The following is a 57,433-nucleotide window of genomic DNA, read 5'->3' as shown; positions in this document are numbered from 1 at the left end:
GGGCAATGATCTTCCCGCGCGATCCAACCCAGCTGCCGCGCCACCCGAGCCAGCTCTACGAGGCCGGCCTCGAAGGCCTGCTTCTGTTCGTCGTGCTCGCCATCATGATCCGGTTCGGCGCCCTCAAGCGGCCTGGCCTGATCCTCGGCAGCTTCATCGGCCTGTACGGCGTGGCGCGCATCGTCAGCGAACTGTTCCGCGAGCCCGACAAGCAACTCGGTTTCCTCTGGCAGGGCCTCACCATGGGCATGGTGCTGTCGGTGCCGATGCTGATCGTCGGCGCGATCCTCGTCGCACGGGCGCTGCGTCGGCCTGAAACGCATCAAGCCACCCCCTCCCTTCAGGCCCATCCGTGATCGAAACGTCTCCGCTCCATACCGAGATCAAGCGGCTGATCAAGGCGTCCGGTCCGATGCCGGTCTGGCGCTACATGGAGCTGTGCCTGATGCATCCGGAGCACGGCTACTACATCTCGCGCGATCCGCTCGGACGCGAGGGCGACTTCACCACCGCCCCCGAAGTGAGCCAGATGTTCGGCGAACTGCTCGGGCTGTGGGCGGCCTCGATCTGGAAGGCGACCGGCTCGCCGCAGCAGTTCCGCCTGATCGAGCTCGGGCCGGGCCGCGGCACCATGATGTCGGACGCGTTGCGCGCGCTGCGCGTGCTGCCGCCGCTGTACCAGACGATCTCGGTGCATCTCGTCGAGGTCAATCCGGTGCTGCGCGAGAAGCAGAAGGCGACCCTGACGGGCCTGCGCAACGTCACCTGGCACGACAGCTTCGACGACGTGCCGGAAGGGCCCAGCGTCATCTTCGCCAACGAGTTCTTCGACGTGCTGCCGATCCACCAGATGATCAGGCGCGAGACCGGCTGGCACGAGCGAACGGTCGAGCTCGACGAGGAGGAGAACTTCTCCTACGGCGCGGCCGCCGATCCGACGCCGGGCTTCGAGCGGCTGCTGCCGCCGCTGGTGCGGGCCGCGCCGGCCGGTGCGATCTTCGAGTGGCGGCCGAACACCGAGATGATGGGAATCGCCAAGCGCCTGCGCGAGCAGCGCGGCGCTGCCGTCATCATCGACTACGGCCATGTCCGCAGCGATGTCGGCGACACGTTCCAGGCGATCGCGCGGCACAGCTTTGCCGATCCCTTGAAGACACCGGGGCTTGCCGACATCACCGCGCATGTCGATTTCGATGCGCTGTCGCGCACCGCGGAAGCCGTCGGTGCACGCGTGCACGGACCGGTCACGCAAGGCGAGTTCCTGCAGCGGCTCGGCATCGAGACGAGGGCACTGACCCTGATGCAGAAGGCTTCTCCGGAGGTCTCCGCCGACATTGCCAGCGGACTGAAGCGGCTGACCGGCGGCGGCCGCGACGGCATGGGCTCGCTGTTCAAGGTGCTCGGCGTCTCCGATCCGGCCATTCCGGTGCTGGCGGGCATCAGCGACGAGCACACCAACGAGAAGACAGGAGGCGCATGATGCTGGTGTCATCGGATGTGATGTCCGCGATCCCGGGCCTGCGCCACGCCTTCTTTACCCGCGAGGGCGGCGTCTCCGACGGCATCTATGCCGGCCTCAATGGCGGGCTTGGATCGAATGACCTGCCAGAGAACGTCCGGGAAAACCGCCGCCGCATGGCTACCCATCTCGGCGTCGCGCCCGACCAGTTCCTCAGCCTGCACCAGATCCACTCGCCCGATGTCGTGGTTGCGACCGGGCCCTGGGACGGCCCGGTCAGGCCGAAGGCCGACGCGCTGGTGACCGCAACGCCGAATCTCGCGATCGGCGTCACCACGGCCGATTGCGGGCCGATCCTGTTCGCCGACCCGCAGAAGCGCGTCATCGGCGCGGCCCATGCCGGCTGGAAAGGCGCGCTCACCGGCGTGCTCGAAGCCACGCTGCAGGCGATGGAGGAGCTCGGCGCAGAGCGCGGCCGGATCATTGCCGCGATCGGCCCCCTGATCCGCCAGCCGAGCTACGAGGTCGGCGCCGAGTTCGTCACCCGCTTCCTCGACGACGACGCCGAACACGCGCGCTTCTTCCTGCCGTCGGTTCGCGACGGCCACGCGATGTTCGACCTCGCCGGCTTCATCCGGATGCGGCTGGAAAACGCCGGCGTGCTGCTGATCGACGATCTCGGCCTCGACACCTATGTCGACGAGCGCTTCTTCAGTTACCGCCGCTCGGTCCATCGCAACGAGCCGGACTATGGCCGGCACGTCCACGCCATCATGCTCGAAGGCTGAAGCTGGGCGCCATTGTGGCCGCATGTGGATTGCTTAACCCTTTCTGTACAACTGAGTGCACTCTGTCCCGATCTGTGGCAGCCGCGACCTAGACGTTAATCGATTTTAACGATATCGCTCCCGACGATGAGGGGAGCGCCGACACCACTTCGACGGATCAGCCGCGCTGCGCAGCACGCCTGCGTTGCCGTTTTGCTGATGACGTCGGCCGCAACGCTCGGCGGCTGCGCGACCAGCAGCGGTGGTCCGTCCAACGCCTATGCGATGGCGCCTGCATCCGATAGCGCCACGATCGCCTTCGAGCAGATCGACGGTCCGCCGCCGCAGATCTTCGACCGCATGGTCAGCGTGCTCGACAGCGAGTCCAAGCTGCGCAGCCTCGCCATCGTGTCGCGCGAGGCCCCTGCAGCGTATCGTGTCCGCACCTATCTCTCCGCCCAGGTCGTCAGCGGCAAGGGCGTGATCGCCTGGGTGTTCGACGTCTACGATCGCAATCAGCAGCGCGCGCTGCGGCTGTCGGGCGAAGAGCCGGTCGGACGCGGCGGCCGCGATCCGTGGAACAATGTCGACGACATGGTGCTTCGGAAAATCGCGCAGGCTGGCTTCAGCGGACTTTCGAACATGCTGAACGGCACCGCGCCGGCCGACAGCGCGCCACCGGCGGCGCCGGCCGCCCGCGGCCCCGCGGTCGCCGCGGCCGAGCCCGCATCGCCCAGATCCGACGGCACCAGCGTCGCGGCCCTCGGCTACACCGACCATTAGGCAAAGAGGCGCAATTTGCGCCGTTCTTGACCGGGAAAAACACCTGTTTGACCGGGAAAAACACCTGCGGCGGGTTGCCATGCGCGCAGTGTCCTTGATATCACCTCGCCCGTGCAAAACTGCCGGTTCCATGGATAGCCCGATATGCTGAACAAGGTCTCCAGCGAGACGCGAGGAGAATTCACGATGTCGGCCAAGAACGGCTCCATCAAACTCGTCGCCGGCAACTCCAATCCGGCCCTCGCCGCCGGCATCGCCGCTGAACTTGGGCTGCCGCTGACGAAAGCGGTGGTCCGGCGCTTCGCCGACATGGAGATCTTCGTCGAGATCCAGGAGAACGTCCGCGGCTCCGACGTCTTCATCATTCAATCGACGTCCTATCCGGCGAACGACCTGCTGATGGAGCTCCTGATCATCACCGATGCGCTGCGCCGCGCCTCCGCGCGCCGCATCACCGCCGTGGTGCCCTATTTCGGCTATGCGCGGCAGGATCGCAAATCGAACTCGCGCACGCCGATCTCGGCCAAGCTCGTCGCCAATCTGATCACCCATGCGGGCGTCGACCGCGTCATGACGCTCGATCTGCATGCCGGCCAGATCCAGGGTTTCTTCGACATCCCCACCGATAACCTTTTTGCCTCGCCGCTGATGGTGCGCGACATCAAGGATCGCTTCGATCTCTCCAGCCTCATGGTCGTCTCGCCGGACGTCGGCGGCGTGGCGCGCGCCCGAGGCCTGGCCAAGCGCATCAACACGCCGCTCGCCATCGTCGACAAGCGCCGCGAGCGTCCCGGCGAGTCCGAGGTCATGAACGTGATCGGCGACGTCTCCGGCCACACCTGCATCCTGATCGACGACATCGTCGATTCCGGCGGCACCCTGGTGAACGCGGCGGATGCTCTGCTCAAATACGGCGCCAAGGACGTCTACGCCTACATCACGCATGGCGTGCTCTCCGGCGGTGCCGCGTCCCGCATCACCTCGTCGCGGCTGAAGGAGCTCGTCATCACCGACTCCATCATGCCGACCGAAGCGGTCCGCAACGCGCCCAACATCCGCACGCTGGCGATCGCGCCGCTGATCGCCGAGGCGATCGGCCGCACCGCGGCGGAAGAATCGGTGTCGAGCCTGTTCGACTGAGGCTGGTTCTAATAACATCCCGCATCGTCTTCTTCGCGCCTTCCTGCTTCCTCGCATGCAAGCGTCTCGCTGTCGTCCACCCTCCCCTGGAGGGGGAGGGTCGCCTCACGAGGAGCGAAACGTGAGGCGGGGCGGATTGATCTCTCCACGAGCACTGGTATCCGTGGCTTCACCCCACCCCGCTCGCCCGCTTCGCGCGCGAGCGACCCTCCCCCTCCAGGGGAGGGTGGGCGTCGTGCCCCACACTCCGTGATCGCGAGGCGCCCTCGCGCCGACGCTCGTGGCATATTTCAGCTGATGATTTCGAACGGCATCTGCGGATACACCTCCGCAATCTCGCGGCGCGTTTCGCGTCCGAGCTTTGCGATCTCATCACCCTCGATAGAGAGAGGGCGCAGGGAAGGCCGGACCTCGACTGAGGCCCGTGGCCCGCCTGCTCAAAAAAATGCAGGCGGCAGGTACCACAGGTCCAGCCGGACGATCCGGCCCTCCCTGCGCGACGGCTTTAACGGCTGCTTCGCGTTCTCCCCGGTGCACCGGCTTTTGGCCACCGTGCGCGCCATGCGCTTTAAGCGCATGACGCGGGATACCAGCATCGGGGTATCAGGACCGCGCGACTTGACCGTGCGTGCCGAGTTGTTCGTCGACGCGAAAACGCGCTGCAACCCGACCCGCCCATCGCATTCCGCTGCCGACGTCCATGACGACCGCGATACGTCCCCTCCGACGCAACGGAACGAGCGGGACCATAATGCTGATTTGGCGAACTCGACAAGCGATTTATCTTTATCCGAAGGGCTGGACAGGATTCAGGGAGACGAGCTGATTTTGGTCGACGGGCAGCATTGGAGCCAACCAGCAGCCGACGGCGAGGATGCATTCGGCGGATTAGCGCAGCGTCATCTGCCAATCAGCCCTACGCCTTGCACGCCCCGTCCGCTTCGGCCAACATCCCACGAGACGCCAAGGACAACAACAAGAACGCAGCCGAGCCCTGCCCTTCATGCTCAACGCCATCGAACGCCCGGCAGGCCCGCCGCCCAGCCTCGGCCAGATCGCCAGTGACTTTGGTCCGCTCTACGCCTCGCACGGCTTCATCGGCTGGCTGTTCGCGATCACCGGACCGGTCGCCATCATCCTGTCGGTCGGCGCCAATGGCGGGCTGTCGCAGGCGGAGATCGCGTCGTGGATCTTCGGCGTGTTCTTCATCAACGGGCTGATCACGCTGTTGCTGTCGTGGCGCTATCGCGAGCCGTTGGTGCTGTTCTGGACCATTCCGGGCACCGTCCTGGTCGGCCAGTCGCTGACGCATCTCAGCTTTCCGCAGGTGGTCGGCGCGTTCTACGGCACCGCGCTGTTGATGCTGGTGCTCGGGCTCACCGGCTGGGTCAAGCGCGCGATGCAACTGGTGCCGATGCCGATCGTGATGGGCATGGTCGCCGGCGTATTCCTGCGCTTCGGCCTCGATCTCGTCCGCGCCGTGTTCGCCGACTTCGCCATCGCCGGGCCGATGGTCGTCGCCTGGCTCTTGCTGACCGCGCTGCCCGCGCTCGGCCGGCGCTGCCCGCCGATCATCGGCGCGCTCGTCATTGGCACGCTCGCAGCCATCCTGTTCGGCAAATACGACCAGAGCGCGTCGCTGCAAATCGCGCTGATCCGGCCCGTGATCCAGACGCCGTCCTGGTCGCTGGCGGCGATGATCGAGTTGATCGTGCCGCTCGCGGTCACCGTGCTGGTGGTGCAGAACGGCCAGGGCTTTGCGGTGCTGACCGCCGCCGGCCACACGCCCCCGGTCAATGTGGTGACCGTGGCCTGCGGCATCGGCTCGGCGCTCGCGGCTGTCGTGGGCGGCGTGTCGACCTGCCTGACCGGACCGACCAACGCGATCGTCGTCTCCGGCGGCGAGCGCAAGCGCCACTATACCGCGGCGATGGTCGTGGGCGTGCTTGCGCTCGGCTTCGGCCTGCTGGCGCCGACCTTCACCACGCTGCTGCTGATCGCGCCGAAATCATTGATCACCGCGCTGGCGGGCCTCGCCATGCTGCGCGTGCTGCAAACGGCGTTCGTGACCGCGTTCAGAACGAACTTCTCCCTCGGCGCCCTGATCGCCTTCCTCGTCACCGTCGCCGACATGCCCCTGCTCAACATCGGCGCCGCGTTCTGGGGGCTCGTCGCTGGCTTTGCACTGTCGTGGCTGCTGGAGCGGGCGGATTTCACAGCCGCATCGGGCGCATAACGGATTGCCGCATCGCACCACGCGCTGTCGTCGCATCCCCAGTCGAACGGGCACCATGCTGTTGCAGCGCCGCTGGATCGCGCTACACTTCACGACCAAACAAGAAGTTTTCTGGGAGGATATGATGACCGCGATCACGCGCCGCAACATGCTTGCGGGTACGGCAGCAGCAGGCGCGCTTGCGCTCACCGGCCAGCCCGCCTGGTCTGAGCCGCAGTGGAAGAAATATGCCGGTACCAAGCTCGAGGTGATCCTCGCCAAGGGGCCGCGCGGCGACAATCTGCAGAAGAACATCAAGGAATTCACCGCGCTGACCGGCATCGAGGTGGAATCCGAGCAGATCCCGGAGCAGCAGCAGCGGCAGAAGGTCGTGATCGAACTGTCGTCGGGCAAGCCGAGCTTCGACGTGGTGCACTTGAGCTATCACGTGCAGAAGCGGCAGTTCGAAAAGGCCGGCTGGCTCGCCGACATCACCGACTTCATGAAGGACCCGAACCTCACCGCGCCGGACCTCGTGCCGGGCGATTTCTCCGCCGCCGGCCTGAGTTACGCCAGGAACGACAAGGGCCGGATGTTCTCGCTGCCATGGTCGGTGGACTACTTCATCCTCTACTACAACAAGGAGCTGTTCGCGAAGAAGGGCGTCGAAGTGCCGAAGACGCTCGACGAGATGGTCACGGCGGCGCAGAAGCTGACCGATGCCAAGGACGGCACGTTCGGCTTCGTCGGCCGCGGCCTGCGCAACGCCAACATGACCCTGTGGACGAACTTCTTTCTCAACTATGGCGGCGAGTTCCTGGACGCCAAGGGCAACATCCTGACCGACGGCCCGGAGGCCGTCGAGGCGACCAAGCTGTATCAGAAGCTGCTGACCACCTGCGCGCCTCCGGGCGTGGCCGGCTTCAACTGGATGGAGTCGATGGCCTCGTTCACGCAAGGCCGCTCGGCGATGTGGATCGACGGCGTCGGCTGGGCGCCGCCGCTGGAGGACGCCAATGCCTCGCGCGTGGTCGGCAAGGTCGGCTACACCGTGGTGCCCGCCGGACCGAAGGGACAGTACTCGGCGACCTATGGCGACGGCATCGGCATTGCGGCTGCGAGCAAGAACAAGGAAGCCGCCTGGCTGCTGTGCCAGTGGCTGGTGTCGAAGCCGCAAGGCGCCCGCCTGGTGCAAGCCGGCGGCGGCGTACCGTTCCGCAACTCGGTGCTCAACGATCCCGGAGTCCAGGGCGGCGTGAAGATGCCGAAGGAGTGGCTGCAGTCGGCGATCGACTCCGGCAAGATCTCTAAGCTCGGCCTGCCCGTGATCATCCCGGTCGCCGAATTCCGCGATCTCGTCGGTGCTGCGTTGACCGCCACGCTGTCGGGCGCCGATCCCGCGACCGAGCTGAAGAAGGCGCACGAGCAGTTCCGCCCGATCCTGGAGCGCAGCGAGAAAGCGTGAGCACGATCGTCGAACAGGCCGGCGCGGCAGCGGACGCCGCTGCGCCGGAACGTGCGTTGCGGCCGCCGTCGTACTGGCCGTTCGTGGTACCGGCGCTGGTCACCGTGCTCGCGGTGATCATCTTTCCCTGGCTGTTCACGATCTGGATGAGCTTCCAGGAGTGGAAGGTCGGCTCACCCACGACCTTCGTCGGGCTGTCGAACTACCTGCGGCTGCCGGCAGATCCGCGCTTTGTCGAGTCGGTCGGACACACGCTGTCCTACACCGCGCTGTCGGTGCTGCTGCCGCTGGTGCTCGGCACCTTCGCCGCGGTCGTCTTCCACGCCCGCTTTCCCGGGCGCGGGCTGCTGCGCGCCCTCTTCATCATGCCGATGATGGCGACGCCCGTGGCGATCGCGCTGGTGTGGACCATGATGTTCCACCCGCAGCTCGGCATCCTGAACTATCTTCTGTCGCTGGTGGGCCTGCCGCCGCAGCTCTGGGTGTTTCATCCGGGCACGGTGATCCCCTCGCTGGTGCTGGTCGAGACCTGGCAGTGGACGCCGCTGGTCATGCTGATCGTGCTCGGCGGCATCGCCTCGCTGCCGACCGAACCGTATGAGAGCGCGCAGATCGACGGCGCCAGCACCTGGCAGATGTTCCGCTACATCACGCTGCCCTTGATCATGCCGTTCCTGTTCATCGCCGCGATGATCCGCGCCATCGACGCGATCAAGAGCTTCGACATCATCTTCGCGATCACGCAAGGCGGGCCGGGCTCGGCGTCGGAGACCATCAACCTCTATCTCTACAGCGTCGCCTTCGTCTATTACGACCTCGGCTATGCCTCGGCGATCGCGGTGGTGTTCTTCGCGCTGATCATCGCGCTGACCGCACTCTTGCTGCTGCTGCGCCGGCGCGCGCAGTGGAATGCGCTGGGGAGCGAGGCATGAGCGCGCAGACCATCCTCGGCCGGCTCGGCCTCGCGCTCGGCGTCTTCCTCATCGTCTCGCCGGCGATCCTGTTCTTCCTCTGGATGATCTCGCTGTCGGTGAAGTTCGAGGTCGACAACGCCGCGTATCCGCCGGTGTTCTGGCCGGAGCATTTCGCGTGGAAGAACTACGGCGACGTGCTGTCGTCCAACCGCTTCTTCACCTATTTCAAGAACAGCCTACTGGTGACCGGCGGCGCGACTTTTCTCGCCATGCTGGTCGGCGTGCCCGCCGGCTACGGCATCGCACGGATGGCCGCGCATAAATCGGCGATCGTGATCCTGATCGCGCGCATCACGCCCGGCCTGTCGTACCTCATCCCGCTGTTCCTCTTGTTTCAGTGGCTCGGCCTGCTCGGCACGCTGTGGCCGCAGATCATCATCCATCTCGTCGTCACCGTGCCGATCGTGATCTGGATCATGATCGGCTATTTCGAGACCACGCCGATCGAGCTCGAGGAAGCCGCGCGCATCGACGGCGCAACGCGCTGGCAGGTTTTCCGCCACGTGGCATTGCCGGTGGCGAAGCCCGGCCTCGCGGTCGCCTTCATCCTCGCGGTGATCTTCTCCTGGAATAATTTCGTGTTCGGCATCGTGCTGGCCGGACGCGAGACCCGCACCTTGCCGGTCGCGGTCTACAACATGATCTCGTTCGATCAGCTCTCGTGGGGGCCGCTCGCGGCGGCGGCGCTGATCGTGACCCTGCCGGTGCTGCTGCTGACCGTGTTCGCACAGCGGCAGATCGTGGCCGGCCTGACGGCGGGTGCGGTCAAGGGGGGCTGACGGGTATAATGCATACCAAAGAGAACCTGCGGCGGAATGCCGAACTTGCCTTGGTCAGGCCATAGTCTACCACTTGGTTACCTGCGTGGAACCGGGATTCGCCCCGCCCTGAAGCGCGGCGATGGCCGCGTTGATGGCTTCATCTCGTCTCTGCGCCGGCTTCGTTCCAGCCGAATACCACTGCGCCGCACGATCGACCGGCTCCGGATTTGCGCTCCGTCCGGTCCGTCTTGCAACCTGTCACCGGCTGAACGCCCGACCGACGAAAGCTGCATGACGTCCGATCGCGACGCCTCCGCGCCAGACCGATTGACTTCCCTGTTGCAGACCGAGCTGCTCGACTCGCCGCCGGAGCCGGGCTTCGACCGCGTCACGCGCCTGACCACGCGGCTGTTGCAGGCCCCAGCGGCGATCATCGCGCTGGTCGATCGCGACCGGCAGTTCTTCAAGAGCTCGGTCGGCCTGTGCGAGCCATGGGCGTCGCTGCGCGAGACGCCGCTCAGCCACTCCTTCTGCCAGCACGTCGTGACCTCGGCGCAGCCGCTGGTGATCAGCGACGCCAACGAGCATCCGCTGGTGAAGGACAATCTCGCGGTGCCGGTTCTCGGCGTGATCGCCTATCTCGGCGTTCCCCTGCGGCTGCCGAGCGGCGAGGTGATCGGCGCGCTCTGCGCCATCGATCACGAGCCGCGGCCGTGGAGCGACGACGACATCGCCCAGCTCACCGAGCTCAGCGAGATCGTGATGGACGAAATCGCACTGCGCACCGAGAATGCGCGGCGGCGCACGGTCGAGCAGCACCATCGCGTGCTGGTCCACGAGCTCAATCACCGCGTCAAGAACACGCTGGCGCTGGTCGACAGCGTCATCGCGCTGAGCATCCGCGCCGATTCGGCGCTGGCCGAGTTCGGCGAGGTGCTGCGCGGCCGTATCGCGGCGCTGACGCGCAGCCACGCGCTGGCGCTGGATCGCGGCCGCGAAGCGATCGCGCTCAATGAGCTGGTGTGCGCCGAGCTGGCGCCGTTGCAGTCCGACCGGATCGCCGTCGACGGCCCCGCCCTGCAGCTCGCGCCGGGCATCGCGCTGTATCTGTCGATGGGCCTGCACGAGCTCGTCACCAACGCGGTGAAATACGGCGCGCTGTCGAACGATGCGGGGCGGGTGACGCTGGGCTGGACCCATGCCGACGGACGGCTCAAGCTGTTCTGGCAGGAGAACGGCGGGCCGGATGTCTCCCCGCCCGCACGCAACGGCTTCGGTTCGCTGCTGTTCGAGCGCATTCTCGGCGCCGCGCTGAAGGGCGAGGTCACGCGCGACTTCGCGCCGGACGGGCTCAGGGTCTCGTTCGACCTGCCGCTCGCGCCGTGACGGAATTCAGCCGCGCTGGCCGCGCCGCCGCACCTGAGTGATCTCGGCCAGAATCGACATCGCGATCTCCTCCGGCGTGATGGCGCCGAGATCGAGGCCCGCCGGGGCCTTGACCTTGTCGAGCAGCGCGGCGTCGATGCCGTCCTTGATCAGCTTGTCGCGCAGGCTGTCCATCTTGCGGCGGCTGCCGACGAAGGCGTGGTAGGCCGCATCGCAGGCGAGTGCGGTGCGCAAGGCCGCCTCGTCGCCCTTGCCTTGCGTCGACACCACGACGAAGCGGCTGCTCCCGGCCGGTTGATCCAGCGCGAAGCCATCGATCAGCACATCGGCCTCTGGTGTCGTGACGAGATCGGACGCCGGCGCCGCCAGCGTCACGTGATAGCCGAGCGGCCGCGCCTGCGCGGCGAGCGACAGCGCCACCGGGCTCGCGCCTAAGATCACCAGCGCGGGATACGGCAGCACCGGCTCGACGAAGATGTCCATCGTGCCCTTGCTCGGACACATGTTGGCGGCGAAGCGCACGCCCTCTTTCATCTCGCCCGGCTTGACGCCGAGCTCAGCGAGCAGGTCGTCCGGCTGCACCGAGACCATGCGCGGGACACCGTCGGCGAGCGCCTCGCGCGCGGCTTTCAGCACCGCGCCACGGGCGCAGCCGCCGCCGATCCAGCCCGCAACGATGGCGCCATCCGGTCGGATGATCGCCTTGGCACCGGCCTTTGCCGCGGTCACCGACACCGTGCGCACGACGGTGGCGAGCACGAAGCTTTCGTCGGCAGCTTTCAATTGGGCGGCGAGATCGAGCAGTTCGGAGGAGGTGGTCATGGGTGCCTCCTCTGGCGCACGTTCGAGGCAGTCTGCAGCAGCACTGAAGGTCTGTTCCCTCCCCCCTCGTGGGGGAGGGTTAGGGAGGGGGGCGTCTTGCACCGAACTCGGGGTGCCCCCCTCCCCAGCCCTCCCCCACAAGGGGGGAGGGAGCCGACCGCCGATGCCGAGGCAGTCTGCGTCAACAACACTTCAGAGCGGCTCACCCTCGTCATCTCACAACCTCGCCAAATAAGGCTCGAGCGCCGCGAGCGAGCCCAGCGTATGCGCGGGCGCGTAGAGATCGACATGCGGCAGCGCCGCCTTGATGCCGCGGGCTTCCGGCGCGTAGCCGTGCCAGCCGAGCATCGGATTGAGCCAGACGATACGGCGGCAACGGCGTCGCAGTTGCGCCATCTCGCGGCCGAGCAAGGCTGGATCACCGGTGTCGTAGCCGTCGGAGACGATCATCACGCAGGTGCGCGAATGGATGACGCGCGGCGCGTGCCAGCGGTTGAAGGTCGCTAGGCTTTCGCCGATCCTGGTGCCGCCGCCGGCGCCCTGCGCCATCATCGACAGCCGATCCAGCGCCCGCGCGGCATCCCTCTCCTTCATCGCATCTGAGACGTGAGCCAGCCGGGTGTGAAACAGGAACGCTTCGGCCTCGCGGAAGGCGTCGAGCACGCCGTGGATGAAGCGAACAAACACCGACGTATAGGGGCTCATCGAGCCGGAGGCGTCGAGCAGCACCACCAGCCGGAGCGGCTTGGGCTTGCGGCGGCGATGCACCAGCGCGATCGGCACGCCGCCATGGCTGATGTTGCGGTGGATGGTGCGGCGCAGGTCGAGCCGCTCGCCCTTGCGCCGGAGCTGATCGCGGCGGGTCAGGCGCGTCTGCATGGCCTGGGCGAGCCGCGCCGCCGCCTCATGCGCCAGCGCGACCTGGTCGGGATCTGCGAGCTTGCGGAAGTCGGTATCGCTGATGGACTCCACGCGCGAGGCACCTTCGCGGACGCCCTCGCCGGCCGCCTCGCGTGGGGTTTCGTCAGAGGGAATCTGATCGGTCGGGCCGTGATGCCCCTGCCGAGCAGCATTCGCATCCTGCAGACTCTTCAGGGACGGGCTGTTCGCCGATTGCGGCGACCCTGCCGTCAGAACGCGCGAGCGCACGCGCTTGCCGAGCCAGAACGCGTCGAACAGGCCGTCGAAGCGATCCCACTCGCTCTTGCGCGCCGAAAACAGGTGCTTGAAGGCGGAGCGCAACAGGCTGGGCCTGTCGGCATAGCCTGCGGTCATCACGGCCGCCGCATCCTGCCCCTCCGACAGGCCGACCGCAAAGCCGTTGTCGCGCAGCGTCTTGAGAAATGCGCTGAGGCGTCCCGCGACCAGCCGCGCCACCGCGTCCATGTCCTCATGATCAGGCGTGGCGCCACAGCAGCTCATGCGACCCTCCCCAACAATCGCGCGGCGACCTCGCGGGTGATGCGGGAGCGGTCCTCATGCGTCTTGAGCAGGCACATCAAGGTGTCATGCACCACCTCCGGCTGGTCCTCGAGGTCGCGCACATCGAGCCCGACCAGCGCGGCTGCCCAGTCCAGCGTCTCGGCCACACCCGGCACCTTGCGCAGCTCTTCTTTTCGCAGGCCCTCGACCAGGCGCGCGATCTGCAGCGCAAGCGACGCCGACGCGCCATCGATCCGCGCCAGGATGATGCGGGCCTCGCGATCGACATCGGGATAGTCGACGTAGTGATACAGACACCGCCGGCGCAGCGCGTCCGACAGCTCGCGGGTGCCGTTCGAGGTCAGCACCACGTGCGGGATGCTGATGGCTTTGATGGTGCCGAGCTCGGGAATCGATATCTGGAAGTCCGACAGGAGCTCCAGCAGGAACGCCTCGAATTCGTCGTCGGCGCGGTCGATCTCGTCGATCAGCAGCACCGGCGGCGTGGCGCGGCGGATCGCCGCAAGCAGTGGCCGCTCCAGCAGATACTTCTCGGAGAAGATCTGGTCCTCGATGGTATCCGGCTGGCCGCGATGCGCCTCGATCGCAAGCAGCTGGCGCTGGTAGTTCCACTCGTACAGCGCGGAGCTCTGGTCAAGACCCTCATAGCATTGCAGCCGGATCAGCTCGGTGCCGTGCACGCAGGCGAGCGCCTTGGCGACCTCGGTCTTGCCGACCCCGGCCTCGCCTTCCAGCAGCAACGGCCGCTTGAGGAGGTGCATCAGTGAGAGCGCCGTCGCCAACTCGCCATCGGCGATGTAGCCGCAGGCGGCGAGGGATTGGGCGATGTGGTCGCGGGTCTTCATGTCAAGTTCGACTGCTGCGTCATCGGAGGTGAACTCCCCTCCCCCTTGTGGGGAGGGGTTGGGGGTGGGGGTCTCCACGCACACTGCCCGTGGGGTACCCCCCTCCCTAGCCCTCCCCCACAAGGGGGGAGGGAACGCGCGCGCGCGGCGAACGCCAACGCCTTCAATATTACGACCCCAATACACCCAGGTTCTTCGCCGCCTGCCAGTTGCGCCAATAGTCATGCGGCATCTGGATGTGCGTCGAGCCTAAGAACGAGAACGCGTCATTGACCGCGTTGGAGAACGCCGGCACGCCGCCGACATTGGGGCTTTCGCCGACGCCCTTGGCGCCGATCGGGTGATGCGGCGAGGGCGTGACCGTGAAGTCGGTCTCCCAATGCGGCGTCTCGACCGCGGTCGGCATGAAGAAGTCCATGAACGAGCCGGTCACGACATTGCCCTCGGAATCGTAGCGGATCTCCTGGCCCATCGCGATCGCGAAGGCTTCGGTGAGGCCGCCATGAATCTGGCCCTCGATGATCATCGGATTGATGCGGGTGCCGCAATCATCGAGCGCATAGAAGCGCCGGACCTTGTACACGCCGGTGTCGACGTCGATGTCCATTACGCAGAGATAGGCGCCGAACGGATAGGTCATGTTGGGTGGATCGTAGTAGCTCACCGCCTCCAACCCCGGCTCCATGCCCGGCGGCACGGAGTTGTAGGCCGCCCAGCAAATGTCCTTCATCGACATCACCTTCTCCGGCAGGCCCTTGACGCGGAAGCCGTCGATGTCCCATTCGAGATCGTCCTCGTGGACCTCGAGCTTGTAGGCCGCGATCATCTGCGCCTTGGCCTTGATCTTGCGCGCGGCCATGGCGATGGCTGCCCCTGCGACGGGCGTCGAGCGCGAGCCGTAGGTGCCGAGACCATAGGGCGCCGTGTCGGTGTTGCCCTCCTCGACCATGATGTTGTCGGCGGGAATGCCGATCTCGCTGGCGATGATCTGGGCCCAGGTGGTCTCGTGCCCCTGGCCCTGGCTCTTGGTGCCCATCCGCGCAATGCCGGCGCCGGTCGGATGCAGCCGGATCTCGCAGGAATCGAACATCGCGATCCCCAGGATGTCGCAGTTCTTCGACGGTCCGGCACCGACGATCTCGGTGAAGAAGGACACGCCGATGCCCATGATCTCGCGGGTCTCGCCGCGCTGGAAGGCAGCGCGCTTGTCCGCCTGCTCCTTGCGCAAGGCCGCGTAGTCCACGGCCTCCATCATCTTGCGCATGGCGGTGTGGTAGTCGCCGGAGTCATATTCCCAACCGAGCGCCGAGTGATAAGGAAACTGCTCCGGCCTGACGAAGTTCTTCAGGCGCAGCTCGGCCGGATCCATGCCGAGTTTCTGCGCCAGAATGTCCATCGCGCGCTCGATGCAATAGGCCGCCTCGGTGACGCGGAACGAGCAGCGATAGGCGACGCCGCCCGGCGCCTTGTTGGTGTAGACGCCGTCGACGACGCAATGCGCGACCGGGAAGTCATAGGAGCCGGTGACGATGTTGAAGAAGCCGGCCGGCCATTTCGACGGGTCGGCGCAGGCATCGAAGCCGCCATGGTCGGCCAGCACGTGGACGCGCAGGCCGGTGACCTTGCCATCCTTGGTCGCCGCGATCTCGGTGGTCATGTGGTAGTCGCGCGCGAACGCGGTCGCGGTCAGGTTCTCGATGCGGTCCTCGACCCATTTGACCGGCTTGCCGGTGACGATGGAGGCCACCGCGGCGCAGATGTAGCCAGGATAGGCGCCGACCTTGTTGCCGAAGCCGCCGCCGATATCCGGCGCGATGACGTGGATCTTCTGTTCCGGCAGTTTCGCGATCAGCGACACCACGGTTCGGATGACATGCGGCGCCTGGAAGGTACCCCAGATCGTCAGCTCGCCCTTGATCTTGTCGAACGAGCAGACGCACTGGCAGGTCTCCAGCGGCGATGGATGGGTGCGGTGATAGGAGATCATCTCCTTGATCGTGACGTCGGCCTTCTTGAACGCGGCGTCGGTGAGCTCCTTGTCGCCGACGCTCCACTCGAAGATGTGGTTGTGGTGCTTGCGCGGGCCGTGCGCGCCCGAGGTCTTGCCGACGAGGTCCTCGCGCAGCACCGGCGCATCTGAATCCATCGCCTTGAACGGATCGACCAGCACCGGCAGCGGCTCGTACTCGACCACGACCTTGTTGACGCCGTCATCGGCGGCGTAGCGGTCGGTGGCCACGACAAAGGCGACCTCCTGGTTCTGGAACAGAACCTTGCCGTCGGCGAGCACCATCTGCACGTCGCCAGCGAGGGTCGGCATCCAGGCGAGGTTGACGGTCTTCAAGGTCTCGGCAGTGATGACCGCGAGCACGCCGGGCACCTTCAGCGCCTCCTCGGTGTGGATCGCCTTCACCCGCGCATGGGCATGCGGCGAGCGCACGAAGTCGCCGTGCAGCATGCCCGGCAGCTTGACGTCGTCGACGTAGTTGCCCTTGCCCTGGGTAAAGCGGATGTCCTCGACGCGCTTGCGCCGGCAGCCCATGCCTTCGAGCGCGGCTTCGCGTTGTTCCCGCGTGGGAGTCATGTCGTTCATTCCGCGGCCTCCTGGAATTCAACGCCGTTGATCTTGGCGGCGGCGTATTGGATCGCCTTGACGATGTTCTGATAGCCGGTGCAGCGGCAGATATTGCCGGAGATGCCGGCGCGGATCTCGGTCTCCGTCGGCGACGGATTTTCCTTCAGCAGCCGATGCGCGCGGATGATCATGCCGGGCGTGCAAAAGCCGCATTGCAGGCCGTGCATCATGCGAAAGCCTTCCTGCAGCGCCGACAGCGATCCGTCGGCGTTGGCCATGCCTTCGATCGTGGTGATCTCGGAGCCGTTGGCCTGCACCGCGAGTATGGTGCAGCTCTTCACGCTCATGCCGTCGATGTCGATGGTGCAGGCGCCGCAATGGCTGGTCTCGCAGCCGATATGGGTGCCGGTGAGCTGCGCCTGCTCGCGCAGGAAATGAACCAGCAGCGTGCGTGGCTCGGCGAGGCCCTCGACCTCGCTGCCGTTCACCTTCATCGTGATATGGGTTTTGGGCATTCGTTGCTCCCTGGGAAATCGCAAAGCTTGGGCACCACTTGAGCCGCAGTGTCAGTGCGCTCCCCTCCCCCTTGCGGGGAGGGGTCGGGGGTGGGGGTCCTCAGCGGCAGTGTCGCTTGGGGCTTCCCCGGCCCTCCCCCACAAGGGGGGAGGAGAAGAGAGAGTTCGCCGAGTGGCGATGTGCGTTCAGGTTGCCCGCCTCGCAGCGCGCTGCAGCGCGCGCATCACCATGATGCCGCCGACATGCGTGCGGTACTCGGCAGGTCCCCGCGCGTCGGAGGCCGGCTGCATGATCGCGCGCGCGGCGCTCGCCGCCGCCTTCAGCGCGGCATCGTCGAGCGTGGTGCCGATCACTGCAGTCGCCGCGTCGGTCGCCAGCAACGGCGTCTCGTGCAGATTGGTCAGTGCGATCACGCACGTCGCCACCTTGCCGCCCGCCATCGTCAGCACCACGGCGGCTGCCGCCGTCGCATAGTCGCCGACCTTGCGCTTCAGCTTCTCGTAGGCGTAGCCGTGCCTCGCAGCCGGAAGCGGGATGCTGATGCCAGTCAGGATCTCGCCGGGCTCGAGCGCTGTGAAATAAGCGCCCTGGTAGAACTCGCGCGCCGCGATCTCGCGAACGCCGTTCGGCCCTTCGAGCCGATAGGAGGCGTCCAGCGCCAGCATCAAGGCCGGCATGTCGTTGCCGGGGTCGCCATTGGCGACATTGCCGCCGAGCGTGCCGCGGTAGCGCACCTGCGGATCGGCGATCAAGAGCGCGGTCTCGTGCAGGATCGGCAGCGCCTCACCGATGTCGGCAGACGCCAGCAGCTCGGCCTGCGTGGTCATCGCGCCGATGACGATGCGGTCGCCATCGCGGCGGATGCCCTTGAGCCCGGCGATGCCGTGCAGATCGATCAGATGCGCCGGGGTCGCCAGTCGCAGCTTCATCATCGGCAGCAGGCTGTGGCCGCCGGCGAGCGGTCGCGCGTCATCACCGAGGTCGGCGAGCAGCTTGATCGCATCGCTGACGCTCGCCGGCAGGTGATAGTCGAACGGGCCAGGAATCATGACGTTTCCTCTCCTGTGCTGGCCTGCTTTATCGGCAAGGCCGTCGCGTTGTTGCGGCGGGCGTTCGTGCTGCGAGAGCGAAGTGCGAACGCGGACGCATCGCGGATTGGCGCGGAGCGTCGATCGGGATCGCTGGCCGCGCAACGAAGCCGGCACGGAGAGCGGCGAAATCGCACGAAATGCGGCTGGTCGCGCACGAATTGCGTCAGCGAGGGCGACCCAATCGCGCGAGTGACGGCGTGAGCGGCCGGGCAAGACGCGCGAGCGGTGCTGCATGCGTTGGGGAGAATGGCGGCGCTCTGTTGCAACAGCGAAACGAACGCTGAACTCAGGCCGGCCGCCGCAGCCCGAGCCGCGCCTTGACCTCGGCGACCTTGGCGCGGCTCACCGGCACGCGCGGCTTCGAGGGGCCATCGAGCTCGATGATCGCGCCCTCGCCTTCCCGACCGACGTAGATCACATGCTCGATCGCGACGATGTGGCTGCGGTGCACGCGGATGAAGCGGCCGGGATCGAGCTGCGCCTCAGCCTCGGAGATCGACCATGGGCACATCCGCTCGCGGGTGCCGTCGTGGATCCGCGTGTAGTGCGCATCGGCGCGCACGCTGCGCACGTCCGCGGCATCGATGAAATGGGTGCCGTTGGCGCCCTCCAGCGGCAATCGCGCCGCGGTCGCGCGCGGCGGCTGGCCGATGCCCCCCAACGGCGCCGCCGTCGCCCGGCTCGGAACGGCGACCTCGACGACCGGCTCGGCCGCCGTCGCGGCCGGCTCCGGTGCCAATTGCGGCGCAGCCTCGGCAACGGCCGGCATCGGCTGCGATTGACGGCGCGGGTCCGGCACCAACGACAGCAAAAATCCGGCGACGATGACGAAGCACAGCACGGCGACGACGATCGCGAGCGCTTGCGGCGACGCAGCAAGTCCTGGTGCGGCGTGATGGTGTCCCTCACCCATCGGCACGACATGCATTCCCAGCATCGCCGTGTAATGCATGCCGGACACGGCGATGCCGAACGCAACCGCGCTGATGGCGAGCCGTAGCCCGTCCTGCCGCGCCAGGAAGATGCGCAGGCCGCCATAGGCGGCGACGATCGCAATCGCCACCGACAGCGCCACCAGCATCGGATCATGCGTCAGCCCGAATGAGCCGGACAGGCCGTGCATGCCGACATAATGCATGCTGGCGATGCCGGCGCCGAGCAGCAGCGCGGAAGGGACGACGCGCCGGGGCGAGGGATCGCCGATGCTGACGAAGAACAGCGAGATGCCGATCACGAGCGCGCAGATCAGGAACGAGATGATGGTCGGCAGCACCAGATAGACGGCATCGGCCGGCAGTGGCGCCGCCATCATGCCCACGAAGTGCATGGTCCAGATGCCTACGGCCAGAATGCCGGCGGCGCCGGACAGCAGCACGCGCGCATTCTCTCCCGGACCGCTGCGGATGCGCGCGGTGAGACTGAAACCGGTATAGCCACCCAGGCTCGCGATCACGACCGAGAGCGCGACGAGATAAGGATCGTATCCTTCGATCATCCTTGTCGGCCGCCCGTCGCCACGGGCAAGCCTCCTCCCAGGAGAGATTTTACAGGGGTGGCGAGGAAATTGACAACACAAGGCGGGGAGCGTGAGGGGACGTGGTGTCGCTGAGGGTGGGGCGGACGACACGATGACTGATCGGCGCGGAGCAAGAGGCTGAATTCGAGCTCGAGCCGCGAGACGGTGAGCCCCCCTCCCCCTCGCGGGGAGGGGTCGGGGGTGGGGGGTCCACGAGTCGTGCTCTCGATGATGATCACTCGTATTCGAGAGGATGACGGCGATGACACACGCCATCGCATTCGTCTTGTTCGGTAAAACAGAAGATGCACATGACGAAGTTCGGCGCCCGGAGACCCCCACCCCCAACCCCTCCCCGCAAGGGGGAGGGGAGTTCACTGCCGTTGCCGTGAGATCTCGATCCCGGCGTTTCGATAGCGGGTGTGTGGCTAGCCTGAAGCCAGCCACACGACATCACCGCCTCAGATGATCCCCGCGGCCACCTGCCCCCGCAACCGCTCCAGGCTCAGCAGCGTCTCGGCGCAGGCCGTCGCCACCTCGATGCCCTTGGTCGCGAAATGCTTGCGGAAGAACTCGAAATGCGCCTGCGTCTCGTGGAATTGCTGCGGCGTCAGCACCGCGGAGAACATCGGCACCTCGGTGCGCAATTGCACGTCCATCAGCGCCTTGATGACGGTGTCGGCGACGAACTCGTGGCGGTAGATGCCGCCGTCGACAACTAGGCCGGCCGCGACGATGGCGGTGTAGCGCCGCGTCTTGGCCAGGAGCTGCGCATGCAGCGGGATCTCGAACGAGCCTGGCACCTCGAAGATGTCGACCCGATCGCGCGGGATGTGGCGCGCCTCGATCTCGTCGAGGAAGGCCAGACGGCATTCGGCGACGACGTCGCGATGCCAGGCCGATTGCACGAAGGCGACGCGCTGCGGCTTGCTGAAGCGCGGATGCGACGGCGCCGGTGGCGACTCGTCGGGCGGTGACGCGACCGGCGTATCCGCCGGCGGCGACGTTCCTGCGGTGATGGTGTCGGTGGGCGTATCAGTAGGCGCGTCTTGCAACATCTGATTCATGGTTGTCCTCGTCAGAGACCAGAATCAGGGCACACGGAACAACGACGCCCCCACGCTGGATTGCGCGGGGTGCCGGGACCCGTTCTCTTTCATCCGGACTGTGACCGTCGGCTTCGGAGTCGCACCGAATCTGCTGACCCTTCTCTGCGCGACGCGTTCCGGAGAACGGAATTCTCCAGACCGCGCCTTGCCGAGAAGGCGCTCGCGGGCTCGCGCGCTCGACCGAGAAACGCTTACCGCCGGTGGGGAATTTCGCCCCGCCCTGAGAACATCGGCCGCCCGGATGGACGGCCTGAATGAACTATGCAGGCGGTCGGCGGCTGCGGCAAGGCCTCACGCCCGCGGTCCGCGACGGGCGGCCATGCAGCCGCTCACGGCCGTTGCCGCGGCCAAATCGGCTCGGACGGGGCGGTTGCGGCGAATCCGATTCCGTTTTGTTCTCATTCGGCCATGATTCCACAGGCCGGACAGGAGTTGTGGACGAAGCGGTGTTTGGCTGTGGACGGACTCGCCCCCCCGTTGCGCAGATTCCGCAAATCACATCAGTTTGTCCTCGCACGCCCGGGGTACCTCCGGGACTGCAAGCCGGGTCTCGAAGCGCCGAGAGGGCGTGGGCCGGGTCGCCGCGTATGTACCAACGAGATCAAGAAGACGAGGTCGAGACGGCATGTCCCTGCTCGAAAGCACTATCGATTCCACCGACCACCCGCTGAGCGTGGTCGAGACCATTGCGGCCGACAACAACTGGATGTTCGAGCGCTCCGGCGAGGACGAGATCACGATCGCCTCCAAGGGGCAATGGACCGACTATCAGCTCTCTTTCACCTGGATGGCGGAGATCGAGGCCCTGCATCTGGCCTGCGCCTTCGACATGAAGATTCCGGAAGCGCGCCGCGCCGAGGTGCAGCGGCTGATCGCCGCGATCAACGAGCAGCTCTGGCTCGGCCATTTCGACATCTGGACCCACACCGGCATGGTGATGCACCGCCAGGCCCTGGTGCTGCCCGGCGGGATCACCGCGTCGGGACTGCAATGCGAGAGCATGCTGGCCGGCGCCATCCACGCCTGCGAGCGCTATTTCCCGGCCTTCCAGTTCGTGGTCTGGGCCGGCAAGTCGACCCAGGAGGCCATGGCGGCCGCGCTGTTCGATACCGACGGCGAGGCGTAAGCCGCCGCCGCTCCTCACACGCGGTGCCGTCCCTGCGCACGCAGGGACCCATACCGCGTGATGTCCGTCTGGCGCGCGACGCTTGTCGCTCTGCCCCTGCTCCACTAGAACCGCCGGTGGTTATGGGTCCCTGCTTTCGCAGGGACGACAGCGGAGTGCGTCGTGACATCAGCGGACAACAACCTGCTTCATCAGCTCACCGGCACCATCGTGCTGGCCGGCGCCGGCAAGATGGGCGGCGCGATGCTGACCGGGTGGCTGGCCGGCGGGCTCGATCCTGCGCGCGTGGTGGTGATCGAGCCGATGCCATCCGCGGAGATCACGGCGCTGGTGGCCGGGGGCGTCCGCCTCAATCCGACGGCGGCTGCGCCGGCCGAGGTCGTCATCGTCGCCGTCAAGCCGCAGATGTTCCCGGACGCCGGCCCCGCCTTGAAGCCGTGGGTCGGCGACGCGACGCTGGTGCTGTCGATCATGGCGGGGACGACGATCGCCGGCCTGCAGCAAACGATCGGCGGCGCGGTCGTGCGCGCGATGCCGAACACGCCCGCCGCGATCGGCCGCGGCATCACCGTGGCCGTGCCCGCCGCCAACGTCAGCGCCGCGCAACGGGCGCTGACCGACGCGCTGCTGCGCGCCACCGGCGCGGTGGAATGGGTCGACGACGAGGCGCTGATGGACGCGGTGACCGCGGTGTCCGGCTCGGGTCCTGCCTACGTATTTCTGCTCGCCGAGGAACTCGCCCGCGCCGGCGTCGCCGCGGGCCTGCCCGAGGCGCTGGCGACGAAGCTCGCGCGCCACACCGTGTCGGGCGCCGGCGAATTGCTGCGCCAATCGGACCTGCCGTCCGCCACGCTGCGCCAGAACGTCACCTCGCCGGGCGGCACCACCGCCGCCGCGCTGTCGGTGCTGATGGGAGCCGACGGCTTCCAGCCGCTGCTGACCAGGGCGGTCGCCGCGGCCACGGCGCGCTCGAAAGAGCTCGCGAAGTAGACAACCGCGAGCTGACAGCTCAGCGCGACGGCGTCGGCGGCCCGCCATGCTGCTGGCGCCATTGCAGGAACTGGCGGAACAGGGAGCTGCGCTCAGCCGGATCGTTGGACAGCTGTCCCCCGCTCTGGCGCACAAAGCTCTCGAACTGGGTCTGGCGCACGTCGGCGACCTGCGGCCGCGGCACCATGTTGCGCGCCAGCAGCCACTCGTCCGCCGCCTTGAAGCGCTTCCAGTTCGGAATCGCGGTGACGATGCTCGACTCCCGCCATTTGGGATGCCGGGGCGGCTTCATGAACTCGTCGTAGTTGGCGAAGAACGCCTCGACGAAGCGCGCCACCTTGCGATAGCGCTCGGTATTCTCCGGCCAATTGTAGCTGACGAGCAGCATGCCGATCGCCACCGTCTCGATCGTCTCGCCGGGGTTGAGCAGGTTCGGATATTCCTCCGAGGACAACGTCGTGGGCAGATAGAGGTCCTGCAGCCGGCGGTCGTAGGGGATCGTCACCAGGTGCAGCGCGCGGTTGTCGTTCCTGATGCTGCGGGCGAGCTGGAACACCTTTCCGGTGGAGACGATGTAGGCGTCGGCGTCGCCATCGATCAGCTTCTGGATCGATCTGGCATCATCGGTCGCATAGTCGAACGACGCCGTCAGGCCGAGCCGGTTGAAGATCACGCGCGCGGAATAGAAGCCGACATCGGTCGGCGCGATGATGCGCTTGCCGTTGAGGTCGAAGATCGAGCGGATCGAGGAGCGCGCGATGACATGGATCTCGTTGTGATAGAGCCGCGCGATGTAGCGGAGCTGCGAGGTGATGTCGGGGATGCCGTATTGCAGGCGGTAGAATTCGGGCACGTCGGCTGCGACCGCGCCCATGTCGATGCTCTTCAGAAACAGAATGTCGGAGACGTTGCGCACCGGTCCCTTGCCGAGCACCGGCAGCACGCGGACGTTGGTCTGATCATCGAGCACGCGCGCCATGTCCGAGCCGAACACGGAGGTGGCGCCGCCGGCCGGCGCGGTGATGATGGTGACGGTGCCGTCGTTGACGTCGGTCGGGTTGGGCAGCCGCCATACGTCCGGCCCGCTGCCGGGCGCGGGCGACAGCGACGCCGGCAGGCCGGCGGGACGTGGCGGCGCGGGGATCACGGGCGCGCCGTTCGGCCGGGCGGCCGGGGCGACAGGCACGATGATGGAGCGGGTCGCTGCCGGGCGCGGCGGCTGCGGCGGTTGTTGTTGCAGCTGCGGCCACGCCTGCGCCGATGCCTGACTCAGCATGAGTCCGGCTGCGAGCGCGGCAAGCACGACTTGCGAAGCTGCCTTCGTGACGATGGACATAGCGCAACGGCCTCCTGCACCATCGCGATGCCGCCGCAGCGTTCTCGACCAGTCCGGAGCATTCACCTCGAGGCCTGCCTGCGTCAGGCATGCGACGGGCGACCGCGGCCTCGGCTGAGACCTCGCGACAACCAATCTCGCGATGCGGAGCACGCAGCCAAATGGCCACGATCGGCTCCGATCGAGTTCCACAGTTGGGTGAGGTGATTCGATGAATTTGCGGCGGGCGCCGGGATTTTGTATGACGACGTGCATATAAACCGGATATTGGACTCCGGCTGTGGCTCCGATGCAACGCCTCTTGTTTCAGGCCGCCAGCCGGTGTTGCCGTCGTGCCAGGATCAGCAGCGTCACGACGATGCCGAGGTTCAGGCCATTCCATGCGATGCCATTCGCGAAGGCCGCCGAATAGGACCCCGTGGCGTCGAAGATGACGCCCGAGACCCAGCCGCCGAACGACATGCCGAACACCGAGGCGAAGATGATGATGCCGACCCGGGTGGCGGCCTCGCGTGCCGGCATCGCCTCACGCACGATGATCGCATAGCTCGGCACGATGCCGCCCTGGAACAGGCCGAACATGCCCGAGATCAAATAGAGCGACGTCAGGCCATCGAAGAACAGATAGAACAGAAGCGCAAAACCCTGCGCCAGCGAGCCGATCAGCAACGTCCGCATGCCGCCGACACGGTCGGCGAGAAAGCCGGAGCCGATCCGGCTGACGATGCCGAGCGCCATCATCAAGGACAGCATCTGCGCGCCGACAGCGACGCCATAGCCGAGGTCGCCGCAATAGGCGACGATGTGCACCTGCGGCATCGCCATCGCCACGCAGCAGGCGATCGCGGCGATGCTGAGCAGCACGGTCAGCGCGTTGGTGGAGATCGGCAGCTCCAGTTGCGGCGGCGCCGCGCCGGCATGGTCCTGCGCGCCGGCACCGTCCATGCGCGCGCGCAGCACCAGGAGCAGCGCGCTCATCGTCACCGCGCAGAAGACACCGAGCGCGACATGGCTGGCGCGCCAGCCGATCTGCTGCACGCCCCAATTCACCAGCGGCGGCCACACCGTGCCGGCGACGTAGTTGCCCGAGGCGACGATGGTGACGGCGAGGCCGCGATAGCGCACGAACCAGTGCGATGCCTCCGCCATCAGCGGCGCGAAGGTGACGGACGAGCCGAGCCCGATCAGGAAATACACCGCCTGAAACTGCCACAGCGTCACCGACGCGCCGGCGAGCAGATAGGCGGCCGCGGTGCAGGTGATGCTGAGGGCCATCGCGGTGACGATGCCGAAGCGGTCGGTGATGCGGCCGACGATGACGCCGCCGAGGCCGAAGCCGAACATCGTCAGCGTATAGGCCAGCGACACCGCGCCGCGGCTGGCGGCGAACTCGGCCTGCACGACCGGCAGAACGACGACGACGGTCCACATCCCGGCGCCGCCGATGGAACCGATGACGAGCGCAAGCGCCAGCCGCGCCCAGGCCTGGCGCGAGTCCGGAATGAAGTGAGGCGCTTCCTCGAATCTTGGCTTCGGTGCGTGCACGATATGCGCAACCTCGTTGCCGCACCGCATCAGGTCAAGCCACATTGCTGCGGCATTGGGCATGCAGAAGCAGCGCAACAGGAGGGATCTGCACGATCACGGTCCGGCCCTCTTGGCGGCGCCGCGCTTTATCATTAGGTTGCGCGGCGGATCGGAGTGATTTGGGCGCGCATGTCGTTGGGACTGACACGGAAGATGCTGATGGTGGCGGGACGGCTGCTCGTCCTCGCTTACCTCGTCTGCGTGCTCAGCCCGGGCGTGGCGCTCGCGCTCGGCGATGGGGCGGCGCCCTGCCTCGACGAGACCGTCGTTGCCGTTGCGGCCTCTCATCATGACGCGGCTCATCACGAGATGATCTTGGCGGCGATGCCGCAGGTAGAGACCGCGCACGCCCATCATCATGATCATCCTGTTGCAGACGCTGGGATGCAGGCGCCAGCTCCCGCGCCGTCGCACCACGATCACAGCAAGATGCCGGGCCCCTGTTGCGCCATGATGTGCGCCGTGGGCCTCGCTGCCGCGCTGCCGGCGGTCACCCTTCCCGCTTCGTTCGCCGCCACCAGCGTGACCCCGCGCGACGAAGGCCTGCCCGGTCGCACGCCGCCGCGCCTGTATCGGCCCCCCATCGTCCTGGTCTGAGCGAACGACGCCGGCTTCGTGCGCGTGTCGCGCGCGGCTGCTCGCGATTCATCGACAGACCAAGGATACCTCATGTTGTCGCAATACATGGCGACGCCCGCTGCCGCATCTCCGGCGCGGCGCAGCCTGCCATTCTCCGTTGCCGCTTGCGCATTGACGCTGCTTGCCGCGGCGAGCCTCGGCGCCTGCCAGCCGCGCACGATCGCATTGGCCGAGGCTGATCCGGCCGATCCGGCGGCGAACGTTGCGCCCGTGCGCATGTCGGGGGTCGTCGGGCCCTACACGCCGCTGCGCCCGGCCGCGCCGGCCGCCTGGGGCCAGCGCACCGACCCCGGCGCACCGCGCCCTGAGCCGAGCCGCTAAGGAGCGCCACATGCAGGGGATCATCAGGCTCGCGGCGCTCGCCGCAGCACTTGCGCTCGCAGGCTGTGCCTCGTTCTCGCCGGACGGCGGCATGAGCGCCGTCGCGGACATCACCGGCCACACCACCGGCAAGGAGGTCGCCTCCGTGAGAGGCAATGACGACGCCGAACGCGTCCACGCTGCGACGCGCCGCCTGCTCGCCCGGCCCTTGTCGGCCGATGCCGCCGTGCAGATCGCGCTGTTCAACAACAAGGGCCTGCAGGCGGCCTACAACGCGCTCGCGCTCAGCGAGGCGGACATGGTCGAGGCCAGCCTGCCGCCGAACCCGACCTTCTCCCTGATGCGCATCAGCGGCGACGGCGCGCTGGAGGCCGAGCGCCAGGTCGCCGGCGACATCCTGGCGCTCGCCACCTTGCCGCTGCGCTCGGAGATCGCGCGCGAGCGGTTTCGCCAGGCCCAGTTGAAGGCCGCGCTGGCGACGCTGCGGCTCGCCGCGGAGGTGCGCCGCGCGCATGTGCGCGTCGTCGCCGCCACCGAGCTGGTGGCCCTGCTGGTCGAGGCGCAATCGGCCGCGGAGGCGACCGCGAAGCTCGCCTCGAAGCTCGGCGAGACCGGCGCGCTCAACCGGCTCGACCAGGCGCGCGAGCAGGTGTTCTATGCCGAGACCACGGCCGAGCTCGCCACCGCCCGCCGTGCCGCCAGAAGCGCCCGCGAGCGGCTGATCCGGCTGATGGGCCTGTGGGGCGACGATCTGAATTTCCGCCTGCCAGATCGGTTGCCGGCGCTGCCGCGCCGCCCGCTGAGCCAGCCGTTCGTCGAGGCCGATGCCGTCGGCCATCGCATCGATCTGCAGATCGCCCGCCTCGAGCTCACGGCGCTCGGCACATCGCTGCAGCTCAGCGAGGCGACGCGCTTCGTCACCCTGCTCGATCTCGCCGGCCTCGATCGCAAGACCGTCGAGCCCGACGGCCGCGTCATCCGCGAACGCGGTTACGACGTGCAGTTCCAGATCCCGATCTTCGACGGCGGCGAGGTCCGCGTGCGGCGGGCCGCCGAGACCTACAACATCGCCTTCAACCGCCTCACCGAGCGCGCCGTCACCGTCCGCTCCGAGGCGCGCGACGCCTATCGCAGCTACCGCGCGGCCTTCGACATCGCCGGCCACTACGCCCGCGAGGTGCTGCCGCTGCGCCGGATCATCAGCGAGGAGATGCAGCTGCGCTATTCCAGCATGCAGGTGGACATCTTCGCGCTGCTGCTCGAGGCGCGGCAGCGCCTGGCGTCACGCCGCGCCGCGATCGACGCCATCAGAGACTTCTTCCTCGCCGAGGCCGAGCTGTCGGCTGCGGTCAATGGCGGAGTCGCGAGCAGCGAGGACAGCGCACAGCAGACCGCGAGCGCGCTCGCGCCAAGCAACGACTGACAGGAGAGCACGCATGTTTTCACGCCGCACACTGCTCGGCTCCGCGGCGCTGGCCGGCGCCTCCGCCGTCTCCGGCCGGGTGCAGGCCGCCGCCATTCCCGAAGCGCCGGTGATGGACAAGGCGGTGATGCAGCCCCCGCTGCATCCCAGCGCCGGCCCGGACTATCAGCCCGTGGTCACGCTCAACGGCTGGTCGCTGCCGTTCCGCACGAACGGCGACTGGAAGGAATTCCATCTCGTCGCCGAGCCGGTCACCCGCGAGTTCGCGCCCGGCATGACCACGCATCTGTGGGGCTATAACGGCCAGTCGCCGGGCCCGACCATCGAGGCGGTCGAGGGCGACAAGGTCAGGATCTTCGTCACCAACAGGCTGCCGGAATACACCACCGTGCACTGGCACGGCGTCATCCTGCCCTGCGGCATGGACGGCGTCGGCGGCCTGACGCAGCCGCACATCAAGCCGGGCAAGACCTTCGTCTACGAGTTCGAGATGAGGCACGCCGGCACCTTCATGTATCACCCGCATGCCGACGAGATGGTGCAGATGGCGATGGGCATGATGGGCATGATCGTCGTGCATCCGCGCGGGCCGCAGCCGCCGCCGGTCGACCGCGACTTCGTGTTCGTGATGTCGACCTATCGCATCGAGCCCGGCAGCTACCTGCCGAAGGTCACCGAGATGACCGACTTCAACATGTGGACCTGGAACGCGCGGGTGTTTCCCGGCATCGATCCCCTGCCGGTGCGGCTCGGCGATCGCGTCCGCATCCGCATCGGCAATCTCACCATGACCAACCATCCGATCCACCTCCACGGCCACAAGTTCAAGGTGATCGGCACCGATGGCGGCTGGCTTCCCGAAACGGCGCAATTCCCGGAGACCACGACCGACGTGCCGGTCGGCGCGGTGCGCGTGCTCGACTTCACCGCCGACAATCCCGGCGACTGGGCGTTCCACTGCCACAAGTCGCATCACACGATGAATGCGATGGGCCACGACATGCGAAACCTGGTCGGCGTGTCGCGCAAGGAGCTGGCCGCCGCCGTCGGCAAGCTCGCGCCCGACGGCATGGTGATGGGCAACACCGGCATGGCGATGGGCAGCATGGAGATGCCGGCGCCCGACAACACCCTGCCGATGATGACCGGCAGCGGTCAGTTCGGGCCGATCGAGATGGGCGGCATGTTCACGACCGTGAAGGTGCGCGAGGGCCTCGCCCGCGACGACTACCGCGATCCCGGCCCTTATCAGTTCCCGCAGGGCAGCGTGGCCTATGAGGTCGCAAGCGCACCGGAGCCGGTGCGGCGAAGCGACGGCCCACCGACGCAGGTCCGCACCCAGCGCTGAATTCACCAAGCACCGCCTCAACCGACGACCACCATCAGGAGATCTCCATGAAGACTGCATTCGCGATCAGCGCAGTGGCGGCGGCCGCTCTGATCGTCGCACCGGCCCGTGGCCATGAGCAGCACGGATCGCGCGGCTATTCCGCCGGCGAGCCGGGTGATCCCAAACAGCCGTCACGCACCATCGAGGTGCTCCTGAGCGAGATGGAGTTCACGCCGGCGCGCATCGAGGTCAAGCGCGGCGAGCAGATCCGCTTCGTGCTGCGCAACACCGGCAAGGAGGATCACGAGTTCCTGCTCGCCACCAAGGCCGAGAACCTGAAGCACGCCGCGGTCATGAAGAAGCACCCGCATATGGAGCATGACGAGCCGAACGGCACCCGGCTCGCGCCGAACAAGACCGCCGAGCTGCTGTGGCGCTTCACCAAGCCCGGCACGTTCGAATATTCCTGCCTGATCCCAGATCATCGCGAGTTCGGCATGACCGGCCACGTCGCCGTGAAGTGACGGATGAAGCCGTCTTGACAACGCGTAGGGCGGGTCAGCGCCGCGTCATCCGCCCTACGCCTCGCTATGAGTTCACCAGCAGAAGGAAACACATCATGAAGACGTTCTCTCAGCTCACGACCGCCGCCGCGTTGGTTCTCGCTCTCGCGACCCCTGCCCTCGCCGCCGAGGCGATCAGCGGCGACGTCAAGAAGGTCGATGAGGCCAACGCCAAGATCACCCTCCACCACGGCCCGGCCAAGAGCCTTGGCATGGGCGAGGCCATGACGATGGTCTACCGCGTCAAGGACGCCGCGCTGCTGAAGGGCCTCAAGGCCGGCGACAAGGTGAAGTTCGAGGCGGTCGAGGACGCCTCCGGCTACACGGTGACGAAGATCGAGAAGGGCAAGTAGCAACGGGCATCCGGCTGCTTTGCCCAACCGCTACAGCCTCGCCCGGGCGAATATCCCCGTGATCCAGTCGAGGAACACGCGCAGCCGCAGCGTCATCTGCCGGTTCTGCGGATACAGCGCGTGCAGCGGCGTCGGTGATGGCGGCGTGTCGGCGAGGATCTCGACCAGGCTGCCATCCGCCAGATCCGGCGCGAAGCGATAGCGCGGCGCCTGCACCAGGCCGAGGCCGAGCCGGGCGAGGTCCACCATCGTGTCGGAATTGTTGACCGTGACCCGGCTCGGCAGAACCAGATGGCGCAGCGCGCCGCCGCAGGTGAATTCGAGCGGCAGCACCTCGCCGGTACGCGACGAGATGAAGCCGACCATGCGGTGGCCGTCGAGATCATCAGGTCCAGCCGGCGTTCCGTGCTCGCGCAGATAGGCCGGGCTGGCGACGGTGATCTCCTCGATCGTGCCGAGTCGGCTCTGGATCATGCCGCTCGCCTCCGGCTCGCCGGAGCGGATCACGCAATCGACACCCTCACGCACGAGATCGACCAGGCGGTCGCCCTGGCCGATGCGCAGATCGAGCTGCGGATGCGCGGCGAGAAACGCGGGCAGATGCGGCAGCACGAACGTCCGCGTCAGCAGCGGGTGCGCGTCGATGCGCAGCAGGCCACGCGGGCGCGAATCGCGCAGTGCAGTCTCGGCCTCCTCGATGTCGGCGAGGATGCCGACGCAGCGCCGGTAGTACTCCTCGCCATCCAATGTCGGGGTGACGTGGCGCGTGGTGCGCTCGATCAGCCGGATGCCGAGCCGCGCCTCGAGCTCCTTCAGCACCTCGCTCGCCGTCGAGCGCGGCAGGCCGAGATCGGCGGCAGCGGCGGTGAAGCTGCGGCGCTCGACGACGCGAATGAACAGACGCATGGCATCCAGGCGATCCATAGCGATTGTTCGCCCAGGCCGACATCTGATGTCAAGCCAAGGCCGATTATACGGACGAGGCGATCAGCTATGTCCGCTCGCATTGAAAAGAGGGAGACTGACCATGCCCAATTCTTCATCCCAGGTCGCGATCATCACCGGCGGCTCGCGCGGGATCGGCGCGGCCATCGCCGAACGCCTCGCCGCTGATGGCGTCGCGGTCGTCATCAACTATGCCCGGGCTGAGCAGGCCGCGGCGCACATGGTGCAACGGATCGAGGCGACCGGCGGCCGCGCGCGCGCCGTGCAGGCCGACGTTGCCGATCCCGCCAGCGCGGCGGCGCTGTTTGATGCCGCCGAGCAGGCCTTCGGCGGCGTCGACATCCTGGTCAATAATGCCGGCACGATGGCGCTCGGCGCCTTCGCGGAGCTGAGCGACGCAGATGTCGCGCGCCAGTTCGAGGTGAATGTCGCGGGCGTGTTCCGAACCCTGCGCGAGGCGGCGCGGCGGCTCCGCGACGGCGGCCGCATCGTCAATTTCTCGTCCAGCGTGGTCGGGCTGTATCAGCCGCGCTACGGCGCCTACGCCGCCACCAAGGCCGCGGTGGAAGCCATGACGCATGTGCTCGCCAAGGAGCTGGCGCGGCGGAGCATCACGGTCAACGCGGTGGCGCCCGGCCCCACCGAGACCGAGATGTTCCTCAACGGCAAGACCGACGAGCAGCTGCGCGCGATGGCCGCAGCGAACCCGTTCGGCCGGTTCGGACAGCCGCGCGAGATTGCCGATGTCGTGGCCTTCCTGACGAGCCCGGAGGCCGGCTGGGTCAACGGCCAGGTTGTGCGCGTCAATGGCGGCGTGATCTGACGCCGCGCTGCTGTCACCCGCCGGCCGATGCCGGCCCAACACCAAAGGAGTTCCCATGCCGTTCGCCAACATCAAGGTGCCGCAGGCCGCGCTGACCAAGGCGCAGAAGGAGGAGATCGTGCATCGCGTGACCGCGATGTTCGTCGACTATTTCAGCGAGGCCGCGCGACCGCACACGATGGTGCTGATCGAAGAGGTGCCCGACGGCGGCTACGGCCGCGCCGACGAGGTGTTCGTGATCCCGCAAGCCTATCGCGCGACGACGTGAGCCGCGGGCCGCGGCCGCTCGCGCAACGGTCGCCGAACGGGCAGACATGGGCGGATGAGCAGCAGTATCATCCGCCCTCCCCCGCGAATGAATCGGAAGCGCACGTCGACGGAACGCGCACCGATCTGTCGGCAGCTTATGGCTGCGCCAATGTTCCGATCGTATGATCCACCGCGTCGCGCGGAGCCCGCCATGAAGGCCTATCTCGTCCTCGATCTCGCCATTCACGACCACGCCTCGTTCAAGGCCTATATCGATGCGATCCCCGCCTTCATCGCGAGGCATGGCGGCCGCTACATCGTCCAGGGCGCGGTGCCCACGGCGGTCGAAGGCGGCTGGATGCCGGAGCGGATGGTGATCCTGGAATTCCCGTCGCGCCAGAACGCCACCGACTTCCTCGGTGATCCCGAGATCCAGGACCTCTTCGCGATCCGTCACCGGACCACGACGAGCCGGCTGGTGCTGGTCGACGGCTGCACGGCGTGAGCGCGCGTTGCAATGTCGTGCCGGACGACGGTGCCCAGCTAAGGAAGATCCCTATTCGTCGGCGTGACATCCGCAGTTGGCGGATCACGCGGCGCTGATCCACTCTGCGCGAGCTGCCCCGTCATTCCCCGGGGCATTCGCGGACACAACAAGCTCCCTCCGTCACCCCGTTAACCATTTGCTAACCACGACGCGGGCAAGCTTTGCCGCGTCGCGCTGCGCGTGGCCGGCGACCGGACGACCACAGACATCCTGGGCTTTGCTGCCGCCGGGCATGGCGGCGCCCCGGTTGCCGGCCGCAGCGCATCGCTGCGGCGTCCGACGCCATGCCGTCCTGTCTGTCCGGAGACCCAAGTCCTTGAGCACCGTCGGTTCGCGCGCCTTCCAGAAGGCACGACAGGAAAAGAAGCAGAAGAAGCTCGTCGAGGGGCAGTTGGCGGTGGCGTTCAAGGCCTTCCAGGCCGGACGCCAGGCGGAGACGCAGGCGCTGTGTGCGAAGCTGCTGCAGGAGGTCCCCGGCTGCTTCGATGCCATGCATCTGCTCGGCGTGTCGCTGGTGTCGTCGGCACGCTTCGCCGAGGCCACCGCCTTCCTGGCGCAGGCCGTGGCGATGGAGCCGAATTCCGCCGACGCGCAGTCCAATCTCGGCTGGGCGCTGGTCAATTGCGAGCGCTACGAGGAGGCGCGCGCCGCGCTGGAGCGATCGCTGGCGCTGCGCCCGAATGCGCCGATCACCTTGCGCAACCTCGCGATCGCGCTGCTGCGGCTCGGACAGGGCGAAGCCTCGCTCGCGGCCGCGACGCGGGCCCTCGAGCTCAAGCCCGACGACGTCGATGCCTGGTGCAATCGCAGCGTCGCCGAGCTGATGCTGCGGCGCTGGGACGCCGCTGCCGCCAGCGCCGAGCGCGCGCTGGCCTTCAACCCGAACCATTTCGAGGCCACGGTCAACAAGGGTCTCGCGCATCTCGAGCTGCACCATTTCGAGCTGGCGGAAGCGACCTTCAATGCGGCGCTGGCCGCACGCCCGTCTCATGCCGAGCTGCGGGCGCATCGCGGCCGGCTCTACATGATCTCTGGACGCACGGCGGACGCCGAAGCCGATTTCGACGCCGCCGTGACGCTCGATCCCAATCTGCAATTGGGATGGCAGGGCAAGGCGCAGATCTGCATCCTCAACGGCAACGTCGCGCAGGCGATGGCCGCCTGCAAGCGCGTGCTCGACACCAATCCGAAGGCGCAGGTCGCGCTCACCCTGCTCGGCGCCTGCCGCGGCCGGCTCGGCGACGTCGCAGGCGCCATCGCCCAGTTCGACCAGGCGCTCGCGGTGCAGCCGGACTACGACGAGGCGATCACCAAGAAGATCTTCTATCTCGACTTCCTGCCCGGCGCCGACTTCGCGGTCCAGCAGGCGGCGCGGCAGTATTGGTGGATGGCGGTCGGCTCGAGATTCCCGCGCCGCAAGCTTGCGCCGCGCTCGCTCGATCCCGACCGGCGCATCGTCGTCGGCTACGTCTCGGCCGACTTCCGCATGCATTCGGCGGCCTTCGCCTTCCTGCCGGTGCTGCGCGGCCACGACAAGACGCAGGTCCAGGTCAACTGCTACTCGACCTCGCCGCGGCACGATTCCTACACCGCGACGTTCCAGTCGATCGCCGACGTCTGGGTCGAGGCCTCGAGCCTGTCCGACGACGAGCTGGCCGACCGCATCCAGGCCGACGGCGTCGACATCCTGGTCGATCTCTCCGGCTACACCACGGGCACGCGCATGCCGGTGTTCGCGCGCAAGCCGGCGCCGATCCAGGTCACGGCCTGGGGCAGCGGCACCGGCACGGGCCTTGCCACCATGGACTACTTCTTCGCCGATCCGGTCACGGTGCCCGAGAGCGTCCGGCCGCTGTTCGCCGAGCACGTCCACGACCTGCCCTCGGTGATCACGATCGATCCGGTGCTCGACGTTCCGCCGGCACCGCTGCCGATGCTCACCAACGGCCACGTCACCTTCGGCGTCTACAACCGCATCGACAAGATCTCCGACGCGGCGATCGCGCTGTGGGCGCGGCTGCTCACCGAGCTCCCCGACGCGAAGCTCGTCGTCAAGCATCTCGCGCTCAACGATCCCGCGGTGCGCGACGGGCTGCTCGCCCGCTTCGTTGCGCAGGGCGTGCCCGAGGCGCGCATCCTCTGCCTCGGCGCCAGCGAGCGCGTCGAGCATCTCAAATCCTACGAGCGCATCGACATCTCGCTCGATCCATTCCCGCAGAACGGCGGCATCTCGACGTTCGAATCGCTCTACATGGGCGTGCCGGTCGTCGCCAAGCTCGGCGCCGGCGCGGCCTCGCGCGCCGCCGGCGGCATCCTGACCGCGGCCGGCCTCGCCGACTGGGTCGCCGGCGATGATGACGGCTATATCCGGATCGCCAAGAACTTTGCCGCGCAGCCCGAGCTGCTGGCGAAGCTGCGGCCCGAGCTACCCGGCATGGTCGCGCGCTCGCCGGCCGGCGACGTCGCCAACTACACGCGCTGCGTGGAGGCCGGCTATCGGCAGTTCTGGCGCGACCATTGCGCCAAGGCAAGCAAGGCCGGCGCCTGATCGCGCCGGCATCGCCGAGGTCAGCATCTCGCAGCAGGCCTAGAGGCCCGATCGCAAGAACGTCCCGCGAGCGCACGAGCCGCGCTCACGACGGTCCGGCTTCGACCGCTCCCTGCAACCGCAAGCTGCACCGGTTTCCAGCGAGCCATTGTGGCCGCGTGCGATGAGGCGACGACTCTCGGACTGATATCGCGGCGTTTCTCCGTCCAGACCAAGGCGCAATCAAGCCTATGGCTTTTTGGTGGCGAGGATGCGCTTCGCAGCAGCCCCGGCTGCGCCCAACCGGCGAGTAGTAGACCTCTTTCCTCAACCAAGGAGATAATGCGCGAAAATCGGCCGCGCCTCACGATCGCCGTGTGGCCGGCAACGGAGGAATTTGGGGCATGCGGGTCGCGTTGTTGAGTTGCGTCGTTGCGGCGGGATTGAGTCTGGTGGCACCGTTGCTGCCGGCCATGGCACAGACGGCGCGGACCGGAAGGCCGGCGGCGGCAACGGCCGCCGCGGCCGGCGAAGGCGGCAAGCTGCAGGAGTCCAACGAATGGACGGTCGGCGTCGCCGGCGGCTTGCTCGAAGGCACCAACATCCGTTTTGCGGCCGAGATGGCCAAGGTGCTCGACGACCGTCCGAACCTGCGCGTGCTGCCGATGGTGACCTACGGCGCGCTCGGGAACATCGAGGACCTGCTCTATCTGCGCGGCGTCGACGTCACCATCACCTCGGCCGACGTGCTCGATGAGTTCGTCCGCAACGGCACGCTCGCCAACATCAAGAACCGGATCCGCTACATCTGCTCGTTCTACATCAACGAGATGCATGTCTACGTCCGCCCGGAGATCAGGACGCTCGAGGATCTCGCCGGCAAGAAGGTCTCCTTCAACACCGTGGGCAGCGCCGCCAACCTCACCGGCGGCATCGTGTTCGACCGGCTCAAGATCGGCGCGGAGAAGGTGTTCATCAACAATTCGGTGGCGCTGGAGAAGATGCGCAGCGGCGAGATCGCCGGCGTCGTCCACGTCACCGGCAAGCCGACCGATCTGTTCGCCAAATTCAAGCCGGAGCCGGGCTTCCACTTCCTGCCGATTCCGTTCGCGCGCAGCCTGCAGGACTACTACGTGCCGACCAAGCTGACGTCGCAGGACTATCCCAATCTGCTCAAGCCCGGCGAGAGCGTCGAGACCATCGGCGTGCCGCAGGTGCTGGCGGTCTACAACTGGCCGCCGGAGACCGAGCGCTACCGCCGCGTCGCGCGCTTCGTCGACTATCTGTTCAAGCGGTTCGATCAGTTCAAGCGGCCGCCGTTCCACCCCAAATGGAACGAGATCAGCCTCTCCTCCTCGCTGCCCGGCTGGACCCGCTTCCGCGCCGCGGAGGAGCTTTTGGCCAGCACGCGCGCGCCGCAGGCCGACGGCGCCGCCATCAAGCAGCAGTTCGACGAGTGGATGAGCGCAAGGGCACCGACCGGCGGCCGGCGAATGAGCGAGGACGAAACAAGGGTGCTGTTCGAGCAGTTCCGCGACTGGATGAAGCGCGACGGCGGCCAGCCGGCGCGGTAGCGCCGATGGTTCTGGCGTAGAGCATGATCCGGAAAAGTGGAAACCGGTTTTCCCTCGCGACAAACGCCGAAGGCGTTTGTGCGGAGATCATGCTCAACAGAGAGATGAGGCTACGGCGCAGCCGGCTTGGCGCGCAGCGCCGGCGGCGTGTCCGGCTGCGCCAGCGGATGGGCGGACGCGAAGGCCGGCAGCGCCATCGCGGCCTCGACGACGCGCTGCACCGTCGGCGTCGCGGCGAGGTCGAGGCCTTTATTGCGCGCGTAGACGGCGTGGCCGGCGAGGCAGATGTCGGCCATCGTCGGCGCATCGCCATGGCAGAACCGGCCGGTCGCGACATGGCCTGCAAGCTGGGCCTCGATCGCGACCAGCATCTCCGCCGTCCAGTGCCTGAGCCAGGCCGCGCGTGCCGCGTCGTCCACGTGCAGCACCTCAGTGAGATAGCGCTGCACCCGCGGCGTCGTCAGCGGATGCGCATCGCAGGCGATCATCGCCGCCAGCGCCCTCACCCGCGCGCGCCCCTTGGCATCACCAGGCAGCAGCGCCGCGCCGGAACAGGCCTCGTCGAGATATTCGAGGATCGCCAGCGACTGCGTCAGCACGGTGCCGTCGTCGAGCACCAGCGCCGGCAGCGCCATCTGCGGATTGAGCGCGGCATAGGCCTCGTCCCGCTGCTGCTGCCGGTCGACATCGACCGCGACCTGCTCATAGGCGATGCCCTTGAGGTTGAGCGCGATGCGCACGCGAAAGCTCGCAAGCGACTGCCAGAACGAATAGAGCTTCATGCGGGTCCCCCTTCACCTCAATATCGCATTTCAGCAACCAATATCGTTTCGATGAAGGCGCCCGCCGCTTCCGAATCGTCTTGCCCGAGGCTCGTCCCGTCACTCCGTGCCCGGCGTGAAGTCCTGGTCGGCAACGCCGGCGGTCTGCGGCACCTTGATGACCACGGCGGCGCGATTGAGCGCCTGGTGGCAGGAATTGCAGGCGGCCGTGAGGTCGGCATAGGAGCGCTCGAAGCGGCCGATGTCCTTCTGCTTGATGGCCTGCGCCAGCTCGTCGAACGGCTGCTGCGTCACGGCCGTCGTCATGTCGGCGAACGAATTGCCCTCGACCAGCGGCTGCGCCCGGCTGACACGGTTGAACGCGCCCTTGAGATTGCCGAGCTCATAGGCGCTGAACGCCCAATTGCCGCTATGGCCGGCGATCCAGAGCCGGAGATGGCGCGGTTGGATGGTCGCGATCATCAGGTCGCTGACGGTCGGCAGATAGGCCGGTGCTGGTGCGGGCGTCGGCGTCTCCGCCCTTGGCGCGGCGATCGCGATCAGCGATGCAAGCCCGGCAAGGCCAGCGGCCGTTACTATCAGCCGCAGACCATGGCGGAGCTTCGGTCGATGCATCTTCGGCTCTCCTGAGAAAGATTTAGAAGCCTTCTAAAGAGCAACATCCCGCATCGCCAATCGCAATCGCTGATCGCAGCGATCAGAAAAACTTGAAGCGTCACGCAGCGCGACGCGCATGATCCGGCCACATTGCCTGGTGCCGTGGGCACCATCGGCCCGCGCCCCCTCCAGGTCCAACTGGAATCGCCTGCAACCTCCGCGAATGGAAGAGGCGGATCACCCTGCTGATCCGCGCCAAGGCGCGATGAGACGGAGTTGATCGAGCCTGAGCAAAACCGCGAGAGCTCCTCCAGGTCTCCCTGCAATTCTTGATTGATCGAAACAATCTGCTTTCTGTTTTTCCAAGTTGCTCGAGCATCCCTGCGTCGGCGAGCGGTCAATGCGATGCGCCGCTTGCGGAGCGCGTCGCCGCGGTGCCTTGCGGGCCATGGCGGCAACACCCGGACGCCGACCGCCGCGGCCTGGTGATGACGCTTCGATGCCGTCCGGCCGTCGACAGAGAGCTCAGTTCACGCTCGACAGGAAGCCGGCCAGGATTGTCCGGCTCTGGCTCAGCGTCTCGATCCGTTGATCGATCAGGCCAACCTGCTCGGCCAAGATGCGTCGCAGATCGTCGCATGGCGTAAAGGCCGGCTGGTCGCTCTTCACGCAGGGCAGCAACTGCTGGATCGTCTCCAGCGTCATCCCGGCCGCGCCGAGCAATTTGATCCGCCGCACGGTTTCCTCTTCCGCCGGGCCATAGTCGCGGTAGCCGGCATCGGTCCGTCGCGGCGCCAGCAATCCCTGGTCTTCGTAGTAACGCAGCATCCGGACGCTGACCCGCGTCCTCCGGGAGAGCTCGCCAATCTTCACCTGAAAACCTCTTGACCCTGACAGCACTGTCAGACCTTACAGAGTCTGCTCATCCAGGTGAATGCCCTTGGAAAGGAGCAACCATGAAAGCCTATCATGTGAATGGCCATGCCGGTGCCGGTCGCCTCGTGCGGGTAGACGTCCGCAAGCCCGAACCCGGCAATGGCGAGGTCCGCATCCGCGTCGAGGCGGCGAGCCTCAACTACCGCGACCTCATCATCCTCGACCGCGCGGGCCAAGACGGGCTGGACGGCCGCATTCCGCTTTCCGACGGCGCAGGCGTCGTCGATGCCGTCGGCCCCGATGTCGTCCAATGGCAGGTCGGTGACCGGGTCGCCGCGTCGTTCTTTCGCGACTGGGTCTCGGGTCCGTTCAAGACCGACTACGTCGCGTCAGCGCTGGGCGGCGGCACGATGGATGGCATGCTGGCGGAGCATGTCGTGCTGCCGGCCACGGCGGTGGTCGCCGTGCCGGAGCATCTCACGTCGATCGAGGCCGCGACCCTGCCCTGCGCTGCCGTCACGGCCTGGCATGGCCTCATCACGCGCGGCGGAATGGGCCGAGGCGACACGCTGCTGGTGCAGGGCACCGGCGGCGTCGCGCTGTTCGGCCTCCAGTTCGCCGCCGCGCTGGGCGCGCGCGCGATCGTGATCTCGTCCTCGGATGAGAAACTCGCCCGTGCCAAGGCGCTCGGGGCTGCGATCCTGATCAACTACCGCACCACGCCTAACTGGGATGCAGCGCTGATGACGGCGACCGACGGCCAAGGCGCCAGTCATATCCTCGAGCTCGGCGGCCCCGGCACCTATGACCGATCGATGCGATCGGTCGCCTCGGGTGGCAAGATCGTTCAGATCGGCGTCCTGACTGGATTCGGCCCGAGGCCCGACCTCGCGCGCCTGCAGTGGGAAAATGCCGACATCATCGGCGTCACCGTCGGATCGGCCGACCATTTCAGCGCGATGAATCGTTTCCTGATGGACCATGCGATCCACCCGATCGTCGATCGGGTCTTCGGCTTCGACGAGGCACCGCAAGCGTTCGCCCATCTCCGGACCGGCTCGCACTTCGGCAAGATCGTTGTGAAGCTGTAGGCATGGGGGCAAATCGCCGGGATCATCATGGCGAGCAACTGACCCGAAGAGGACATCCGTCCCACGGCCCCGCGGGACCACGTCAACGATCGTTATGAGTTTTCCCCTTTTTGATCGGCCGACTGGCCGGCTAGCCGGCTCTCGAATCCAGAATGCCGGCCAGGGAAATCCTTGTGCATATACGATAAGGCGTATGAATCCCTCTGGAATAAGGCACAGGGAATGCTCTACCTTCACGCGCATGAAGGCGGACATGCCCGTAACTTTATCGGAAGCTATTGAAGCGCTCTTGTCAGGTCAGACACTGGCCTGGCCGAAGCTGGGTGACCAAAAGGCTGGCACTGTCGAACTCGCCACACCGGCTGCGCGGCGGCTCTTCCACTACTTGCTTGAGTCTGACGCAAGGAAAGTTGCCGAGGCGAAGGAAGAGCTTTTCGAAGGATTGATCACCGCTTGGCAGAGCAGCAGCTTTGATCCAGCAACTGCCGCAAAGAATGCATGGGGCCCAGCAACAGCAGGGTCGTGGCGGCTAATACGAATGGAGGCATCTGGCTTTGGTGGATTGAATGCCATCGATGGTCCGAATTTCGTTTTGCCATTGAACGGGGAAAACTGGTGTCTAGAAGGCCCGAACGGTTCAGGGAAAACATCGATCGCTAGTGCTATTATCTGGGCGATGACAGGCTGGCGATGCTGCGATCAAGACGGTGTCATCCGGGACGACGGACAGCGCGCACCTGTCTTCAATGACTCTGGAATTCAGATTGGCGATTGGCCGCCGATTGTTGCTTATCCCGCCGATCCTGTGCATCTCGGCAAGGCCGCGCAGGCTTGGGTCCGTCTTACTTTTCAGAATGAGAGCGGAGATACGGCGGAAGCCTTTCGGAGACTGACCACGCCGCCGGCCGGACAGCCGCTGTTCGAATCTAAGATCGATCAATCCCTTCTCTCGACACCTCAGTTGATCGAAACGGGCTTGCTCATGCCCGCTCGTCTGGCGCGCATCGGCTTTGGTGAACACAGTCACTCGATCTATGAGGCAATTAAGCTCCTGACAGGCCTCGATCAATTGTCGGACATTGGAGAAGGGGCCGCCAATTTTGCGCACAAGGCCAAGCGCTTCCTGAAATATGCTGCCGATAGCGGCATTCAGGCAGCCGAAACGAAAATGAATCTGCAGCTCAAACGCGCAGAAGAAGAGGCCGCCAAAGCCTCATTTGTCCTGACCATCAAGCACAAACGAGAGGAAAAGGAATACGCACAGGAGTTGCGTGACATTGCCAGGGATGTTTCGGTAAGGGCCGGAAACCATCTGAGCACCCTGGTTTCCGACGTTCACCCTCAACTCGATATCGCTAACCCTGCGGATCGCACGAAAATCAAGAATGCGGTCGCAACCGCGCGTGGCCTTCTGCAGCAAGGCGTGAAGGATATTCCGGTCTTCCAAGCATGGAGCGCGCTGAAAGCGGCTCAGGCCGACGAAAAATTCCAGTCATTGCCCCAAACACTAGAAGACTGCACCGCACGCCTAGAAGAGGCAATCGGATGGGACAGGCGCCAGGCAGAGGATGTCAAATTGCGCCTGAAGGCAGTCGCATCCACTTTCTATGCGCCCTCTGATCATGAGCGTTCAGAACCGGACTGCCCTCTTTGTGAAGGCAAGCTCTCGGGCGAAAAGCAAAGGGCCCTCGCAGCAGAACTCGCGGAGTTGAAAGCGGCTGCCGCCGCTGCGGAACGGAAGCTCTCCGATGCGTGCGCCGAGATTGAAAAGCGTCTTCGCGACCTCCTTCCGCAAGGGGTGCAGGCTCAATTCGAGCTCTTGGCTACAATGCAGCCTTGTGACGGGTTCAAGGAAGCGGCGCTCGATCGCTTCGCGAAAGAGCCGCCGTTCTCGAATGTGCTCGTCGGCATTGCGAGATTTACGGAAGCAACGGTCGAGGCTCAGGCTGACAAGCTGCCCAGGTTTGCGCCACCGCCATCGGTCCACCGCCACGATCTGCCAGAGCTCGCAAAGGCGCTCTATATCTACATGCACAGGATCGAGTGCATTGTCGCGCTTGCCGCATGGTGGGAGCCGAACAGGGGCCAGTTTGTCGATGCCTGGACCGCCCTCAAGGGAACGGTCAGCGCCGATGGAAGCTTTCCGCCCGATACGCAGGAAGGAAAACTCGCGACGTTGGAAGCGGCGCTGGAGAAGGCGGCGCCGCTCGACGAAATCGCAAGGGCCCTGAAGGAAGTCGCCGACGCTGCCGGCAAATGGCTGCCGATCCACACCCACCAGCTCCTGCGGGAGCAGATCGCCAAGCATCTTGAGCCGCTGAAAGACTTGCGCGTGCTCGTCGCCACGCAGACATCGAGCACGATTTCCACGCTCTCGAGTCGGATCAAGACAATCCTCAACCGCATCCACTTCAATGAGCGCCTGATATTCGAAGACGCCGCCCTCAGCAAAAAGACAGTTCAGGTGAGAGGCAGCTTCTCCCCGGGGATACGGATCGATGCCTCCACGGTTGCCAACAGCTCTTGGCTACGCGCCATTCTCTGGGCGTTCGTGCTAGCTTTGAGAGAACATACATTGGAAGGGCTGCGCTCGAACCCATTCCCCCTCATGGTGCTCGACGATCCACAGGCGACCTTCGATCCGCGGAACAAGCGCAAATGGGCGGAGGAAATCGCGCGCCATGCAAACGCAGACGCCTCCAGCCCGGGCGCAATGCAGCTCATTGTCATCACGCACGAGCGGCAATTCTTCCAGATGCTCGTCAATTTGGAAAAACTAGCCGGACAGCAAGGACTGGTATCCCGTCTCAGTGCAAACTCCCCCGTTGCCACAGTTGTGAACGGCGCATCTTTAGCCCGTACCTACGCTCAGGCCCATGCAGAAAACGACGATACCTTGGGGCATCGCTATGTTCTGGAGATAAGGACCTATTGCGAAGATCTGCTCAAAATTATGCTGCGCTGTGAAGGGGCGGGCGTGGCCGACATGACGCTGGGCGATCTCGGTAAGGTCATAAAGAAATTGCGGGACAGCACCGTCTCACCGTTTAATCGACCTCCATTCCAGGACCTTCTCAATACCATTGCCGGCGGTGGTGGCGCGAAGCCGATGAAGATCATCAATGAAGCACATCACAAATTTGATGGTACCGTCGGAGTGGCACAGGCAACGGACGTGCGCAGCTTCTGGGAAAAGACGCTACAGACGCAGCTTCACACCTGCTTCAAGATTCACGCCGAGTTCGAGGCCTATGCAGGCGAGCCGCGGCTATTTCCGTGGATGGATAATGTCGTGGCATTACCGTGCGGCGGGACGAACGACATCAAGCGGCTCAGTCTCGTGGAGACGGGCATTGCCGCAGCCGCGAAGTCGGATGGCCGCGCGGGAGATGGCTTGATCACATTGGAAGACTTGGCTACAGCGCAGACGATCACCCTGCCAAATCACAGCGCTTATCAGCTGGCGGCAGGAACGCTTGAGCCCGTTGCTACGATTGGAGATGTAATTCTCGTCTCAAATTACGCAAAGGTCCATCCCCGAAATCTCGTGGTGACGGCGTTCGGGGAGCGGTTGCTGGCTAGGCGGTGGAACGAAACCGACATCCACCCTCACATCGCGACTTTGACCGGCCAGGCTGTCGATCCTTACGCTCTGGTCCAGCCAGTGATCGTTCCGAAGGACCGGGTCGAGCGGCGCAAGATTGTCGGTACGCTTTTCACGTCCTCATTGCTGGCCCCGCCTGTCGCCAACGCAAATGCGGAATTCGTATCCCTGCCTGATCTGGCACCTTTGAAGGGTCTTCTGGATGGTGCCCGCCTGTTCAAGGTCAGTGGCCGTAGCGCGGAGCCGCTTGCCCTTGACGGACAATTCCTGATTACCCGGACAGCGGACGTCACGCCAGCTGCCTTGTCCAGAATGGATGGACGACTGGTCATAGCGTTCGATGAAGCTGGGACGCGATATTTCAAGCGCTTCCGGCAGCGCGGCCCCATCGTGATTCTTGAGAGCCTCAATCCTGACGGACTGAATCCGGCGGAGGTTTTGAGTTTGTCCGGCGAGCTCAACATGCCGCGCCTGACCGGTCTTCTCGAAGTGGTCGGCGTCCTCTTCGAACTGCCGGGTTAACGTGTGGAATGTTCCCGAAACCGCCGACCAATGTTGGTCGGGAGGTCCGATAATGGCCCTTTGGATGTGCTCTCGCGCAGGTTTGACCGAGCAGCCAGTTGAGCTTTCAGTATCGCTCGCCGGCGAACCTAAACGTTGCGTTGTCTAGCCAATCTCGTTCGCAAAATTTTTCTTTCCTTTTTTCCGAAATCATGTATACCTCTCCCCGTCCTGCTTCCGCCGGAGGGGCGTGTCGCGACCGTCACGAGACGTGGGGAGTGGGATGCGATGGGCGCAAGGAATCGCAGCGTGGCCTATGGTCGCGCGGACGAACGGTTCGTTGCGCACGGCGAAATCGTGCGGTCCTGACACCCCGATGCTGGTGTCCCGCGGCTGGCGTGCGCAAGCGCGCCGTCGCGCATGGTGGCCAACAAGCCCGGCGCACCAGGGAGACCACGTATAAGCCGTTCCAACCGTCGCGCAGGGAAGGCCGGGTGTTTTCGGCCAGACCTGTGGTGACTGCCGCCTGCTTTTTTGCTGCAGGCGGGCCACGGGCGCGGCCAGCGCCCGGCCTTCCCTGCGCCCTCCATCCGATCGAGGGCGGACCTGACGCACAACTCGGGCGCGCGGCGCCGCGAGACCGCGGGCGCACGCCAACCACCCCGATGAAGGAGGCTCACCGATGCAGACCAGCGCCTGGCGCGCCGAGTGCCCCGCTCTCCTGCCCCCGCAACCCTTTGTTAACCGGCATTAACCGAACGCTAACCAACCACCGGGCAAAAATTGCCGGGTGGAATGTGCGTGTCGTGGTTGGGTGCAGTTGACGGAGGAGACCTTCCGTGGACGCCGGCGCGGTACCTCAGTTTCGGAACGGCGGCCCTGCGGCCGTCGCGCAGTCGTTTGGGGCCGGCACACGCGGCCGGCGGGAAGGGGCGAAAGCCATGGTCGACGTCACGGCGGGTCAGGGGGTCGGATCTCCGGCCGGCGGGTTCTCATTCGCTGACCTCAAGACAGCAGTCCTGCGCGGCGACATCGCGCTGGCGCTCGGCATCCTTACCATCCTGGTGGTGCTGATCCTGCCGCTGCCCTCGCTGGTGCTCGATCTGTTCCTGGCGATCTCGATCACCCTGTCGATCCTGATCCTGATGACCGCTTTGTTCATCCAGGCGCCGCTGGAATTCTCGTCCTTCCCGACCATCCTCCTGATCTCCACGATGCTGCGGCTGTCGCTCAACCTGGCTTCGACCCGGCTGATCCTGTCGCGCGGCCACGAGGGCACCGATGCGGCCGGGCACGTCATCGAGGCGTTCGGCAACTTCGTGATGAGCGGCAATTTCGTCATCGGCATCATCGTGTTCGCGATCCTGGTGACGGTGAACTTCGTCGTCATCACCAAGGGTTCGGGCCGCATCGCCGAGGTCGCGGCGCGCTTCCATCTGGACTCCATGCCCGGCAAGCAGATGGCGATCGACGCCGACCTCTCCGCCGGCCTGATCGACGAGAAGGTCGCCAAGATCAGGCGCAAGGAGCTGGAGGACGAAAGCGGCTTCTTCGGCGCCATGGACGGTGCCTCCAAATTCGTCCGCGGCGACGCGGTCGCCGGCCTGCTCGTCGTCTTCATCAACATCATCGGCGGCATCATCATCGGCGTCGCCCAGCAGGGTCTCGGCTTTGCCGAGGCCGCCCGCACCTACACCACGCTGACCGTCGGCGACGGCCTCGTGACCCAGGTGCCGGCGCTGATCGTCTCGACCGCCGCGGGCCTCCTGGTCTCCAAGGCCGGCGTCAGCGGTGCCGCCGACAAGGCGCTGATCAAGCAGTTCTCGGGCTATCCGCAGGCGCTCGGCATGTCGGCCGCCGTGATGCTGGTGCTGGCGCTGCTGCCGGGCATCCCGACCCTTCCGTTCCTGGCGCTCGGCGGCGGCGCCGCCGCGCTCGCCCTCAAGGCGCGCAAGCAGAAGGAAGTCGCGAAGGCCGAGGAGGTCGCCGCGGCTGCAGCGCCGGCAGCGGCTGCCACCGCCGCGGCCGCCGAGGAGCCGATCTCGGCCGCGCTCAAGATCGACGACCTCAAGATCGAGCTCGGCTATGCGCTGCTGCCGCTCGTGAACGCACCCGACGGCACCGACCGCCTGACCGACCAGATCAAGGCGCTGCGCCGGTCGCTCGCGATCGAGATGGGTTTCGTGATGCCGTCGGTGCGCATCCTCGACAACGTTCAGCTCGAGGCCAACACCTACATCATCAAGATCAAGGAGGTCGACGCCGGCTCCGGCAAGATCTGGCCGAGCCAGTTCATGGTCATGGACCCCGGCGGCAACCAGGTTGCGGTGCCCGGCATCCACACGACGGAGCCGACCTTCGGCCTGCCCGCCACCTGGGTCGACGCCGGCCTGAAGGAAGAGGCGACGCTCAAGGGCTACACGGTCGTCGACGCGGCGACCGTGCTGTCGACGCACCTGACCGAGCTGCTCAAGGCCAATATGAGCGACCTGCTCTCCTACGGCGAGGTGCAGAAGCTCCTGAAGGAGCTGCCGAAGGAGCAGAGCGAGCTGGTCAAGGACATCGTGCCGACGCAGATCACGATTTCCGGCATCCAGCGCGTGCTGCAGCTGCTGTTGTCGGAGCGCATCTCGATCCGCGACCTCTCGACCATCCTCGAAGGCATCGCCGACGCGCTCGCGTTCTCGCGCAACCCGGCCACGATCGTCGAGCACGTGCGCGCCCGCCTCGCCCGCCAGATCTGCGCCCAGAACACCTCGCCGATGGGCTACCTGCCGCTGATCGCGCTGTCGGCGAGGTGGGAGCAGGCGTTTGCGGAATCGCTGATCGGCCAGGGCGAGGAGCGCAGCCTGGCGATGCAGCCGTCGAAGCTGTCGGAGTTCATGACCGCCACGCGCGACGCGTTCGAGCGCGCCGCGCGCGAGGGCGAATCGCCGGTGCTGGTGACGTCGGCGGCGATCCGGCCGTTCGTCCGCTCGCTGGTCGAGCGCTTCCGGGCCCAGACCACGGTGCTGTCGCAGGCAGAAATCCATCCGCGGGCGCGGCTGAAGACGGTGGGGAGCGTGTGACGGCTGGCGTTGCGGAACCGCGGAATCCCGAGCGCGTTTGATCAGCGGGGCCGGCGCCAGGCGCCGGCTTTTGCCGTTTTTACCGGCAGACCACCCCTTGCTTTACCGCCACAGGCAAACAAATTCTTAAATTTGCGTTAAGTGGCTGAAGTTTCATCCGCACATCGAACAACAAGTCAAGTTATTGATTTAACTATATAAATATATATTTCATCGACTTTCGATCGCGAGACATCACGTCTTATCACACACTTGTGATGTGGTCTACGAAACAGAATTGAGGTTTCCTACGTTAGTTCACGCGAGACGATGAACCGGAAAGCCCCCGGCTCACACGAATCAGCGAAGGACGGAAGACGGCAGGAGGCTTCCATGAACCACTCGATTTACAGCGCGGATCGGACCACCCACCTCAAGATCGTGGTGGTGGCGCTCGTGGCTGGCATCGCAGTGGCCGGCTTCGGCATCTCCGCCCGTCTCAACGCGGAGCCGAACTACGCGCAGACGGCAAAGGTCCTCAAGGCCGGCAAGCCGGTCGTGGTGACGAGTTCGGAGACATCGCTGGTTCGCTGACAGGAATTTCCCGAATTCACGCGGTTCTCACAGCCCCCCAACTGGCCGCGTGGATATGTAGTAGACCCAACCCCAAGTCGACTACTGAAAACGCCCGCTCCCCACGGGCGTTTTCTTTTTTGGGGCTTGAATCACCGCGACGGCGGCACCGTCTCGATCAGCTTGCCGGAAAAAACGATCGGCCCGGTCGCCTGCCCGGTCGGCGACCCGCCCTCGGGCTCGACCGTGACGGCGTAGGTCGCGCGACTCACGGTGTCGGCGTCGTAGGACGAGAGAACGGGACGGCTGGTGAAGTCGCTGCCACCGATCACGCCGAGCGAGCGCGGCTTCTGCAGCTTGTCGGACACGAGCCACAGCTCGAAGCTCTTGCCCGGCTCCGGCGCAGCGCCGACCCGGCGCACGGTGTAGCTTTTGCTGGCAGCATCGACGGTCAAGATGAACGCCGGCGACGCCGCGTCCTTCTGCAGGAGAGCAACGAACTGGGCGGAGGGTTGCGCGACCGGCACCTTGACCTCCACAGTCTGGATCCGCGGCTTCGGCCGCAATGGCTGCGGCAAGAGATCGGGGCGGTAAACCTGGACACCGACCAGCGCGAGCAGCACGGCCGCGAGCGCGGTCATGATGTTGGCGACCGCGCGCAACTGCCGGACCTTGGACGAGAGCCGCACCACATTCGCATCATCGTTCGCGATCTCATGCGCTGCAGACGCGCTGCGCGTCGCGGCGACGGCCGCGACCTCAGGCTCGGGCGCCTCGACCGGGGCCGCTTCGATCGGCAGGGCTTCCGCCGCGACAGGCGAACCCTCGGGAGGCGCAGGGTCACGATGAACAGCAATGACTGGAGCCTCGGCCACCGCCACTGGTTCAGCCGGCGGCGCGCTCTCGGCGAACGCGCGCAACCGCGCGATCTCGGCCTTGATGCGCTCCCACAGCTCGGGGCGCGGCTCGACCAGCCCGACCATCTGGTTGAGCGGACCGAGACGAAATTCCCACGCCTGGACCAGCGTCGCAAATTCCATGTCGACGGCCATCATGGTCTCGACCTGCGCCCGTTCGGCGGCGTCGAGCGTCCCGAGCGCATATTCCGCCGCCAGCGCGATATGGTCTTCGCTATACGCCATCACAGGTCCAGGTCACGTCCTACAAGGTCTCTCGCCGGATCGAACGGCACCTCATCCGAGACCGAGGCATTGGCGGATGTCCATCATGCTCCGCCGCAACCAGGTCTTCACCGTGTTCACCGGCGCCTCGAACTTGGTCGCCAATTGCTCGCGGCTCCAGCCGTTATAGTAGGCAAGCAGCACGAGCTTCTGGCGGTCGGGCTCCAGCTGGCCGACACATTCCAAAAGACGCTTGAGCTCCTCCGACATCTCGCGCCGCGCCAGCGGATCCGGCGTCTCGGCCGCAACCTCGAGCGCGGAGGGCTCATCCTCCAAAGACAACTCACCGCGCTTGCGCACCAGGTCGATGGCGCGGTTGCGGGCGATGGCGGCCATCCAGGTGATCGGGGAAGAAACGGCCGGGTTGAACTGCGCGGCGTTGTTCCAGACCTTCACATAGGTCTCCTGGACGACCTCCTCGGCGAGGTCCTGTCGGTGCAAGATACGGAGCACGACGCCATAGAGTTTCGCGCGCGTCGCCGCGTAGAGGCGCTCGAAGGCGGCCTCGTCCCCCTTGGCAACAGCGGCAAGCAACCAGACCAGCTCTGCCGGCGTCAGCATTCAGCGTCCCCGAAAATCGCCCCACTCCCTCGTTCGAGCCTACGTCCTCCCGTAGCACAAGTCCTGGGCAACTCTCCACCGGGGCGGGCGCGACGAAAAACCCGGACCTCGCGGCCCGGGTTTTCGAAAGCGACAGCCGCGACGGCGACAGGGGCTCAGGCGATGACGCCGAGCCGGGCGCGCATCAGGCCGATAGAGTCCATGTCGGCCTGCTCGCGGGCGCTCTCCTCGGCCTTTTCGCGGGCCTGGTCACGCTCGTCGAGCAGTTCGACCTTCTTCATCTCCTCGAACGCCTCGGACAACGCGGCCTTGGCGTCCTCGAGCTGGGTGCGCAGCTCGTCGGCCGAGCGCGTCAGGTTTTCCCGGCGCTGGATCGCGGCCTTGGCGTAGGTCGGATAGGCAAAATGGGTCGGGTCGTTGATGCCGGCCCGCTCCTGCTCGGTCTGGATCTCCCGCTCGAGCTCGGCCGACATGCGCTGGAAGTCAGCGATCATGCCCTCGATCTGCGTCACCCGGCGGCGTTTCTCATCCACCTGAAACTTCTTCAGACGGATCAGCGTTTCGCGCGACTTCATCGACTCATACTCCCCAGAAGTCCCGTGTACGGCGCGGGACAGGGCCGGCCGCCCTCCCTGGGCTCGCCGACTAGGCTCGTTACATGGAGGGGATGATTACCCGACAAAGTTAGCTTTCCGTTTCCAAGCGCCCCAGGATCTGTTCCAGTTCCCGATACCCGCTTTGCAACGTCGAGACCTCGTCCTTGCGCTGGCGCAGGAACGCCTCCAACGGCTCGTGCAGCCGGATCGCCTCGTCGACCTCCGGACTGGAACCGGCGCGGTAGGCGCCGAGCCGGATCAGCTCCTCCATATCGGCGTAGGTCGCCATCACCTGGCGCGCCCGCATGATGGTCGGCAAGAATACGGGGTCGGCCGATTTCGGCATCGTCCGCGACACGGATTTGAGGACGTTGATCGCCGGATAGCGGCCGCGTTCGGCGATCGAACGTTGCATCACGACGTGGCCGTCGAGAATGCCGCGCACCGCATCCGCCACCGGCTCGTTGTGATCGTCGCCATCGACCAGCACCGTGAAAATCCCGGTGATGGTGCCGTCGCCGCTGCCCGGCCCCGCCCTCTCCAGCAGTTTCGGCAGCTCGGTGAACACGGTGGGCGTGTAGCCCTTGGCAGTCGGCGGCTCGCCAGCCGACAGCCCGATCTCGCGCTGCGCCATCGCAAAGCGCGTCACAGAGTCCATTAGACAAAGGACATCCTTGCCCTCGTCGCGGAAATATTCGGAGATCGCGAGCGTCAGATACGCCGCCTGCCTTCGCATCAGCGCCGGCTCGTCGGAGGTCGCGACCACGACGACCGAGCGCGCGAGACCCTCATCGCCGAGATCGTCCTGCAGGAACTCCTGCACCTCGCGGCCGCGCTCGCCGATCAGTCCGATCACCGACACCGCCGCATCGACGTTGCGCGCCAGCATCGACAGCAGCACGGATTTGCCGACGCCCGAGCCGGCGAAGATGCCGAGCCGCTGGCCGCGGCAACAGGTGAGAAAGGTGTTCAATGCGCGGACGCCGAGATCGAGCGGCGAGCCGACGCGCCTGCGCGAATGCGCCGGCGGCGGATTGTTCCGATAAGGAACCGGCGAGGCGCCCTGCGGCAGCGGCCCCTTGCCGTCGATCGGCTCGCCCATCGCATTGATGACGCGGCCGAGCCAGGCCGGCGACGGCCGCACCTGGTTGGCCGCATTGGCGATCACGGCGCGGCAGCCGCGGCGCACGCCCTCCAGCCCGGCGAACGGCATCACCACGGCATTCTTGCCGGAGAAACCGATCACTTCGGCAGGGATGTAATTGTTGCCGGTCTCGATCACGATGCGCGCGCCGACCGACATCGCATGAATCGGCCCGGCGATCTCCACCATGAGTCCCTTCACGCCGACGACACGCCCATAGGTGTTCACGGCGTCGATGTCGCTGATCTGCTCGGCCAGGGCCTTCATTGCCAAAGCGCCTTCATCGCGAGAGAAAGTTCATTGCGCCAGAGCCTTCATTGCGAAAACCTTAAGTAGGGGCAGATTCGCGTCGTCGGTTTAACTCTGTGTTTACTCGCATCATTAATCATTACGTCATGGTCTGGAGTGACTGACGTGCTTCGCTTTGCCGCCTTCGAAAAGCGGTGAGATCCGAGAGTCGGTTAGGTCCATCTCTTAACATGGAGCTTGAACGAGGACGGCTAAGAAAAACTGCCTTATCGCAACACCTTACGGCGATTCGATAAAAATTGCACGGATAGAGCTTGCGGAGGGGAATCAGGATTTGTTAACCATCTCTCGTCAGGATCCGAATCAGTTGTTCAAAGGCGTTTTGAGTGCCGCGATGGCGGCCGACCTGACGCCCGGAGCGGCGACTATGGGGAACTGGCATGCGCGTTTTGCTGATTGAGGATGACAGCGCCGTCGCGCAGTCGATCGAGCTGATGTTGAAGTCTGAGAGCTTCAACGTCTACACGACTGACCTTGGCGAAGAAGGCGTCGACCTCGGCAAGTTGTACGATTACGACATCATCCTTCTCGACCTCAATCTGCCCGACATGTCCGGTTACGACGTGCTCAAGCAGCTGCGCGTCTCGAAGATCAAGACGCCGATCCTGATCCTCTCCGGCCTCGCCGGGATCGAGGACAAGGTCAAGGGTCTCGGCTTCGGCGCCGACGACTACATGACCAAGCCGTTCCACAAGGACGAGCTGATCGCCCGCATCCACGCGATCGTCCGCCGTTCCAAGGGCCACGCCCAGTCGGTCATCCAGACCGGCGACCTCGTCGTCAACCTGGACACCAAGACGGTGGAGGTCGGCGGCCAGCGCGTGCACCTGACCGGCAAGGAATACCAGATGCTGGAGCTGCTCTCGCTCCGCAAGGGCACCACGCTCACCAAGGAGATGTTCCTCAACCATCTCTACGGCGGCATGGACGAGCCCGAGCTGAAGATCATCGACGTCTTCATCTGCAAGCTGCGCAAGAAGCTCGCCAACGCCTCCGAAGGCCGCAACTTCATCGAGACCGTCTGGGGCCGCGGCTACGTGCTGCGCGAGCCGCACGACATGGACGAGCGCATCCCCGCCTGATCTTTCACTGGGTACTCCGGCAGGCCTCACCGGCTTGCTCCTCCCAGACTGGGCCCCGCCGCAAATGGCGGGGTTTTTGTTTGTGGGGGGTGTGATTGCTGTGGGGCCGGTGCTTGTTTGCTCGGAGCCTTGGGGGCGCTCGACCCAAACTCTCGCGACCCGATCAGTGCGCTCCCCTCCCCCTTGCGGGGAGGGGTCGGGGGTGGGGGTCCACGGAAATGGACTTCATGGAAGCCACCCCACCGACAGCTGATTAGTCATCCCTACAGCGCACACGCCGCTCGTGCCTGCATGCGCCACAAACTTCGTTCGGAGCAAGAAACCCCCACCCCCAACCCCTCCCCGCAAGGGGGAGGGGAGCCCACCGCTTCTGCCGCGCCTACGCGCCTCAAACCCCGAACTCCCAAACACGACCACCCTCGCCTTCCAGCAATGCGAGCACGAAGCTCGATAGAGCCTCGACCGCGATCCACGCCCCGCGCTTCAAACCTTCCGTCATCCCAAGCTTTCGCGATCTCGCGGCGCCCAGCGCCCGAGCTATGCATCCATCTCACCGCCCTCCTCTCACTGAGGGCGCAGGGAAGGCCGGGCGCTGGCCGCGCTCGTGGCCCGCCTGCAAAAGATAAGCAGGCGGCAGTCACCACAGGTCTGGCCGAAACACCCGGCCCTCCCTGCGCGATGGTTTTACGATTTATACGCGATCTCCCTGGGGACCGGCTGTCTTGCCCCCATCACCCGCAGGCAGCTCATCAGCAACGCCCACAAGCTTGACCTCAGCACCGGGAGGCCAGGACCGCGCGACTTCGCCGTGCGCCGGGGATCGTTCGTCGGCACGGCCAAGCCATGCTGCAACCCCATAGCGTCCATCGCATCCCACACCCGACGTCCGTGACGACCGCGAAGCGTCCCCTCGTTGGGGCGGGACGGCGCGCAGTAAAGCATATTTTTCGGAAAAACAAAATAGAATTTCGATAAACAGAAAGCATAATTCTTCCAGGCGTTCGAACGGCCACCGTCAAGGCTTGCGTTCCCGATCGAGACCCTGTCGAACGCTCCTGTTTCGGATCGGCGATCTGCCATGTGCGGCTTCGCGCAAGTCACCTGCGATGCCCATGCGGCGCAGAGTTCGGTCCCAATTCCGATCACCACGCTCGGCGGGGTGGTGTCGACCAGTTGCCAGAACGTGCTGAGCGGGGATCGGCTTCTGGTCGTCATGACGACCGGCGTTTCGCAAGTCGAAGTCGATAGCGGTACGGTGAAGGCATCGGTCAAACCCGTCGTCAGTGGCATGCTGCGGAGCGACATCGGCTCCGCCGGGCACCGCGCCAAAGCCGAAGAAATGATGCCAAAAGTCGTGCGGACCGTGACGTCGCACCCGCTTTTAGTACCTTGAGTTGCATCAAAGACGGTCAGCAAGTTCCGTGGCAGGCTACCATTGACGGCGTATCCGTCATCGATGGTCCTTCAACGTGAGGAGTTCACTATGGCTAGAAGCATTGCTGTTGGTCTTGTTATTCTCGCCGTCTCTACATCTGCGGCCTTGGCCGGACATCGTACTCATCATGCAAGAGGTACTCATGCAAAAGCCAGTGCGGCTCAGCAGGTCGGGGCGGGCAAAAGTGATCGCGACCAATATGGAAATATGCAGGTCAATCCCGGAACTCCGGGCCTGAGCGGCAGCAACGCTGACCTACATGCAAAAACGCATCGCGATTCCGGCTACAGGCCGAAGAGTGACTACAATGCAGACGGGACCATGCGGGTTGATAGCGGAACTCCGGGCGCAAGCGGCAGCAACGCTGCCCTACATCGTAGAACGCACCGCGATTCCGGTTACAATCCCAAGAGTGATTACAACGCGGACGGGACCCTGCGGGTGCATCATTAGTCGTTTCTTGCGACCACGTGATGAGCCCGGAGCGTTCCGCGCACCGGGCTTTCACGTCCACGAAAACTAGCTGTCCTTGCATTGACCGACAGCGATTTCATGTCGGCTGTTCTGTAACGGCGGGCCCATGAGTCTGGCCGGTCGCGCTGGCGGCACCGTACGCGCGGACGCCATGTAGGAGCTAGTCGCGGAGATACTGTTCCTGCTGTCGCCCGAGGCGTCGAACCTGACCGGCGCATTCTACGCGACGGACGGCGGATGGACGGCCTATTGAACCCGCTTCCAGTCCGCTGAGGACTGGAACGATCGTTCACCCACGATCAGCTTCGAGCAAAGAGACGAGATCATGATGCGATCCCGCGGACCCACATCATGATCAGGGTCTCGGAAGAGCCGCGGACCTAGCGGCACTCCTTGTCTGACGGTTGTTCACAGGAGCGATATCGCAATTGGCCTTCATTGCGAAGGGCGAAGCGACGACGCAATCCAGAGTCGCGAGCTCGACTCTGGATTGCTTCGCTGCGCTCGCAATAACGGATGGGAAGAGCGTGCTTAGGCCACTCAGGCCACTGCACCCGGCTTGCCGCGCGTAACGTAGCGGCCGTCGCCCTTGGCGCCGACCAGCTGGCCGTCGCGCACGACGAATTTTCCGCGCAGCATCGTCGCGACCGGCCAGCCGGTGATCTCGATGCCTTCATAGGGCGTGTAGTCGGAGCCGTGGTGCAGGCCGGACTGGCTGATCTTGGCCGTCTTGGTCGGGTCCCACAGCGCGATGTCGGCATCGTAGCCGATCGCGATGGAGCCCTTAGCCCTCAGCCCATACGTCCTGGCGTGGTTGGTGGCGGTGAAGGCGACGAACTGGTTCAGGGTGATGCGGCCCTTGTTGACGCCTTCGGAGAACAGGATCGGCAGCCGCGTCTCGACGCCGGGGATGCCGTTCGGCACCCAGCGAAAGCTGGTGCGGCCCTTCGGCGTCAGCTTGCCGGCCTCGTCGTCATAGCGGAACGGGCAGTGATCCGACGAGAACAGCGAGAACACGCCCTGCTGCAGGCCCTCCCAGCACGCCTCCTGGCTGGCCTTGTCACGCGGCGGCGGCGAGCAGACATATTTGGCGCCTTCCATGTTGAGGCCCTGCATGTCCTCTTCGGTCAGCACCAGATATTGCGGGCAGGTCTCGCCGTGGATCTTCAGGCCGCGCGCCTGCGCGCGGCGGATCTCCTCCATCGCCTCGCGGTTGGAGACGTGGACGATGACGATCGGCACGTCGATCAGCTCGGCCAGCGAGATCGCGCGATGGGTCGCCTCGCGCTCGACCGGAATCGGCCGCGACTTGCCGTGATAATACGGCGCGATGTGGCCGGCGCGCTCCAGGCGGTCGGTGAGGAAGCGGATGGCGTCGTAGTTTTCGGCGTGAATCTGCACCAAGGCCCCGCGTTCGCGCGCGACCTGCAGCACGCCCAAAATCTCGTAGTCGCTGAGCGCGAGGCCCTCATAGGTCATGAAGATCTTCAGCGACGAATAACCGTCGGCGACCAGCGCCGGCAGCTCCTGGCCGAGCACCGCGTCGGTGGGATCGGCGATGATGAGGTGGAAGGAGTGGTCGACGTAGCAGGTGTTGTCGGCGAGGGCGTGATAGTCCTTCAGCGCCGCGCGCAGCGGCTGGCCCTTCTCCTGCAGGCAATACGGCATCACGAAGGTGTTGCCGCCGAACGCCGCGGCGCGCGTCGCACTCTCGAAATCGTCGGCCATGACGATGCCGGGGCCGGAGGGCTGGCTGATATGGACATGGCTGTCGATGCCGCCCGGCAGCACCAGCAGGCCCGTGGCATCGACGATCTCGTCGGCATCGGTGATGGCCTCGCCGATCGCGACGATGCGGCCGCTCTTGATGGCGACATCGGCCTTGAACATATCGCACGCGGTGGCGACGGTGCCGTTGCGGATGGCGGTGTCGAATGCAGCCATGTGACGTCCTTCTCAGGCGAAGTTCTTGAACAGCGAGCCCCAGCCGGTCACGGCGGCCGGATCGACGCCGGCGACCTTCAGGCTCTTCCATACCACGGTGGCGATGGTGTCGAGAATTGGAATGCCCGTCTCCTGCTCCATCCTGTCGACCAGCGGCGCGGCGCGCAGGTTGGTGCAGACGACGGCGATCGCATCGGGTTTCTCGGCCGCGACCTCGCGGATCATGCGCTCGAGCTGCGCCTCGGTGACCTCGGCGAAGGAGAAATTGTCCTGCAGGCCGAGATGGCGGTCGCCGCCGCAACCGATGCTGAGCGTCTCGTAGTTGGCGATGATCCGCGCCTGCACGTCGTCGCGATAGGGTGTGACATAGCCGAGCCGCTTCACGCCGGATCTCGTCAGAATCTCGTTCAGCGCCAGCATCGAGGTGGTCGCGGGA

Annotated in this window: 50 protein-coding genes and 1 riboswitch (2 of these 51 only partly in view); of the genes, 29 read left to right on the top strand and 21 right to left on the bottom strand. The window is 65.7% G+C overall.

Annotated features, from left to right (window positions below):
• From lgt to QX121_RS26005, 5 genes are all read left to right on the top strand, one after another.
• Nucleotides 1–356, top strand: partial view of a prolipoprotein diacylglyceryl transferase gene (lgt, locus tag QX121_RS26025; RefSeq protein WP_315813383.1) — the 3' portion only. The gene continues 502 nt to the left of window position 1, outside the view; 356 of the gene's 858 nt are visible here — the last part of the coding sequence; the start codon falls outside the window, past its left edge; its stop codon occupies nt 354–356.
• Nucleotides 353–1,480, top strand: a complete 1,128-nt coding sequence (locus tag QX121_RS26020) for a class I SAM-dependent methyltransferase (protein WP_315813382.1) — start codon at nt 353–355, stop codon at nt 1,478–1,480. Before lgt ends, QX121_RS26020 begins: the two co-directional genes overlap by 4 nt.
• Nucleotides 1,481–1,500: 20 nt before the next feature.
• On the top strand, nt 1,501–2,247 hold the full coding sequence (pgeF, locus tag QX121_RS26015) for a peptidoglycan editing factor PgeF (RefSeq protein WP_409999373.1): 747 nt from the start codon (nt 1,501–1,503) through the stop codon (nt 2,245–2,247).
• Nucleotides 2,248–2,445: 198 nt separating this feature from the next.
• Nucleotides 2,446–3,009, top strand: a complete 564-nt coding sequence (locus QX121_RS26010; protein WP_315733982.1) for a hypothetical protein — start codon at nt 2,446–2,448, stop codon at nt 3,007–3,009.
• A gap of 186 nt (nt 3,010–3,195) precedes the next feature.
• Entirely contained in the window at nt 3,196–4,149 is a 954-nt protein-coding gene (locus QX121_RS26005; protein ID WP_315813388.1) for a ribose-phosphate pyrophosphokinase, read from the top strand.
• A 437-nt stretch (nt 4,150–4,586) separates the two neighbouring features.
• Here QX121_RS26005 and QX121_RS26000 read toward each other — a convergent pair whose 3' ends face one another.
• Nucleotides 4,587–4,814: a hypothetical protein gene (locus tag QX121_RS26000; protein WP_315813380.1), complete on the bottom strand. Its 228-nt coding sequence runs from the start codon at nt 4,812–4,814 to the stop codon at nt 4,587–4,589.
• Between the two features lie 338 nt (nt 4,815–5,152).
• Between QX121_RS26000 and QX121_RS25995 the strand changes: the two genes are divergently transcribed.
• The 5 genes from QX121_RS25995 (at nt 5,153) to QX121_RS25975 (ending at nt 10,950) form a co-directional block, all read left to right on the top strand.
• Entirely contained in the window at nt 5,153–6,385 is a 1,233-nt protein-coding gene (locus tag QX121_RS25995; protein WP_315813379.1) for a benzoate/H(+) symporter BenE family transporter, read from the top strand.
• Between the two features lie 124 nt (nt 6,386–6,509).
• Complete coding sequence (locus QX121_RS25990) at nt 6,510–7,829, top strand: sugar ABC transporter substrate-binding protein (protein ID WP_315813378.1); 1,320 nt, start codon at nt 6,510–6,512, stop codon at nt 7,827–7,829.
• The gene (locus QX121_RS25985) at nt 7,826–8,761 is read left to right on the top strand and encodes a sugar ABC transporter permease (protein WP_315813377.1); all 936 of its coding nucleotides are present in this window, start codon (nt 7,826–7,828) and stop codon (nt 8,759–8,761) included. Before QX121_RS25990 ends, QX121_RS25985 begins: the two co-directional genes overlap by 4 nt.
• The gene (locus tag QX121_RS25980) at nt 8,758–9,582 is read left to right on the top strand and encodes a carbohydrate ABC transporter permease (RefSeq protein WP_315784066.1); all 825 of its coding nucleotides are present in this window, start codon (nt 8,758–8,760) and stop codon (nt 9,580–9,582) included. Before QX121_RS25985 ends, QX121_RS25980 begins: the two co-directional genes overlap by 4 nt.
• Nucleotides 9,583–9,855: 273 nt before the next feature.
• Nucleotides 9,856–10,950, top strand: coding sequence for an HWE histidine kinase domain-containing protein (locus QX121_RS25975; protein ID WP_315733993.1), 1,095 nt, complete (start codon nt 9,856–9,858; stop codon nt 10,948–10,950).
• A gap of 6 nt (nt 10,951–10,956) precedes the next feature.
• Here the strand turns inward: QX121_RS25975 and QX121_RS25970 are convergent, their stop codons facing one another.
• From QX121_RS25970 to QX121_RS25935, 8 genes are all read right to left on the bottom strand, one after another.
• Complete coding sequence (locus QX121_RS25970) at nt 10,957–11,772, bottom strand: XdhC/CoxI family protein (protein WP_315733995.1); 816 nt, start codon at nt 11,770–11,772, stop codon at nt 10,957–10,959.
• Nucleotides 11,773–11,988: 216 nt separating this feature from the next.
• Nucleotides 11,989–13,194, bottom strand: a complete 1,206-nt coding sequence (locus tag QX121_RS25965; protein WP_315813376.1) for a VWA domain-containing protein — start codon at nt 13,192–13,194, stop codon at nt 11,989–11,991.
• On the bottom strand, nt 13,191–14,060 hold the full coding sequence (locus QX121_RS25960; protein WP_315813375.1) for a MoxR family ATPase: 870 nt from the start codon (nt 14,058–14,060) through the stop codon (nt 13,191–13,193). Before QX121_RS25960 ends, QX121_RS25965 begins: the two co-directional genes overlap by 4 nt.
• 169 nt (nt 14,061–14,229) lie before the next feature.
• Nucleotides 14,230–16,653, bottom strand: coding sequence for an aerobic carbon-monoxide dehydrogenase large subunit (locus QX121_RS25955; RefSeq protein WP_315813374.1), 2,424 nt, complete (start codon nt 16,651–16,653; stop codon nt 14,230–14,232).
• The gene (locus QX121_RS25950) at nt 16,650–17,150 is read right to left on the bottom strand and encodes a (2Fe-2S)-binding protein (RefSeq protein ID WP_315813373.1); all 501 of its coding nucleotides are present in this window, start codon (nt 17,148–17,150) and stop codon (nt 16,650–16,652) included. Before QX121_RS25950 ends, QX121_RS25955 begins: the two co-directional genes overlap by 4 nt.
• Before the next feature lie 186 nt (nt 17,151–17,336).
• Entirely contained in the window at nt 17,337–18,200 is an 864-nt protein-coding gene (locus QX121_RS25945; protein ID WP_315813372.1) for a xanthine dehydrogenase family protein subunit M, read from the bottom strand.
• Between the two features lie 328 nt (nt 18,201–18,528).
• On the bottom strand, nt 18,529–19,737 hold the full coding sequence (locus QX121_RS25940; protein ID WP_315813371.1) for an MHYT domain-containing protein: 1,209 nt from the start codon (nt 19,735–19,737) through the stop codon (nt 18,529–18,531).
• A gap of 482 nt (nt 19,738–20,219) precedes the next feature.
• Entirely contained in the window at nt 20,220–20,825 is a 606-nt protein-coding gene (locus QX121_RS25935; protein WP_315734010.1) for a 6,7-dimethyl-8-ribityllumazine synthase, read from the bottom strand.
• Nucleotides 20,826–20,902: 77 nt separating this feature from the next.
• Nucleotides 20,903–21,099, bottom strand: a riboswitch (FMN riboswitch).
• A 393-nt stretch (nt 21,100–21,492) separates the two neighbouring features.
• Between QX121_RS25935 and QX121_RS25930 the strand changes: the two genes are divergently transcribed.
• Nucleotides 21,493–21,993 carry a YbjN domain-containing protein gene (locus QX121_RS25930; RefSeq protein ID WP_315771836.1) on the top strand — a complete coding sequence of 167 codons (501 nt, stop codon included), beginning with the start codon at nt 21,493–21,495 and terminating at the stop codon, nt 21,991–21,993.
• Nucleotides 21,994–22,155: 162 nt separating this feature from the next.
• Nucleotides 22,156–22,983 carry a pyrroline-5-carboxylate reductase gene (proC, locus tag QX121_RS25925; RefSeq protein WP_315813370.1) on the top strand — a complete coding sequence of 276 codons (828 nt, stop codon included), beginning with the start codon at nt 22,156–22,158 and terminating at the stop codon, nt 22,981–22,983.
• Nucleotides 22,984–23,002: 19 nt separating this feature from the next.
• Here the strand turns inward: proC and QX121_RS25920 are convergent, their stop codons facing one another.
• Together QX121_RS25920 and QX121_RS25915 are read right to left on the bottom strand one after the other, a co-directional pair.
• Entirely contained in the window at nt 23,003–24,319 is a 1,317-nt protein-coding gene (locus QX121_RS25920) for a TAXI family TRAP transporter solute-binding subunit (RefSeq protein WP_315813369.1), read from the bottom strand.
• A 306-nt stretch (nt 24,320–24,625) separates the two neighbouring features.
• Nucleotides 24,626–25,864, bottom strand: coding sequence for an MFS transporter (locus QX121_RS25915; protein WP_315771832.1), 1,239 nt, complete (start codon nt 25,862–25,864; stop codon nt 24,626–24,628).
• Nucleotides 25,865–26,035: 171 nt separating this feature from the next.
• On the opposite strand from QX121_RS25915, the gene QX121_RS25910 reads away from it, so the two are divergent.
• The 6 genes from QX121_RS25910 (at nt 26,036) to QX121_RS25885 (ending at nt 30,535) form a co-directional block, all read left to right on the top strand.
• On the top strand, nt 26,036–26,503 hold the full coding sequence (locus QX121_RS25910) for a hypothetical protein (RefSeq protein ID WP_315771830.1): 468 nt from the start codon (nt 26,036–26,038) through the stop codon (nt 26,501–26,503).
• 72 nt (nt 26,504–26,575) lie between these two features.
• On the top strand, nt 26,576–26,866 hold the full coding sequence (locus QX121_RS25905; protein WP_315796945.1) for a hypothetical protein: 291 nt from the start codon (nt 26,576–26,578) through the stop codon (nt 26,864–26,866).
• 10 nt (nt 26,867–26,876) lie between these two features.
• Entirely contained in the window at nt 26,877–28,289 is a 1,413-nt protein-coding gene (locus tag QX121_RS25900) for a TolC family protein (RefSeq protein ID WP_315813368.1), read from the top strand.
• Nucleotides 28,290–28,302: 13 nt separating this feature from the next.
• The gene (locus tag QX121_RS25895) at nt 28,303–29,637 is read left to right on the top strand and encodes a copper oxidase (RefSeq protein ID WP_315813367.1); all 1,335 of its coding nucleotides are present in this window, start codon (nt 28,303–28,305) and stop codon (nt 29,635–29,637) included.
• Between the two features lie 47 nt (nt 29,638–29,684).
• A complete protein-coding gene (locus QX121_RS25890) occupies nt 29,685–30,143 on the top strand; it encodes a cupredoxin family protein (RefSeq protein WP_315771825.1) in 459 nt (152 codons plus the stop codon).
• A gap of 95 nt (nt 30,144–30,238) precedes the next feature.
• Nucleotides 30,239–30,535, top strand: a complete 297-nt coding sequence (locus QX121_RS25885; RefSeq protein ID WP_315813366.1) for a copper-binding protein — start codon at nt 30,239–30,241, stop codon at nt 30,533–30,535.
• 30 nt (nt 30,536–30,565) lie between these two features.
• Here the strand turns inward: QX121_RS25885 and QX121_RS25880 are convergent, their stop codons facing one another.
• Nucleotides 30,566–31,459 (bottom strand): LysR family transcriptional regulator, encoded by an 894-nt coding sequence (locus QX121_RS25880; RefSeq protein ID WP_315734036.1) that lies wholly within the window; start codon nt 31,457–31,459, stop codon nt 30,566–30,568.
• Between the two features lie 103 nt (nt 31,460–31,562).
• Here QX121_RS25880 and QX121_RS25875 point away from each other — a divergent pair, with 103 nt between their 5' ends.
• From QX121_RS25875 to QX121_RS25855, 5 genes are all read left to right on the top strand, one after another.
• Nucleotides 31,563–32,303 carry an SDR family oxidoreductase gene (locus QX121_RS25875; RefSeq protein WP_315813365.1) on the top strand — a complete coding sequence of 247 codons (741 nt, stop codon included), beginning with the start codon at nt 31,563–31,565 and terminating at the stop codon, nt 32,301–32,303.
• Between the two features lie 55 nt (nt 32,304–32,358).
• Nucleotides 32,359–32,571, top strand: coding sequence for a 4-oxalocrotonate tautomerase family protein (locus QX121_RS25870; RefSeq protein ID WP_315734040.1), 213 nt, complete (start codon nt 32,359–32,361; stop codon nt 32,569–32,571).
• Nucleotides 32,572–32,763: 192 nt separating this feature from the next.
• Entirely contained in the window at nt 32,764–33,057 is a 294-nt protein-coding gene (locus QX121_RS25865) for a DUF1330 domain-containing protein (RefSeq protein WP_315813364.1), read from the top strand.
• Between the two features lie 358 nt (nt 33,058–33,415).
• Complete coding sequence (locus QX121_RS25860; RefSeq protein WP_315813363.1) at nt 33,416–35,647, top strand: tetratricopeptide repeat protein; 2,232 nt, start codon at nt 33,416–33,418, stop codon at nt 35,645–35,647.
• Between the two features lie 383 nt (nt 35,648–36,030).
• Nucleotides 36,031–37,200, top strand: coding sequence for a TAXI family TRAP transporter solute-binding subunit (locus QX121_RS25855; RefSeq protein WP_315734048.1), 1,170 nt, complete (start codon nt 36,031–36,033; stop codon nt 37,198–37,200).
• A gap of 110 nt (nt 37,201–37,310) precedes the next feature.
• On the opposite strand, the gene maiA is transcribed toward QX121_RS25855, so the two are convergent.
• The 3 genes from maiA to QX121_RS25840 all read right to left on the bottom strand — a co-directional run bounded on the left by maiA (nt 37,311) and on the right by QX121_RS25840 (nt 39,452).
• Nucleotides 37,311–37,982: a maleylacetoacetate isomerase gene (maiA, locus tag QX121_RS25850; RefSeq protein ID WP_315813362.1), complete on the bottom strand. Its 672-nt coding sequence runs from the start codon at nt 37,980–37,982 to the stop codon at nt 37,311–37,313.
• Nucleotides 37,983–38,081: 99 nt separating this feature from the next.
• The gene (locus QX121_RS25845) at nt 38,082–38,597 is read right to left on the bottom strand and encodes a cytochrome family protein (RefSeq protein ID WP_315813361.1); all 516 of its coding nucleotides are present in this window, start codon (nt 38,595–38,597) and stop codon (nt 38,082–38,084) included.
• 507 nt (nt 38,598–39,104) lie between these two features.
• The gene (locus QX121_RS25840; RefSeq protein WP_315813360.1) at nt 39,105–39,452 is read right to left on the bottom strand and encodes a MerR family transcriptional regulator; all 348 of its coding nucleotides are present in this window, start codon (nt 39,450–39,452) and stop codon (nt 39,105–39,107) included.
• An 83-nt stretch (nt 39,453–39,535) separates the two neighbouring features.
• On the opposite strand from QX121_RS25840, the gene QX121_RS25835 reads away from it, so the two are divergent.
• From QX121_RS25835 to QX121_RS25820, 4 genes are all read left to right on the top strand, one after another.
• A complete protein-coding gene (locus tag QX121_RS25835) occupies nt 39,536–40,546 on the top strand; it encodes an NAD(P)-dependent alcohol dehydrogenase (RefSeq protein WP_315813359.1) in 1,011 nt (336 codons plus the stop codon).
• A 253-nt stretch (nt 40,547–40,799) separates the two neighbouring features.
• Nucleotides 40,800–44,672 (top strand): AAA family ATPase, encoded by a 3,873-nt coding sequence (locus QX121_RS25830; RefSeq protein WP_315813358.1) that lies wholly within the window; start codon nt 40,800–40,802, stop codon nt 44,670–44,672.
• A 920-nt stretch (nt 44,673–45,592) separates the two neighbouring features.
• A complete protein-coding gene (gene flhA / locus QX121_RS25825) occupies nt 45,593–47,719 on the top strand; it encodes a flagellar biosynthesis protein FlhA (protein WP_315714040.1) in 2,127 nt (708 codons plus the stop codon).
• A gap of 372 nt (nt 47,720–48,091) precedes the next feature.
• On the top strand, nt 48,092–48,292 hold the full coding sequence (locus QX121_RS25820) for a hypothetical protein (protein ID WP_315734069.1): 201 nt from the start codon (nt 48,092–48,094) through the stop codon (nt 48,290–48,292).
• 131 nt (nt 48,293–48,423) lie between these two features.
• Here the strand turns inward: QX121_RS25820 and QX121_RS25815 are convergent, their stop codons facing one another.
• The 4 genes from QX121_RS25815 to fliI form a co-directional block, all read right to left on the bottom strand.
• Complete coding sequence (locus tag QX121_RS25815) at nt 48,424–49,413, bottom strand: anti-sigma factor domain-containing protein (protein WP_315813357.1); 990 nt, start codon at nt 49,411–49,413, stop codon at nt 48,424–48,426.
• A 51-nt stretch (nt 49,414–49,464) separates the two neighbouring features.
• The gene (locus tag QX121_RS25810; protein WP_315714037.1) at nt 49,465–50,013 is read right to left on the bottom strand and encodes a sigma-70 family RNA polymerase sigma factor; all 549 of its coding nucleotides are present in this window, start codon (nt 50,011–50,013) and stop codon (nt 49,465–49,467) included.
• A gap of 155 nt (nt 50,014–50,168) precedes the next feature.
• Nucleotides 50,169–50,588, bottom strand: coding sequence for a flagellar export protein FliJ (gene fliJ / locus QX121_RS25805; protein WP_315714036.1), 420 nt, complete (start codon nt 50,586–50,588; stop codon nt 50,169–50,171).
• 109 nt (nt 50,589–50,697) lie between these two features.
• Entirely contained in the window at nt 50,698–52,020 is a 1,323-nt protein-coding gene (gene fliI, locus QX121_RS25800; protein ID WP_315734073.1) for a flagellar protein export ATPase FliI, read from the bottom strand.
• Between the two features lie 422 nt (nt 52,021–52,442).
• On the opposite strand from fliI, the gene ctrA reads away from it, so the two are divergent.
• Together ctrA and QX121_RS31690 are read left to right on the top strand one after the other, a co-directional pair.
• A complete protein-coding gene (gene ctrA, locus QX121_RS25795) occupies nt 52,443–53,144 on the top strand; it encodes a response regulator transcription factor CtrA (RefSeq protein ID WP_012046382.1) in 702 nt (233 codons plus the stop codon).
• A 1,078-nt stretch (nt 53,145–54,222) separates the two neighbouring features.
• Nucleotides 54,223–54,537, top strand: a complete 315-nt coding sequence (locus QX121_RS31690; protein ID WP_409999372.1) for a hypothetical protein — start codon at nt 54,223–54,225, stop codon at nt 54,535–54,537.
• Between the two features lie 1,056 nt (nt 54,538–55,593).
• On the opposite strand, the gene hydA is transcribed toward QX121_RS31690, so the two are convergent.
• Both hydA and QX121_RS25780 read right to left on the bottom strand, forming a co-directional pair.
• Nucleotides 55,594–56,997, bottom strand: coding sequence for a dihydropyrimidinase (gene hydA, locus QX121_RS25785; RefSeq protein WP_315775341.1), 1,404 nt, complete (start codon nt 56,995–56,997; stop codon nt 55,594–55,596).
• Nucleotides 56,998–57,009: 12 nt separating this feature from the next.
• On the bottom strand, nt 57,010–57,433 hold the 3' portion of the coding sequence (locus tag QX121_RS25780; RefSeq protein WP_315775342.1) for an aspartate/glutamate racemase family protein. 305 nt of this gene lie beyond the right edge of the window; the window shows 424 of its 729 coding nt (coding positions 306–729); the start codon falls outside the window, past its right edge; its stop codon occupies nt 57,010–57,012.

This window comes from Bradyrhizobium sp. SZCCHNR2028, from assembly GCF_032380995.1.
Classification (GTDB): Bacteria; Pseudomonadota; Alphaproteobacteria; order Rhizobiales; family Xanthobacteraceae; genus Bradyrhizobium.
The sequence above is the reverse complement of the archived record's forward strand: the minus strand, read 5'-3'. Positions and strand labels throughout refer to the sequence as shown.

Bases quoted from the DNA above. Each gene is read 5' to 3' on its own strand.
- pgeF (WP_409999373.1), top strand. From the start codon at position 1,501: ATGTCCGCGATCCCGGGCCTGCGCCACGCCTTCTTTACCCGCGAGGGC.
- QX121_RS25995 (WP_315813379.1), top strand. From the start codon at position 5,153: ATGCTCAACGCCATCGAACGCCCGGCAGGCCCGCCGCCCAGCCTCGGC.
- flhA (WP_315714040.1), top strand. From the start codon at position 45,593: ATGGTCGACGTCACGGCGGGTCAGGGGGTCGGATCTCCGGCCGGCGGG.
- QX121_RS25940 (WP_315813371.1), bottom strand. From the start codon at position 19,737: ATGATCGAAGGATACGATCCTTATCTCGTCGCGCTCTCGGTCGTGATC.
- QX121_RS26005 (WP_315813388.1), top strand. From the start codon at position 3,196: ATGTCGGCCAAGAACGGCTCCATCAAACTCGTCGCCGGCAACTCCAAT.
- QX121_RS26010 (WP_315733982.1), top strand. From the start codon at position 2,446: ATGACGTCGGCCGCAACGCTCGGCGGCTGCGCGACCAGCAGCGGTGGT.
- QX121_RS25830 (WP_315813358.1), top strand. From the start codon at position 40,800: ATGCCCGTAACTTTATCGGAAGCTATTGAAGCGCTCTTGTCAGGTCAG.
- QX121_RS25930 (WP_315771836.1), top strand. From the start codon at position 21,493: ATGTCCCTGCTCGAAAGCACTATCGATTCCACCGACCACCCGCTGAGC.
- QX121_RS25810 (WP_315714037.1), bottom strand. From the start codon at position 50,013: ATGCTGACGCCGGCAGAGCTGGTCTGGTTGCTTGCCGCTGTTGCCAAG.
- QX121_RS25945 (WP_315813372.1), bottom strand. From the start codon at position 18,200: ATGATTCCTGGCCCGTTCGACTATCACCTGCCGGCGAGCGTCAGCGAT.
- QX121_RS25865 (WP_315813364.1), top strand. From the start codon at position 32,764: ATGAAGGCCTATCTCGTCCTCGATCTCGCCATTCACGACCACGCCTCG.
- QX121_RS25990 (WP_315813378.1), top strand. From the start codon at position 6,510: ATGACCGCGATCACGCGCCGCAACATGCTTGCGGGTACGGCAGCAGCA.
- QX121_RS31690 (WP_409999372.1), top strand. From the start codon at position 54,223: ATGTGCGGCTTCGCGCAAGTCACCTGCGATGCCCATGCGGCGCAGAGT.
- QX121_RS25820 (WP_315734069.1), top strand. From the start codon at position 48,092: ATGAACCACTCGATTTACAGCGCGGATCGGACCACCCACCTCAAGATC.
- QX121_RS25875 (WP_315813365.1), top strand. From the start codon at position 31,563: ATGCCCAATTCTTCATCCCAGGTCGCGATCATCACCGGCGGCTCGCGC.
- QX121_RS25910 (WP_315771830.1), top strand. From the start codon at position 26,036: ATGTCGTTGGGACTGACACGGAAGATGCTGATGGTGGCGGGACGGCTG.
- QX121_RS25935 (WP_315734010.1), bottom strand. From the start codon at position 20,825: ATGAATCAGATGTTGCAAGACGCGCCTACTGATACGCCCACCGACACC.
- ctrA (WP_012046382.1), top strand. From the start codon at position 52,443: ATGCGCGTTTTGCTGATTGAGGATGACAGCGCCGTCGCGCAGTCGATC.
- maiA (WP_315813362.1), bottom strand. From the start codon at position 37,982: ATGAAGCTCTATTCGTTCTGGCAGTCGCTTGCGAGCTTTCGCGTGCGC.
- QX121_RS25855 (WP_315734048.1), top strand. From the start codon at position 36,031: ATGCGGGTCGCGTTGTTGAGTTGCGTCGTTGCGGCGGGATTGAGTCTG.
- QX121_RS25870 (WP_315734040.1), top strand. From the start codon at position 32,359: ATGCCGTTCGCCAACATCAAGGTGCCGCAGGCCGCGCTGACCAAGGCG.
- QX121_RS25960 (WP_315813375.1), bottom strand. From the start codon at position 14,060: ATGAAGACCCGCGACCACATCGCCCAATCCCTCGCCGCCTGCGGCTAC.
- QX121_RS25890 (WP_315771825.1), top strand. From the start codon at position 29,685: ATGAAGACTGCATTCGCGATCAGCGCAGTGGCGGCGGCCGCTCTGATC.
- QX121_RS25880 (WP_315734036.1), bottom strand. From the start codon at position 31,459: ATGGATCGCCTGGATGCCATGCGTCTGTTCATTCGCGTCGTCGAGCGC.
- QX121_RS25885 (WP_315813366.1), top strand. From the start codon at position 30,239: ATGAAGACGTTCTCTCAGCTCACGACCGCCGCCGCGTTGGTTCTCGCT.
- fliI (WP_315734073.1), bottom strand. From the start codon at position 52,020: ATGAAGGCCCTGGCCGAGCAGATCAGCGACATCGACGCCGTGAACACC.
- QX121_RS25905 (WP_315796945.1), top strand. From the start codon at position 26,576: ATGTTGTCGCAATACATGGCGACGCCCGCTGCCGCATCTCCGGCGCGG.
- QX121_RS25980 (WP_315784066.1), top strand. From the start codon at position 8,758: ATGAGCGCGCAGACCATCCTCGGCCGGCTCGGCCTCGCGCTCGGCGTC.
- QX121_RS25950 (WP_315813373.1), bottom strand. From the start codon at position 17,150: ATGCCCAAAACCCATATCACGATGAAGGTGAACGGCAGCGAGGTCGAG.
- QX121_RS25835 (WP_315813359.1), top strand. From the start codon at position 39,536: ATGAAAGCCTATCATGTGAATGGCCATGCCGGTGCCGGTCGCCTCGTG.
- QX121_RS25955 (WP_315813374.1), bottom strand. From the start codon at position 16,653: ATGAACGACATGACTCCCACGCGGGAACAACGCGAAGCCGCGCTCGAA.
- QX121_RS25815 (WP_315813357.1), bottom strand. From the start codon at position 49,413: ATGGCGTATAGCGAAGACCATATCGCGCTGGCGGCGGAATATGCGCTC.
- fliJ (WP_315714036.1), bottom strand. From the start codon at position 50,588: ATGAAGTCGCGCGAAACGCTGATCCGTCTGAAGAAGTTTCAGGTGGAT.
- QX121_RS25975 (WP_315733993.1), top strand. From the start codon at position 9,856: ATGACGTCCGATCGCGACGCCTCCGCGCCAGACCGATTGACTTCCCTG.
- QX121_RS25970 (WP_315733995.1), bottom strand. From the start codon at position 11,772: ATGACCACCTCCTCCGAACTGCTCGATCTCGCCGCCCAATTGAAAGCT.
- hydA (WP_315775341.1), bottom strand. From the start codon at position 56,997: ATGGCTGCATTCGACACCGCCATCCGCAACGGCACCGTCGCCACCGCG.
- QX121_RS25845 (WP_315813361.1), bottom strand. From the start codon at position 38,597: ATGCATCGACCGAAGCTCCGCCATGGTCTGCGGCTGATAGTAACGGCC.
- QX121_RS25920 (WP_315813369.1), bottom strand. From the start codon at position 24,319: ATGTCCATCGTCACGAAGGCAGCTTCGCAAGTCGTGCTTGCCGCGCTC.
- QX121_RS25965 (WP_315813376.1), bottom strand. From the start codon at position 13,194: ATGAGCTGCTGTGGCGCCACGCCTGATCATGAGGACATGGACGCGGTG.
- QX121_RS25900 (WP_315813368.1), top strand. From the start codon at position 26,877: ATGCAGGGGATCATCAGGCTCGCGGCGCTCGCCGCAGCACTTGCGCTC.
- QX121_RS25895 (WP_315813367.1), top strand. From the start codon at position 28,303: ATGTTTTCACGCCGCACACTGCTCGGCTCCGCGGCGCTGGCCGGCGCC.